The sequence below is a fragment of the Mycolicibacterium litorale genome, from assembly GCF_010731695.1.
Lineage (GTDB): Bacteria > Actinomycetota > Actinomycetes > Mycobacteriales > Mycobacteriaceae > Mycobacterium > Mycobacterium litorale.
Window position 1 is genome coordinate 3,986,626 of sequence record NZ_AP022586.1, and the last position, 56,323, is coordinate 4,042,948.

A 56,323-nucleotide genomic window follows, 5' to 3' on the forward strand; every position below is an offset into this window, starting at 1 on the left:
TATCGCACCGCGGCATGCTCGTGATGGTGCACGAACTGGCCGAAGAGGCCCGCTTCCAGTTGACGGTGCTGAACTTCGCCAACGAGGAGGTCGCCGGCACCGTGCGCTCCGAGACCCTGCCGCCCGGCGCATCGGTGTCGGACATGTTCACCGGCAACGTCTTCGCCACGGTCGACGATCTGCACAGCTTCACCGTCGAGATGCCCCCGCACCACGGGATGGCCCTGCTGGTCGAGGTCACCCCGGACGAGGACGCCCAATAGCCGCCGCTTTTAAGCGGTGAGTGTAAACGGCCCGAATCTCCGGCCGCGCTGACAGACTGACGGCGGATTGCCCTGCGGCACAGACGGAGATGACACATGCCCGAACACGAAAAGCGTGAATACGACTTCGAGAAGATGAAGAAGGACGCCGAACCCTTCATCAAGTTCGAGAAGGACGTCAAGAACCGGATCGCCTACATCACCTTCGACCGGCCGGACGCGCAGAACTCCACGACGATGGGCATGCGTCAGAACTACGCCGACCTGATCCACAAGTGCAACGTCGACGACGACGTCAAGGTCGTGGTCATCCGGGGTGAGGGCGAGGACTTCGGCAGCGGCGGCGACCTCCCCGAACAGCGCGACATGCTGGAGAACCCCGGCATGCCGCTGCTGCACGAACTGGCCATCAACGACGAGAACGTCACGTATCCCCCCGGCGACTCCTACCGCTACCTGTCCACGGTGACCGACTTCTACGCGAAGGCCCGGGCCGGTAACCGCCCGCTGCAGGAGCTGCGCAAGGTCAGCATCATCGAGGCCAAGGGGTACTGCTACGGGTGGCACTTCTACCAGGCCGGCGACGCCGACCTGGTGGTGTCGTCCGAGGACGCCCTGTTCGGGCATCCCGCCTTCCGCTACGTCGGCTGGGGGCCGCGGCTGTGGTGGTGGGCCGAGACGATGGGCCTGCGCAAATTCTCCGAGATGTTGTTCACGGGAAGGCCGTTCACCGCCAAGGAGATGTACGAGTGCGGCTTCCTCAACAGCGTCGTCCCCCGCGAGAAGCTCGAAGAGGAGACGCTCAAGTACGCGATGGCGTGCTCGCGGTCGCGTCCCACCGACACCGTCGCCGTCCAGAAGACGTTCCTCGAGCTGTACAAGCAGCACAAGGGTGAGTACTTCGGCAGCCTGCTGACCGGCATGGTGGAGGGCATGCTCCCGCTGATCGCCAACGATCGGGACAACGATGTCGACCTCACCGAAGGCACGTTCGAGAAGGGGCTCAACAACGTCGTCAAGGACAACGACATGAACTTCCCGCCCGAGTGGCGGCTCAGTCGTTCGGGACGGAACAAGCCCTGACGTGACGACCGACACGCAGACATGGTGACGGGTGACTGGGTCGTCGGCGACCACCTCGGCCTGCCCGTACCCGCCACCGCCGCCGCCCTGCGTGACGGCGGAGAAGCGTTTCTCACCAAGGCGTTCCGCGCATTCGGCGCCCTGGGCGAGGACAACGAGGTGGCACGGGTCGGCCGGTGCGAGGAGCTCACCGGCGGCAGCACCGGACGCAAGCTGCTGCTCGACGTCGAGTACGCCCACCCGCAGCCCGGTCTGCGGACGGATCTGTTCGTCAAATTCTCCCGCGACTTCGACGACCCGGTCCGTGACCGCGGCCGGACCCAGATGGCTTCGGAGGTGGTGTTCGCCGTGCTGGCGCGCACGCCCGGCTTCCCGATCGCGGTGCCGCACCCGCGGTTCGCCGACTATCACGCCGGCACCGGGACGGGAATCCTGATCACCGACCGGATCACATTCGGACACAACGGTATCGAGCGCCAGTACCACAAATGCCTGGACACGGAGATGCCGCGTCCCGAGGAGCACTACCGTGCGCTGGTGACGGCGGTGGCCAGGCTGGCGGGCACCCACCGGTCGGGGCGGCTGCCCGACGACCTTTCCTCAGCCTTTCCGGTCGACCTGCGCGCCTCCACGGTCGGCGAGTCGGTGCCACTGTCGCCGGAAAAGCTGCACCACAGGCTGTCACGACTCAGTGAGTTCGGTGCGGCGCATCCGGGACTGCTGCCGCCCAATGTGCGGTCGCCGGAGTTCCTGGCGCGCCTGCGGGACGAGGCGGCCGAGGTGCTGTGCCGCGAGGAGGCGATCTGGCGCTCGCTGCGCGAGGCCGAGGACCACATCGCGCTGTGCCACTGGAACGCCAACGTCGACAACGCGTGGTTCTGGCGGGACGGCGACGACGTCCTGCAGTGCGGCCTGATGGACTGGGGCTGCGTCAGCCAGATGAACGTGGCGATGGCGCTCTGGGGTGCCTTGTGCGGCGCCGAAACCGTTCTGTGGGACAACCACTTCGACGATCTGATCGCGCTGTTCTGCAGCGAGGTGACCGCAGCGGGCGGCCCGCGCCCCGACGGGGATGTGCTGGTTCGGCACGTCCTGCTCTACATGGCGCTGATGGGCATCACCTGGTTGCTCGACGTCCCGGCACGGATTCACCGCCGCCTGTCGGACGCCGATGCGCACGCCACGCGATCGGACCCCCGCATCCGCGACGACGAAGGGCTGCGCGCCCCGCTGCAGATGCTGACCAACGTGCTGAATCTCTGGCAGACGCGGGGTTTGCGCGAGCCTCTCGCGGCGCTGGGTTAACCGCCGTTGGCGGGTTCGACGACGTCGATGCGCATCACGTGCCGCAGCGTGCCCACGAACACCGGCGGGTACGCGCCGACGCCGGCCTCGGTGAGCCACTTCGCCGCCGTCTCCGGCCGTTCCAGCCAGCGCCGGGCGCTGTCGGCGTCGTCGACGTCCTGCAGGAACATCACCTCGTTGGGGTCGTCCAACGCGCGAAAGATCCACACGTTCTGAATCCCGTTGCGGCGGAACAGTTCATGTGTGCGATGCACTTGATCGAGCAGCACCCCGATGTCCTGCACAACGGTGACCCCGGCGATCACCACCGCGGGCGCCTTGGCCGTCCAGCGGTCGAAGTGACAGCGCTCGACGAGCTCGCCGGCGAAGATCGCGGGCAGATCCTCCACACCCACCGCGTCGAACCACTCGAAGAAGACCTGTGAGCGCAACAGTTCTGCGACCGGTTCGGCCGTGTGCAGTGCCATCGTGACCAGTACCCGGTCAGGTTCGCTGACCGAGGTGTGCACGAAGACGTGATGGGCACCGAGTGCGGCGAGTTCGTCGCGGCGCCGTTCGAGCAGCGGCCACACCCGCGCCGGGTCGGCGACCCGGTAGTCCGAGGTCAGGATCAGTGAGCCGGCCACATCGGCGGTCGCCGCGGATTCGCCCGACGCGGTCATCAGCCCGTCGCGTTCGGCTTCATCGGCGGGCAGACCCCTGCCGCGTCGGCGGTCAGCTCGTAATGCCACAGCTCGTTGGCGTACACCTGACACAGCCCGAACCGCGGACCGTTGCGCGACATCCAGGCGGCGGCATCAGGTCCGCCCACGTCGACCGCGCGGCCGACCACGTGCATCGAGGTCTGCGGGGACGCGACGAACTGGCGGGCGACCTCCACGCTGCCGTACGTGCGGACCCCGTCCTCGAACAGCCGCTGCTGGAAGCCGACGGAGCGCCATCCGGAGTTGATCTCGACCGTGACGCCGTCGGCCGCCGCGCTGCGGGTGGCCTCCTGGACGGCGGCGAGCAGCGCCGGATCCAGCCGGCCGACCGTCGGGTTCTCGACGTCGAACGCCGTCAGCTCGGCCCCTTCGGGCAGATACCCGCCGAACGTGTCGGTGGCGGTCGCGCCGACGCCGAACGGTTCCGCCGACGGCTCCGTCGCGGTGGCGGACGGTCCGACGAGGGAGTCATCCGTGCCCGGGTCCGCCTGCGACGGTGCGGCGCCGACCAGGAGCGCGACGGCACCGCCGGCCACCACCGCGGTCAGCCGGCACACCGTCGTTCGCACGCTCACCCTGCCACCATGCCAGCCCGTCGCCGCGGTCGCACTACGATCTCCTGCATGCCGCCGGGACCACAGCCGTACGGTGCCGTGCGCTCGCGAGCCACCGCGCTTGCCGTCGTCGCCCTCCTGATCGCCACCGCAGCGCTGATCCTGTCGGGGTGGACGTGGTGGCAGGCCCGCTCCGAGCCCACCTACGACGCCGCGACGCAGGCGGCCGCGAAGGACTCCGCCTGCCAGGCCTACGACCAGGTGCGCACGGGCGTCGCCACCAACACCCACCTGGCGTCGCCCGGCGGGGACGACGACGTGACGGGGGTGCTGGCGGTGGCCGCCAACGCGCGGGTGTCACTGATGGGCGGTGGCCAGTACCTGCTCGCCAGCGTGCAACCGGCGACACCGGCCGACATCGCCGAGGCGGTGCGCCAGTTCGGGATGAAGCTGATGCAGTTCGGCGCCGCGGCGACCGCGGGCGCACCGGACGACGATCCCGGTCAGCAGGCGCTCAAGCGCGATCTGGACGCCCTGAACTCCACCCTCGACGGGCTGTGCTGAGCCGATCAGCGGTGGGTGGTGCGGAAGCGCTGCCGGTAGGTACCCGGTGTGATGCCGAGTTCGCGGTGAAACAACCGCCGCAGTGAGGTGCTCGACCCCACCCCTGTGTGTTCGGCGATGTGGTCGAGTGAGTGCGGCCCGCTGGTCAACAGGTTGCAGGCGGCCTCGAGACGGACGCGGTCGACGAAACGCTGTGGTGTGTAACCGGTCTCGTCGCGGAAGAGCCTGCTGAGGTGGCGTGCGCTCACTCCGGCGGCCGCGGCGAGCTTGTCGAGTGAGTGGTCGGCGCCGGGGTCGGCGGTGACGGTGTTCATCGCGGTGCGGACGACGGTGTTGGTGGTCGGGATGGCCTCGGTTCGCACACTGAATTGGGACTGATCCCCCGGCCGCGCCATGAACACCACGAGTTCGCGCGCGACTTCCCTGGCCAGGGCCGGGCCGTGGTCGCGTTCGATGAGCGACAGGGTGAGGTCGATGCCCGCGGTGACGCCGGCCGTGGTGGTGTACGGACCGTCGGTGACGAAGATGGCCGCCGGGTCGACCGTGACGTCGGGGAAGCGGGCCGCGAGGTGCCTGGCGAGCCGCCAGTGGGTGGCGGCTCTGCGTCCGTCGAGCAGTCCGGTCGCCGCGAGCGGGAAGGCGCCGGCACAGATGGCCACCGTCCTGGTGCTGCGTTCGGCCAGCGCGCGCACCGTCTCGACGAGGACACGGTCGGAGATGCCGGCCTGCCATTCGGGAGTTCCGGGGACGAGCAGCGTGTCGATCGGTGCGCTCACGTCGTCGGCGGCGGCCTCGACGCCGAGGCGGGCGCCTGAACTCGCGGTGACGTCCCGGCCGCTGATCGACGCGTGCGTGATTCGGTAGTGGGCACCGGCGGTGTTGGCCGCGGCGAACGCGTCGACGGGGCCCGTGGCGTCGAGCATCTGGATGCCGTCGTAGAGAAGGACCACCACGTGGTGGGCGGGAGCGGTCACCCTCTCAGTCATAGCGGTCTCCGTGTCCGGATGTGAACGGTTTTGGGCCGGTTGTGTGCGGCGCCGGTGTGGGGGCCGGCCGATAGTCGGAGGTGACGATCGGGGTGGCCATCTCCGATCGAGGACACACGGAAAGGACGAACCGATGGCAGACGAGATCGCCGGCGTGAAGATCCCCGACAGCCGACTGGCCCGGGACGCCACGGAGTTGATTCGCGACACCACCAACGAGTTGATCTTTCACCACTCGCGCCGGGTGTACCTCTTCGGCAGTCTGCAGGCCAGAGCGCTGGATCTGCGTCCCGACGACGAATTGCTCTACGTCGCAGCGCTGTTCCACGACACCGGACTGGTGCCGCCCTACCGGGGCACCAGCCAGCGCTTCGAGATGGACAGCGCCGACGCCGCGCGCGAGTTCCTGGCGTCCCACGACGTCACAGGCGAGCCCGCGGACGTGGTGTGGACGGCGATCGCGCTGCACACCACACCCGAAGTGCCCTATCGACTGAATCCGGTGATCGCGGCGACCACCGCGGGGGTGGAGACCGATGTGCTGGGTCTGCGCCTCGACGTCATCGGCCCCGAAGCGCGGGCGGCCGTCACCGAGGCGCATCCGCGGCCGGACTTCAAGAACCGCATCCTGCAGGCGTTCACCGAGGGCTTCCAGGACCGCCCGGCGACGACGTTCGGCACCGTGAACGCCGACGTGCTCGAACACTTCGTTCCCGGTTTCCGGCGGATCGACTTCGTCGACGTGATCAAGAACTCGGAGTGGCCGGAGTAAGTCGTCGCGCGGACCGGTCAGACGTACCGGTTCCGGCCGGCCAACGCGCCCATGAACATCTGGACGAGATAGACGATCAGCACCATGGTCCACGGCACCGTCCAGCCGTCGGTCAGATCGTGCAGGAGCCCGAACAGGAACGGGCCGAGCCCGGCGAGTAGGTAGCCGAACCCCTGCACCATGCCGGACAGCTGGGCGGTGTCCTCGGTGGTGCGGGCCCGCAGTGCGATCACGGTGAGCGCCAGCGAGAACACGCTGAGGCCCAGCCCCACGAGCACGGTCCACAGCAGCGGGGCGGCGCCGGGGTCGACGAGCAGGCCGATCACACCGGCGACACCGATGACCCCCAGACCGACGATCCAGCCGCTCTGGCTGGACGAGCGGGCCGCCAGCGGTGAGACGAAGATGCTGATCGGCACCGCGATCAGCGACATCAGCCCGACGAGCAGGCCTGCCGTCGACTTGCTGACGCCGCTGTCGATGAACACTTCGGGCAGCCAGCCCATCATCACGTAGGCCAGCAGCGACTGACAGCCGAAGAACAGCGTGACCGTCCACGCCAGCCGGTTGCGCAGCAGCGACCGCCCCTTGACGCGGGTGGTCGACGGTTTCGATCCCGGGATCCCGCGGGAGGCGATCAGCCAGACGGCCAGCGCGACCGCGGCAACGGCCGCCCACGACGCCAGCGCGCTGCGCCAACCGTCGAAAGCGCCTTCCAGACCGGGGGTCACGGCCGAACCCAGTGCGCCGCCGCCCTGCAGCGCAGCGGTGTAGACGCCGGTCATCAAGCCGACGCGGGCCGGAAACGACCCCTTGATCACGACGGGGATCAGCACGTTGGTCAGGGCGATACCGGCCGTGGCGATCAGCGTTCCGCCGAGCACCACGTACGGCCCGTCGAGGACACGGACGAGCAGTCCGGCGATCAGGATGGTCAGCGCCACGCTGATGGCCCGGCTCAGGCCGATTCGCCGCGACAGCCACGGCGCCGCCAATCCGGCTGCGGCGAAACACAATCCGGGCAGCGTGGTCAGCACACCGGCCCACGTCGCGGTCGCGCCCATGGAATCGCGCATCTCGCCCAGCAGCGGTCCGACGCTGGTGATCGCGGGACGCAGGTTCAGGGCGGTCAGGATGACGGCGATCGTCAGCAACACGCCGCCGGCGGCCCGCACGCCGAGAGCGTGCTCGTCGACGATGCCCACCTCACCCGATGTGGTGTTGACGCGCGTGTTGCCGTTCACCGAGGTATCGTCCCATACATCCCATGATTGGACGAATGGAGTTTCTGTGCCGCTCGCCACGACACGTCGCGCCGGCCTGGTCGACCAGGTGATCGCTCAACTGCGCGAGTCCGTGTCCTCTGGCGAATGGCCGGTGGGCACGCGGATACCGACGGAGCCCGCGCTGGTCGCGGCGCTGGGCGTCGGGCGCAACACGGTCCGCGAGGCGGTGCGTGCGCTCGCCCACGGCGGGATCCTCGAGGTCCGTCAGGGCGACGGCACCTACGTCCGCGCCACCAGCGAGGTGTCCGGGGCGTTGCGCAGGCTGTGCGGTTCCGAACTGCGCGAGGTGCTCGAGGTCCGGCGCTGTCTCGAAGTGGAGGGCGCCCGGTTGGCGGCCGCCGCGAGGACCGACGAGGACCTCGCCGAGATGCGTGCGCTGCTCGCCCGTCGCGACGCACTCGACGACCACGACGAGTTCGTGCTGGCGGACGCGGAGTTGCACTTCACCGTGGTGCGGGCGTCGCACAACGCGGTACTGACCGAGTTGTACCGCGGGCTCACCGAGGTGGTCACCGCGAGCGTGGCGACCACCAGCGAGACCCGGATGTCGCCACGGATCCAGCACCGCGGGCTCGTCGACGCGATCGCCGCCGGGGACGTCGAGCGCGCGGCGCGGGAAGCGGGCGGCTTCCTCGACGAGCTGCTCGGGGAGCTGCCGGACCGCGGTTCGAGTGTCACGCCAACGTCTGTGGCGCCGTAGCGGACAGGCGCTGCGCGGCGAACGTCGCCGCCTGCGACGTCATGCCGGACTGCACATACAGGCTGTGGGCGGCGCGGTCGTCACCGACGGAGCAGATCGGATCGCCGACAGTGCAGAGGTCGATGGTCTTGGCGCCGTAGAGCGGACTGACGGCCGTCAGCGGCAGCCCGATCCGGTCGGAGGGATTGCCGAACACCGCTACGGCGGCGACATGGTCGGCGATCTGGGGCGGCATCACATTGGTGAACCCGAGTGCGGGACCCGGGGCCGCCGTGATGGCGTCGATCACCGCGGCGCCCTGCGAGTAGCCGCCGAGCACGATCGCGGTGCCCGGGCATGCGGCGACCGTGCCCTGCACGTGCGCGCTGGCGTCGTTCGCACCATCCGCTGCCGCCAGGAAGTCGTAGGACGCCGGATAGTTCACGGCGTACGTGCTCACCGACTTGCCACCCATGTCGTTCTCCAACTTGTCGACGAAACTCTCACCGACGACGCCGATTCCGGCGGGCTCACCGGTGCCGCGGGCGAACACCACCTCGACGTCGGGACAGGGCGCCGCCGCGGCAGTCGGTGCCGCGACCAACCCGGCCACCGCCAGTGCCGCACCAGCGATCGATGCGCAACGGCCACGTCGTCCGTGGGGATGTGGAACGGGCATGGGCGCGTCTCCTGTCGGCTCGGGTTGCTGTGAACCGATTCCACCCGATAGGACGGCCGCGGCCAATGGGGGCCAGCAGCAAAGTCGCACCTCACGCCAGCCGGTATCGCCACCGACGCGGCGGTCTGCAGATCGGCGACCACCACCCTCAGGCGATCGACCGCTGCACTGAACTCCCCAGCCATGATTCGAACACTAGTTCGAAGGTCCGACAAGTAGCACCCTGCGATGACTTTCGGCGCGACACTTGGTCAGTACCAGAGAACGAGTCGCACGACCGACGGGGAGACCGCGATGACCACTGGAACGCCCGACCGCCCGCTGCACGATGCCGCCCCGGCGCTACCGCCCGAAGTCGACGAACAGACCTGGCGCGCAGCGCTCGAGGATCTGCGCCGCCGCGAGAAGGCGGCGACCCGTGAACTCGACGCGATCGCTGCACAGCGCCGGCGCCTGCCCATGGTGCGGATGCCGGACTACACCCTCATCGGGGCGCAGGGACCGGTCCGGTTGGCGGACGTGTTCGAGGGCCGCAGGCAGCTCATCGTCTACAACCACATGTGGACCGATGGCCAGGAATGGCAGTGCGGCGGATGCACCGGCTTCACGTCGCAGTTCACCCGGCTCGAATTCCTCGACAACTACGACGCCCGGTTCGTCATCGTGACGAACGGTCCCATCGAGGAAGCGCTGGCGTACCGCGAGAAGGTCGGCAACAAGATGGACTGGTACTCGTCGTCAGAGAGTTCATTCGGCGCCGACGTCGACGCCCCGCCCGGCGGCGGCTTCGGCGTCAACGTCTTCATGCGCGACGGTGACACCGTGTTCCGCACGTGGCACACCAACGGCCGCGGTACCGAACAACTCAGCCACAGCTTCGCGCTGATCGACCTCCTGCCGTGGGGCCGCCAGGAGGAATGGCAGGACTCCCCGGACGGGTGGCCGAAGCGGCCCACCTATTCGGGCTGGCTGGATTCACCGGACATCGCGCGCATGTACGGGGAGCGCTGAGCGCTTGGCCTCGTAACCCGCGGTCAGCCAGTAGACCGTGCGGTCCAGGGTCGGGAGGATCTCGGTGATAACGATCTCGCCGGTGGAGAACCGGCCGAGCAGCCCGTAGACGACGCTGGCGACGACGGCGTTGAGGTCGGCGATGAAGTCGTCGTCGACGCCTGCGAGCAGCTCCAGACCGGCGGGAACCACGACGTCGAGGCCCCGCTGCAGCAGTTTCTGCCCGCTCGCCGGCGATGACCGGGCGCGGAAGTACGCCGTCAACATGCCCGGATGCTGTTCCCACGGTTCGAAGATCGTGCGGAACAGGTCCATCAGTGCTTCGTAGAGCGACGTGCCCGCATCCCGGGCGTGTGGGGTGACCCCGGAGTAGCGGTGGTCCTCCATCCACGCCTCCAGCGCGGCGAGGATCAGCTCGTCGCGAGTGGCATAGCGCTTGTAGATCGTGCTCAGCGAGACACGGGCGCGCCGCGCGACCTCCCGCAATTGAACCGCGTCGTAGCCGTCGGCGCCGAGGATCTCCACCACGACATCGAGCAACCGATCTTCACTTCGGTTCCCGGTTCCGTCCATCCGCTCAACTCCCTTGCCACGCGTGAGTAACTAGGTTACCGTGCGGAACCAGTAACGCAGTTACTAACTCTCCCACCGCAACGAAGCGAGGATCGATGGGCACTCTGGACGGCAAGGTCGCGTTCATCACGGGCGTCGCCCGCGGGCAGGGCCGCAGCCACGCGATCCGCCTGGCGGCCGACGGCGCAGACATCATCGGCGTCGACATCTGCACGGACATCGCGTCCAACGGGTATCCGATGGCCCGCCGCGACGAGCTCGACGAGACCGTCGCTCTGGTCGAGGCTCAGGGCGGAAAAATGCTCGGTTCGATCGCCGACGTCCGGGACTTCCACGCGCTGAAGGCAGCGCTGGACGCAGGGGTCGAACACTTCGGCCGTCTCGACATCGTCTGCGCCAACGCCGGTATCGCGCCGATGGCCTTTCGCGAATTGACCATCGAGGAAGACCTCGAGATGTGGACCGATGTGGTCGACGTCAACCTGGTCGGCTCGTTCCACACCGCCAAGGCGGCCATCCCCCATCTGATCGCCGGTCAGCGGGGAGGGGCGATCGTCTTCACCAGCTCGACCGCCGGCTTACGCGGTTTCGGCGGTCTGCAGGGTGGCGGCCTCGGATATTCGGCCTCCAAACACGGCATCGTGGGACTGATGCGCACCCTGGCGAACGCGCTTGCACCACAGAGCATCCGGGTGAACACCGTGCACCCGACGGCCGTCAACACGATGATGGCGGTCAACCCCGCGATGACCGCCTTCCTCGAGAACTATCCCGACGGCGGACCGCACCTGCAGAATCCGATGCCGGTGCAGCTGCTGGAGCCGGAGGAGATCAGTAGCGCGATCGCCTACCTGGTCTCCGACGCGGCCCGATTCGTCACCGGGGTGACCTTCCCCGTCGACGCCGGCTTCTGCAACAAGCTGTGAGCGACCGCAGCGGACGCGCCGCGGGTAAACGCGTACTGATCACGGGAGCCGCCCGCGGAATGGGTCGCAGCCATGCGGTGCGGTTGGCCGAAGAAGGCGCCGACCTCATCGTCATCGACATCTGCCGGTCGATCCCGGAACTCGAATACCCCCTTGCCACAACGGCAGAACTCGACGAGACCGTACGGCTGGCCGAAGAGCAGGGCGCCCGGGTGGTCAGCCACGTCGTCGACGTCCGCGATGCGGCGGCGTTGTCGGCGGCGGTCGACGACGGAGTGGCACAGCTGGGCGGGCTGGACGCCTCGGTCGCCAACGCCGGGGTACTCACCGTCGGGACGTGGGACACCACCACGTCCGAGCAGTGGCGCGCCGTCGTCGACGTCAATCTGATCGGCACATGGAACACGTGCGCAGCCGCGCTGCCCCACCTGATGAAGCGGGGCGGCAGCCTGATCAACATCAGCTCGGCGGCCGGTGTGAAGGGCACCCCGCTGCACACCCCGTACACGGCGTCCAAGCACGGGGTCGTGGGGTTGAGCCGCGCTCTGGCCAATGAACTTGCCGCAGCCGACATCCGGGTCAACACCGTGCACCCCACTGGCGTGGAGACCGGGATGCGCCCGGAGTCGCTGCACGCGCTGCTCGGCGAGGCCCGGCCCGACCTGGTGCCGATCTTCCTCAACGCGATGCCCATCGTGATGGCCGAAGCGATCGACATCAGCAATGCGGTGCTGTTCCTGGTCTCCGACGAATCCCGGTACGTCACGGGTCTCGAGTTCAAGGTGGATGCCGGTGTCTCGCTGCGGTGAACCGGACGTCGACTCCTACGAGCGGGTTCGACGTGCGTATGCGGAGGTGATGACCACGCCCGCTCCGGAGCCGCATTCGCCCGCCATGGCGCGGCTCGCCGACTTCGTCTTCGCCGAGGTGTGGCAGCGTCCCGGGCTGAGCCGCAGAGAACGGCGCTTCGTCACACTGGCCTGCGTCGCGGCCGCCGATGCGGAGGCACCGCTGCGCGACCACGTCTATGCCGCGCTCAACAGCGGGGACGTGACGATCACCGAGATGCGCGAGGCGGTATTGCATTTCGCCGTATACGCCGGGTGGCCGAAGGCCGCGCGGTTCAACATGATCGTCGACGAGCTGTGGGACCGCATCCACCGTGACCGTGGCCAGCAGGTCCCGCCGCCGGAACGGATGCCATCCCTCGACACTCCCGTCGACCCGGAGGAACGGCTGACCGTCGGCGAACAGGCCTTCAAGGACATCAACTGCCTGCCGTTCGCACCGACCCGCGACAACCCGTACTCGGGTGCGGGCATCCTGAACTTCGTCTTCGGAGAGATGTGGCTACGGCCCGGCCTCGGCAGGAAGGAACGCAGGCTGATCACCGTCACCTGCGTGGCGTTCCAGGACGCTCCCTATCCGATCCTGAGCCACGTGTATGCCGCGCTCAAGAGCCGTGACCTGTCGTTTGACGAGATGGACGAACTGGCACTGCATTTCGCGGCGCACTACGGCTGGCCCAAGGCCGCCCACCTTGATCAGATGATCAGCGAGCAGAAGCAGCGGGTCACCGAGGAGTGGGCCGCCGAAGACCGCTGAGCGCTCGTCGTCACGAGGCTGTGAACTCGATGTGCAGCTTCGTCAGCCCGCGGAGCAGGAAGGTGGGCTCGTAGCTGTAGGTCCGGCGCTCCCTCGGACCGTGCACCGTCTCGTCGATCGTGATGTCGCGCAGACGATTCAGCAGACGGTGCACGGTGACCTTGCCTTCGACCCTCGCGAGCGGTGCGCCCGCGCAGGTGTGGATCCCGCGCCCGAAGGCCAGGTGCTCGCGCACGTTCTTGCGGTCCGGCCGGAACTCGTGGGGATCGTCGAACTTGCGGGGATCGCGGTTGGCGGCCCCCAGGCACAGCATCACGACGGTGCCGGCCGGCAGCGGCACATCCCCCAGCGTCGTGGTCTTGCGGACCAACCGGAAGTCGACCTTCGTCGGCGCGTGCATGCGTAGCGATTCCTCGATGAACGCCGGGATCCGGCCGGGGTCCTCGCGGAGGATGTCCTGGTACTCCGGTCGGTCCCCGAGGGTCTGGACGGCTGCGCTGAGCAGTTTGGTCACCGTCTCCTGCCCCGCGGCGAACAGGAACGTCGCGGGTTTGACGACCTCCATCAGGTCCGGGATAGAGCCGTCGGGATAGGTCGCGGTCGCCATTCCGGAGAGCACGTCCTCACGGGGTTGGCGGCGTCGCTCGGCCAGGTATCCGGCGAACTTGTCGTCCAGATACTGCAGCGGGTCGAGGCCCACCGGTTCGCCGTCGAGCGCCCCGACGCGGCTGCCGTCCGAGCGCTCTGCCCCGAGCGCGGCGAGGAACTCGGGGCGGTCGCGTTCGGGGACCCCGAGCAGATCGATGATGGCCGACGTCGCAAAAGGTTTCGCGTACTCCGACAGGAACTCACACCTGCCGTTGCCGATGAACTGGTCGATCTGGCGGTCGACCAGCTGCCACATGAAGTCCTCGTTCTCCTTGAGGCGACGCGGCGTGAGGAGTCTGCTGAGCAGCGACCGGGCCCGCTCGTGGGCGGGCGGGTCCATGACGACCATGTGTTCGTGGATCGGGAACAGGTGGCGGTGCGCCTCGATCTGTGCGGTGATGTCGTCACCGCGGGGCTCGAACGGAAGCGGCGGGAACGGCCCTCCGATCGCGTTGACCGCGGAGAAGTGGTCGTGATCCCGGAAGGCCGCCATGACCTCCTGGTAACCCGTCACCGCCACCACACCGTGGTGTGGCTCCCTGGTGACGGGGCCCTGCTCGCGCAGCCGGTCCCAGTACTCGTACGGGTTCTGGCTGACGTCGGGGTCGGAGAAGTAGTCGACTGAGGCGAGATCGGTCACGACGATCAGTTCCTTTGACACGGCCGTATCCTGATCGATCGATCAGGTTGATAGAATGCGCCATGCCTATCACGGTGCCCGACGGGCGGTCAAGGATTCTCCGAGCGACGGTTCGCTGAATGACAGCGCCCCGGAAAGCCCGGATGGACACCGGAGCCCGACATCGCCTCATCGAGGCGACCGCCAAGATCATGCGCGACGAGGGCTACGCCGCGGCGACGTCGCGCCGCGTGGCGGCCGAGGCAGGCGTCAAACAGGCACTCGTCTACTACTACTTCCCCACCATGGACGACCTGTTCGTCGAGGTGCTGCGGGCGGGTGCGGAGGTCTCGCTGGAACGCATGCGCGAAGCCCTTACCGACGAGGACCCGCTACAGACGCTGTGGCGGATGAACAGCGATCAACGACTCACCGGCCTGAACGCCGAGTTCATGGCACTCGCCAACCACCGCAAGGCCATCCGCACCGAACTCAAGTCCTACGCCGAACGGGTCCGCGACATCGAGACCGCGGCGGTCACGGTGGCCCTGCGCGCCCGGGGCGTCGACCTGGAGAAGTACCCGCCCACCGCGGTGTCGATGCTCATCGCGCAGACCGCCCGCAGCCTGTGCAACGAGAGCGCGGTCGGCGTCACGCTCGGACACGACGAGCTCCGCCGGTTCATGGAACACCAGCTGAGCCTGCTCGACTCCGCACCCCAGGAGGGTTGACAACCCACGGCTGCGATGCCACGCTCCTGATCGACCGATCAGTTTTGATCGGAAGGCGAAATCAGAGAGGTGGCGACATGGGTGGTCGGGTCGACGGCAAGGTCGCGTTCATCACGGGTGCCGCGCGCGGACAGGGCCGCAGTCACGCCGTGCGGCTGGCTGAGGAGGGCGCCGACATCATCGCCGTCGACGTGTGCGGGCCGATCAGCAGCAACACCGACATCCCGCCGGCCACGCCCGACGACCTCGCTCAGACAGCCGATCTGGTCAAGGGGCTCAACCGCCGCATCGTGACCGCGGAAGTCGACGTGCGGGACTTCGACGCGCTCGACGCCGTGGTCCGCAGCGGGGTCGAGCAGCTGGGCCGACTCGACATCGTCGTCGCGAACGCCGGCATCGGCAACGGCGGTCAGACGCTCGACAAGACCAGCGAGGACGACTGGACCGACATGATCGACGTCAACCTGTCCGGGGTCTGGAAAACGGTCAAAGCCGCTGTCCCGCACCTGCTCTCGGGCGGTCACGGCGGGTCGATCATCCTCACCAGCTCGGTGGGCGGGCTCAAACCGTACCCGCACACCGGTCACTACATCGCCGCCAAACACGGAGTCATCGGGCTGATGCGGACTTTCGCGGTGGAGCTCGGGCAGCACTCCATCAGGGTCAACGCGGTGTGCCCCACCAACGTCAACACGCCGCTGTTCATGAACGAGGGCACGAAGAAGCTCTTCCGGCCGGATCTGGAGAACCCCGGCGTCGACGACCTCGCGGTGGCGGCGAAGTTCATGCACGTGCTCCCCGTCGGCTGGGTCGAACCGATCGACATCAGCAACGCCGTCCTGTTCCTGGCCTCCGACGAGTCCCGCTACATCACGGGACTTCCCGTTACGGTGGACGCGGGCAGCATGCTCAAGTAGCGCAGGGAGGCTCTGGGTGAAACTCGTCTTCAACCTGCCGCACATGCTGCGGCTCAAGGCGATGATGCAACCCTGGGAGGAGTCGGTCACCGGCGCCGACCAGACCCGGATGGCCAAGTGCGCCGACGCGTGGGGCTACGACATGATCGCGGTCCCCGAGCATTTCGTGATCCCCAGTGAGCACGTCGAACTGTCCGGGCCGCACTACCTGCAGTCCACCGTCGCCCAGGCCTACCTCGCCGGTGCGACCGAACGCATTCGCCTGAACTCCTGCATCACCGTGCTACCGCTCCAGCATCCCATCGTGCTTGCGAAGGCACTCGCGACCGCGGACTGGATGAGCAGCGGAAGGATGATGGTGACGTTCGGGGTCGGTTGGCTCGAAAGGGAATTCGAGCTGCTCGGCGTCCCGTTCCACAAGCGTGGCCGCATCGCCGATGAGTACCTCGCGGCGATCGTCGAACTGTGGACCAGCGACTCCCCCAGCTTCGAGGGTGAGTTCGTGTCGTTCCACGACGTCGCGTTCGAGCCGAAACCGGTGCAGAAACCGCACCTGCCGATCTGGATCGGCGGCGACGCAGATGCCGCGCTGCGGCGGGCGGCGAAGTACGCGTCCGGTTGGTGGTCGTTCCTCACCCCGCCCGACAGGATCGCCGAACGGGTCGCGTTCATCACATCCCAGCCCGGCTACGACGGCAGGCCGTTCGACGTCGTCCACGGCCTGGGGACCGCCCGGGTCGGTGAGGGCCATGTCGCACGCGACGACCCGAACGGCCGACCGGGTATGGCTGCGGCGGAAATCGTCGACCGGCTGTGCTGGCTCAGTGAGCAGGGCGTCACGGTCAGTGCCGTGCCGCTGCCGCCGGTCAGCGGTGTGGACGAGTACCTCGACTACGCCCAGTGGGTAGTGGAGGAGATCAGACCGCAGGTGCCGTGATCAGTCGGCCTGCGCTCGGGTGACCATCACCGGGATCGGGCTGTGGTGCAGCAGGTTCATGCTCGTCGACCCGAGCACCAGACCGGCCAGCGCATTTCGGCCTCGGCTGCCGACCACCACGAGTTGCGCGTCGGCGGCGTGGCTCAACAGCGCCCGGCCCGGTGACATCGTCTCCACCGCGCATTCCACCTTCACCTCGGGGTAGCGCTGACGCCATTCGTCCACGAGTCCGGTCAACGCGGACCACTCGGCCGTCTCCAGTGCGTCCCAGTCGATCAGGAAGGGGATGGTGACGTCACCCGCCGGTGCCCGGGTGGTCCAGGACCGCACGGCGACGAGTCCGACGTTCAGCGCTTTCGCGAAGTCGAACGCCGTGGCCAGGACGCCGGCGCCGGCGCCGGTGCCGTCGACGCCCACGACGATCGGCTTGTCCGACACCGCGACCTTGTCACCGCGAAACGCCACGACGGGGCACACCGCGTGGGTGGCCACCCGCAGCGTCGTCGAGCCGAGCAGGACCGCGGCCGCGCCGGTGACGTCCTTACCGCCGAGCACGATCAGCCGGGCCGCACCGCTGGCATCGATCAGGGCCTCGTCGACGGGTGTCTCGCTGGCCTCTGTGGTCACGGCGAGCTCGGGCCGGTCCTTTCGGACGGCGTCACTCGCGGCCCTCAGGAAAATCAGCGCGGAGTCGCGCTGGTAGGTCATGATCGCCGCCTGGATGGCTGCGGCGGTCTCGGTGAGGTTGCGCCCGATGCTCGGCATCGCGTGCACGATGTGGAGCGACGAACCGCAGGCGGCGGCCACCGCGCCCGCCCAGCGGGCGGCCTGCAGCGCACTGTCGCTGCCGTCGATGCCGACGACCACGGTGTTCTCCGGCATGTCTGGTCCTCTCGTCGTCCCGATCCTACGGTCCGCCGGGCATCGGGACGTCGGCCTGCCATCGCGCCCGGCGCTGCGCGTCGGTCTGGTCCCACCACGGCGGCGTGCCGCGTTCACCCAGCGCCACCTTCGCCGCGTGGACGCCCGCCCGCGCCGCCGGTTCATTTTCGGTGCCCATCGCGCGCCGCACCTCCCTGCGCCACGCCATGAGGATTCGGGTCAGCTCCGCCCGGCGTTCTGCGGGTATCGACGGGTCGGTGGCGCGCCATTTCCGTCCGTTGATCACGACGTGGTGGCCGTCATCGGTGATCGGCGGTTCCGCCATCTCGCGAGTGTAGGTCTGACGGTGGCGCCCCGCGGTGATGTCGGCCGGGCCGGTGTGCCAAAGTCGGTGCCACAACACATCACATGGGGAGGGCTCGGGCATGGGCACCTATGCGGTAACGGGTTCGGCATCGGGAATGGGACGCGAAACGGTCGACCGGTTGCGGGCGGACGGTCACCGGGTCATCGGCGTCGATCTGAAAGAGGCCGACGTGGTCGCCGACCTGTCGACCCACGACGGACGCGCACGGGCGGTCGCGCAGGTGATCAGTGCAGCGGACGGTCACCTCGACGGCGCCGTGCTCGCCGCGGGTATCGGGCCCGGCAACGGCGCGGGACGGGCGCGGCTGATCGCCGAGGTGAACTATCGTGGCGTCGTCGAACTGCTCGAGGGTTGGCGACCCGCGCTGGCGGCTGCCGGCAATGCGAAAGTCGTTGTCATCTCCAGTAATTCCACCACCACGACGCCGATGGTGCCCGAGCGCGCGGTGAAGGCGCTGCTCGCCGGCGACGTCGACAAGGCGGTTCGCGCGGTGCGGCTGTTCGGACCGGTGGCGCCGGCGCTCATCTACGCGGCGTCGAAGATCGCCGTCAGCCGCTGGGTACGGCGCCATGCGGTCCGGCCGGAGTGGGCGCGCGCCGGTATCCGGTTGAACGCGTTGGCACCCGGGGCCATCATGACGCCGCTGCTCGAGGAGCAGTTGGCGTCGCCGCGGCAGGCCAAGGCGGTCCAGCGGTTCCCCGTCCCGGTGGGCGGTTTCGGGGACGCCGGTCAACTCGCCGACTGGATCCGGTTCATGCTGTCCGACGCGGCCGACTTCCTCTGCGGCAGTATCGTCTTCGTGGATGGAGGCACCGACGCCCACTTCCGTCCGGACGACTGGCCCGAGCCGGTTCCCGCCCGCCGGCTCGTGGGGTACCTCAGGCGGTTCCGCAACTAGGCGCACGCGTCTGCTCGGGCGTCGCGCAGATCGAGGACACGGATCCGCAGCAAGCAACCCCCACAACATCAGCATCGCCACGACGAACAGCAGGTCGCTCATCGGTCCGCCGGTCCGGTGTGTCTGACGTCCGCCTCACCGGCGGCCATGTCGTTGTACACATGCCACCACGACGCCTCGAAGGCCACGGGCGTGAGTCCCCCTCCCTGCGCGCGATGTCGGCGGCTGCGACCCGGTGAGCGAGCTCCTGCAGCCGACGTGCTTCCCGATACGTCACGGAATTCGGTGGCGCGGCAGCCGCGCCCGAATCGATTCCCGTAAACAAACGCCTCGGGGGCGTCAACAAACCGTCAAGAACCGGTTTCCGCCCGCAAACCGGGTCTAGCTTCGGCTCTCGTCCGATATCGAGTGGAACGGGAGTCATGGTGTCCGTAGTGGTCTACCTGGTGCTGACGGTCGCGATCTTCGCGCTGTTCGGCCTGGTGCAGAAGTTGGTGGAGCGGCTGTGAGCGCCGCCAACGGCATCGGATTGGGGCTGGCGATCCTGATCGCGCTCTTCATGGCCGCGGCGCTGCTGTTCCCGGAGAGGTTCTAGTGACATCGACCGTCGCGGGGATCGTCTTCCTCGCCTCACTGATCGTCGTGATCGCCGGCCTGCACGTGCCGCTCGGCGACTACATGTACCGGGTCTACAGCTCCGACAAGCACTTGCGGGCCGAACGGGTGGTCTACCGCCTGATCGGCGCGAACCCCGGAGCCGAGCAGACGTGGGGTGGCTACGCCCGCGCCGTGCTGGCGTTCTCCGCGGTCAGCGTGACGTTCCTGTTCGTGTTCCAGCTCGTGCAGGGCAAGCTGCCGCTGCACCTTGACGAGCCGGGCACCGAGATGACACCGGCGCTGGCGTGGAACACCGCGGTCAGCTTCGTGACCAACACCAACTGGCAGGCCTACTCGGGTGAGTCCACCCAGGGGCACCTGGTGCAGATGGCCGGCTTGGCCGTGCAGAACTTCGTCTCCGCCGCGGTCGGGATGGCCGTCGCCATGGCGTTCGTGCGTGGCCTGGCTCGGCGCAGCACGGGCGAACTCGGCAACTTCTGGGTGGACCTGGTGCGCGGCACTCTTCGTGTGCTGCTGCCGATTTCGGTCATCGGCGCGATCGTGCTGGTCGCCGCGGGGGTGATCCAGAACTTCGGCCCGCACGACGAGGTGGTCAACACCCTCGCCGGGGCGCAGCAGACCGTGCCCGGCGGCCCGGTGGCCAGCCAGGAGGTCATCAAGGAACTCGGCACGAACGGGGGCGGGTTCTTCAACGTCAACTCGGCGCATCCGTTCGAGAACCCCAACACTTTCACCAACTGGTTCGAGATCTTCCTGATCCTGCTCATTCCGTTCGCGCTGCCGCGCACGTTCGGCCGGATGGTCGGCAGCCGCAAGCAGGGGCTGGCGATCACCGCGGTGATGGCCGTGATCGCCGTCGCCAGCGTCAGCCTGACGATGCTGTTCCAGCTGCAGGCGCACGGCACCGTCCCGACCGCGGTCGGTGGGGCGATGGAGGGTGTCGAACAGCGGTTCGGCGTGGCGAACTCCGCGGTCTTCGCGGCCGCCACCACCCTGACGTCCACCGGTGCGGTCGATTCGTTCCACGACTCCTACACCAGCCTCGGCGGCATGATGACGATGTTCAACATGCAGCTCGGCGAGGTCGCGCCCGGCGGAGTCGGATCGGGCCTCTACGGGATGCTGGTCCTGGCGATCATCACCGTGTTCGTCGCGGGCCTGATGGTAGGACGCACCCCGGAATACCTCGGCAAGAAGATCACCCCGCGTGAGATCAAGCTCGCCGCAACGTATTTCCTGATTACACCGCTGATCGTGCTGACCGGCACCGCGGTCACCATGGCGATGCCGGGTCAGCGTGCCGGCATGCTGAACACAGGCCCGCACGGCCTGTCGGAGGTGCTCTACGCGTTCACCTCCGCCGCCAACAACAACGGTTCGGCGTTCGCCGGCATCACGGTCAACACCGAGTGGTACAACACCGCACTGGGACTGGCGATGCTCTTCGGCCGCTTCCTACCGGTCATCCTCGTGCTGGCCTTGGCGGGATCCCTGGCCAGGCAGGCCAAGACACCGGAGTCGGTGGGCACCCTCCCGACGCATCGGCCGCAGTTCGTCGGCATGGTCTCCGGCGTCACCCTCATCCTGGTCGCACTCACCTTCCTGCCCATGCTGGCACTGGGCCCGCTTGCCGAAGGAATCCACTGATGTCTGTTCCCACCATCGAATCCGTGTCGTCGCCGGCACCAGAGCACTCGGGACAACCCAAGCGCGTCCAGGGCGGATTGCTCGACCCGACGGTGCTGTTGCACTCGCTGCCGGACGCGCTGCGCAAACTCGACCCCCGCACGCTGTGGCACAACCCCGTCATGCTGATCGTCGAGATCGGCGCGGTATGGGCGACACTGTGCACCGTCGCGAATCCCAGCTGGTTCGGCTGGCTGATCGTGGCCTGGTTGTGGCTGACGGTGGTCTTCGCCAACCTCGCCGAAGCAGTCGCCGAAGGCCGGGGCAAGGCGCAGGCCGAAACCCTGCGCAGGACGAAGGCATCGACCACCGCGCGCCGTCTCACCGGCTGGTCGCCGACCTCACCCGGGCGTGAAGAAGAGGTCGCCGCACCCCTGCTCCGCCAGGGCGACATCGTCGTGGTGGAGGCCGGCCAGGTCATCCCCGGCGACGGCGACGTCGTGGAAGGCATTGCCTCCGTGGACGAATCCGCCATCACCGGTGAATCCGCACCGGTGATCCGCGAGTCGGGTGGGGACCGGTCCGCCGTCACCGGCGGCACCACGGTGCTGTCGGACCGCATCGTCGTGCGGATCACCCAGAAGCCGGGTGACAGCTTCATCGACCGGATGATCTCCCTGGTCGAGGGCGCCAACCGGCAGAAGACCCCGAACGAGATCGCGCTGAACATCCTGCTGTCGGCGCTGACGATCATCTTCGTGTTCGCGGTCGCGACGCTGCAGCCGTTGGCGATCTTCTCCAAGGCCAACAATCCGGGCGTGCCGGACACACTGGCGCTCGACGGCAACGGCGTCACCGGCATCGTCATGGTGGCCTTGTTGGTCTGCCTGATCCCGACCACCATCGGCGCGCTGCTGTCGGCGATCGGCATCGCCGGTATGGATCGCCTGGTGCAGCGCAACGTGCTCGCCATGTCCGGCCGCGCGGTGGAGGCCGCCGGCGACGTCAACACGCTGCTCCTCGACAAGACCGGCACCATCACCCTCGGCAACCGGCAGGCCGCAGCGTTCCTTCCGCTTCGCAACGTGACGGACGGACAGCTCGCCGACGCGGCGCAGCTGTCGAGCCTGGCCGACGAGACGCCCGAGGGCCGCTCGATCGTGGTGTTCGCCAAACAGCAGTACGGGCTGCGGGCCCGCACCCCGGGTGAACTCACCCACGCCAACTGGATCGAATTCAGCGCCACCACAAGGATGTCCGGTGTCGACCTGGACGGGCTGCAGCTGCGTAAGGGTGCCGCCGCATCGGTGGCCGAGTGGATCCGCGCGGCGGGCGGCACCGCTCCCGCCCAGCTCGGCGAGCTCGTCGACAGCGTGTCCGCAGCAGGCGGCACCCCGCTGGTGGTCGGTCAGATCCGGGACGGGAAGGCGGCGGTGCTCGGCGTCATCCACCTCAAGGACGTCGTCAAACAGGGTATGCGCGAACGCTTCGACGAGATGCGCCGGATGGGGATCCGCACGGTGATGATCACCGGTGACAACCCGTTGACCGCCAGAGCCATCGCCGACGAGGCCGGCGTCGACGACTTCCTCGCCGAGGCCACGCCCGAAGACAAGATGGCGCTGATCAAGAAGGAGCAGGCCGGCGGAAAGCTCGTCGCCATGACCGGTGACGGCACCAACGACGCACCCGCGCTGGCCCAGGCCGACGTCGGCGTCGCGATGAACAGCGGTACCTCGGCGGCCAAAGAGGCAGGCAACATGGTGGACCTCGACTCCGACCCGACCAAGCTCATCGAGATCGTCGAGATCGGCAAGCAGCTGCTCATCACCCGAGGGGCGTTGACGACGTTCTCGATCGCCAACGACATCGCCAAGTACTTCGCCATCATCCCGGCGTTGTTCGTCGGCCTGTTCCCCGGACTGGATCTGCTCAACATCATGCGGTTGCACAGCCCGCAGTCCGCGATCCTGGCCGCCGTCATCTTCAACGCGGTCGTCATCGTGGCGCTGATCCCGCTGGCATTACGCGGTGTTCGGTACACGCCGAGCAGCGCGTCAAAGCTGTTGACCCGCAACCTGTCCGTCTACGGCCTCGGCGGAATCATCGCACCGTTCATCGGGATCAAGCTCATCGATCTCGTCGTCCAACTCTTCCCAGGAATGTGACCATGTCGTTCTCCACGATCGTCCGTCAACACACCGCGGCGCTGCGGGCGCTGCTCGTGCTCACCGTGCTGCTGGGCCTGGCCTACCCCGCGCTCATCTGGCTGGTCGCTCAACTGCCGGGCCTGCGTGACAACGCCAACGGCTCGATCATCGAAGTCGACGGAAAAGCCGTGGGGAGCAGCCTGATCGGCCAGCTCTACACCGACGCCGACGGAAATCCGCTGCCACAGTACTTCCAGGGCCGGCCGTCGGCCGCAGGCGACGGCTACGATCCGATGGCCACCAGCGCCGGCAATCTCGGGCCCGAGGACATCATCGACACCCCCGACCGGACGAGTCTGCTCACCCAGGTGTGTGAACGCAGCAAGGCCATCGGCGAGCTCGACGGCGTCGATGGCGCGCGCCCGTTCTGCACCGGCGGCGGGGTCGGGGCCGTGCTGTCGGTCATCGGACCGCGTGGCGCTGACGGCAACGTCACCAACCCGACCACGGTCGTCAGCGTCAACGAGCCGTGTGAGATCACGGACCGCCCGTTCCTCGACGACTACGAGGGCGTGCGTGTCCAATGCGCTGCCGCGGGAGAGGATTACCGCCTCGGGCAGATCGTGCCGATCCGCGGCAGCGCCTCCGCCCGCCCGGAGGTGCCCGCCGACGCGGTCACCGCGAGCGGTAGCGGTCTGGACCCGCACATCTCGCCGGCCTACGCCGACCTGCAGGTCGACCGGGTCGCGGCGGCACGGGGCATCAGCCCTGAGCAGGTCCGGACCCTCGTTGCCGCCCACACCCAGGGACGCACACTCGGCTTCCTCGGCGAACCGCGGGTCAACGTCCTCGAACTGAACGTGGCGCTCGACGGCCTCGAGTGACTGGGCCAACTGCGTCGCAAGCTCGAGGACGACCCCGCCCACCCCGTCCATCTGTTGACCGAGGCGGTGATGGGCTACCGATTCCGTCCGTGAACAGACCCGCGGGGTGGCACGCCGCCCTCGGTGAGGTCGGTGCCGCGCGTCTCGCTGACCCGCCAGATCGCCACAAGGCTCACCACACCGCAGCCCGCGGCCAGCGCCACCAACGGTGTCCGCGAGATCCCGTCCGCCATCAGGCTGCTGGCGATCAGCGGGGTGAAGCCGGCGCCGAGCAGGGCGGCGAACTGGTAGCCCATCGAGGCGCCGGTGTAGCGCACCCGCGTGCCGAACATCTCCGAGAACAGCGCGCCCAGCGGGGCGTACATCAGCGACTGCAGCACCTGCGCGATCACCATCGCCGCGGTGAGCAGCGGTACCGAGCCGACATCGATCAGCGCGTAGAACGGCCATGCGTAGCAGACGATGCCGATCGCGCCTGCGACGATCACCGCCCGTCGCCCGACCCGGTCCGACAGCGCTGAGAACAGCGGAATGGTGACCAGCGCCGTCGTCGACGTGAAGATCAGCGCGGTCATCACGTCGGTGCGGTGGTATCCGATCCCGGTGGCGTAGCTGATCATGTAGGTGCTGATCAGCGCCGTGAGCGCGAAAGGGCCGATCCCGACCGCGCAGGCGAGGACCAGGTTTCCCGGGCTTCGCAGCACCTCGACGAGCGGAGGGCCTTCCGGGCGGGCGCCGGCCCGTTTCGCCTCTTCGAACACGGGACTCTCCGTGATGGACAGCCGCACATAGATCCCCAGCGCGAGCAGCAGCAGGCTGACCAGGAACGGCACCCGCCAACCCCAGGACATGAATGTTTCGTCCGGCATGAGGGTGATCGCGGTGACGACGGCCACCGACAGCAGTGAGCCGATCGGCGAACCCATCTGCATCACGCCGTTCCACGCGCCGCGGCGGTGCGGTTCGGCATATTCGGTGACCATGAGCGTCGCCCCGCCCCATTCGCCGCCGATCGCCACACCCTGGATCACGCGCAACGACACCAACATGATCGGGGCCGCGACACCTACCGCGGCGAACGTCGGCAGCACCCCGACGAGGAAGCTCGCCACCCCCATCAGGGTCATGGTCAGCACCAGCATCGACTTGCGGCCGATGCGATCACCGAAGTGTCCGAACAGGATTCCGCCGACCGGGCGGGCGACGTACCCCGCGGCGAGCGTGCCGAAGGCCGCGATCGTGGCCACAGCGGGGTCGGAATCGGGGAAGAAGATGGTTCCGAAGACGAGCGCGCTCATCGTTCCGTACACGAGGAAGTCGTAGTACTCGATGGCCGTGCCGAGCAGGCTCGAGATGGCGACCCGGCGCAGCAGCGCCGGATCCGACCTCGACGTGTCGTCCATGCGTTGGCCCTTCGTTTGGTCGCGGGTCACCCCAATCCTGGCGTCCGCCGCTTCACCGACGGGGTGGAATCCCATTCATCGAGAAAGTGCTGTGTGCGGTTGTCGAACGGCTCTAACCTGCAAGCGATGGACAGCGCGGTGGCCAACGTGAGCCGTCGGGAACGGGTCGTCGCGGCTGCCCTGCACCTGGCGGCGGACGGCTACGACGCGGTGCACATCCGGACCGTGGCCGATCTGGCCGGCGTGGCGCCGAGCACCGTGTACCAGTATTTCGCCTCGAAGGACGACCTGCTGGTGGCGTCGCTGCACCGGTGGCTGTCGTTGTGTCAGGCGGACGCTCGGGCGCAGCTGCATCGGATCGGGGCGCCGTATGACCGGCTGGTGCACCTCTCCGATCTCCTGACCCGGCGGTTGTGGGCGCAACCGCTACTCGCGGACGCCGTCACGCGCGCCTACCTGTGCGCGGACAGTGTCGCGGCCACGAACGCGGGTCTGGTGCGCGCCCTGCTGAGTCACATGCTGGCGTCGGCGATGGGGCGCGAACAGCCGACGACTCGGCAGCGGCAGATCGGTGACCTCGTCGCCGACATCTGGGCATCGGCCATGTTGGCGGTGGTCCAAAACCGCGCCACAGCAGACGATTCCCGTATGCGGTTGCAGAAGACCATCGAGGTGATCGCCCGACACGATGCCGAAGCCGGCCTCGCGACAGCCCACAGTGCGGCAGTCTGAGCGCCGCGAAAACCCCCGAAGCGAACTGAGGAGCCCTACATGACCGACAAGATGGAACTGCAGGAACTGCCGACGCCGTCGGGGACGATGCGCTACTACGACACCGGTGAGGGACCGACGGTGCTGTTCCTGCACGGGTCGGGCCCCGGCGTCACCGGATGGCGGAACTTCCGCGGCATCCTTCCCGCGTTCAGTGCTCATTTCCGTTGCCTCGTCCTGGAATTCCCGGGGTTCGGGGTGAGCGACGACGCGGGTGGACATCCGATGATCGACGCGCAGGCCGCGGTGGCGCCGTTCCTCGACGGCCTCGGGGTCGATCGCGTGGACATCGTCGGCAACTCCATGGGTGGTGGTGTCGGCATCAACTTCGCCATCCACCACCCGGGCCGGCTTCGGCGATTGGTGACCATCGGCGGCATCGGTACGAACGTGTTCAGCCCGGGGCCCAGCGAGGGCATCCGGCTGTTGCAGGAGTTCACCGAGGATCCGACGCGGCAGCGGTTGGTCGACTGGCTGCGGTCGATGGTCTACGACCAGGAGTTGGTGACGGAGCAGCTGATCGAGGAGCGCTGGGAACTGGCGACCGATCCGGAAACGCTGGCCGCCGCTCGCCGCATGTACGGCAAGGCGGCGTTCGCTCAGATGATGGCGTTCATGCGCTCGTCGGACGCCCCGCTGCCGTGGGCGCAGATGCACAAGGTCGCCGCCCCGACGTTGCTCACCTGGGGGCGCGACGACCGGGTCAGCCCGTTGGACATGGCATTGATCCCGATGCGCACGATCCCCAACGCGGAACTGCACGTGTTCCCGAACTGCGGGCACTGGGCCATGATCGAGGCCAAGGCGGCATTCGAGGCCGCGGTGCTGTCGTTCCTGTTGCGAGAGTGAGTGTTACCGCGCGGTGTCACGGAGCCTTGAGGAGCGCGAAGCCCTTGTAGCCGGCCTCGGCGACTTCGGCGCAGATGTCGAGGTAGACCCCGAAGCCGCCGATGAAGAGCATGAACACGCGCGGCTTACCGGGCACGTTGGCGCCCATGTACCAAGAGTTCGCCTGTGTGAACAACGTCGCCTCGGCCCGTCGCGAGAGTTCGGCACCCCAGTCGTCCACCGCCTGCGGGGTGGCTTCGATAGCCGCGTAGTCGTGGCTGTCCAGATAGTCGATGCAGTCCGATATCCAGTTCACGTGGGCCTCTGCGTGCAGCACCATGTTGGCCAGCACCGCCGGTGCGCCGGGTCCGGAGACGATGAACATGTTGGGGAAGCCGTCCACGCCCAGCCCCAGGTAGGTCCTCGGTCCGTCCCGCCAGTCGTCGGCCAGTTTCTCACCGTTACGTCCGGTGATGTCCATCTTGGCCAGTGCCCCGGTCATCGCATCGAAACCCGTTGCCAGCACGATGACGTCGACGTCGTAATGCGCAGCGGAAGTGTTGATCCCGGCCGAGTCGACGGATTCGATGGGGGTCTTGCGGACGCTGACCAACTCGACGTTGGGCCGGTTGAAGGTCTGGAAGTAGTTGGTGTCGGTGCAGATTCGCTTGGTGCCGATCGGGTGGTCGTTCGGGATGAGCAGATCGGCCACCTCGGGGTCGTCGATGACGGCGCGGATCTTCTCCTCGTAGAACTTGCGGGCCTCTTCGTTGGCCTGCGGGTCGATCATCTGGTCACGGAAGGTCTTCGAGAACAGCACACCACCGAGCTCCCAGCGCCTCTCGAAGGCCGCCTTGCGCTCCTCGGGGGAGACCTCCATTGTCAGCTTCGGGTGCGCGATGTGCGGTGAACCACCGCCGCTGCGCCACGACAGTCGCCGCCGCTCGTCGTAGTTGGCCTTGACCGTGGCGACATCCTCTGCGGTGAGGGGCCGGTTGCCCGCCGGCACACTATAATTCGGCGTCCGCTGGAACACGTAGAGCCGCGCGGCCTGTTCGGCGATGATCGGGATCGACTGGATGCTAGACGACCCGGTGCCAATGACGGCGACCCGCTTGCCGGTGAAGTCGACGTCCTCGTGCGGCCAGTCCGCGGTGTGGTAGACGTCGCCCGCAAACGTGTCGAGCCCGGGAAACTGCGGGGTGAGCGCCGCCGAGAGCGGCCCGGCCGCCATGATGCAGAACCGGGCGGACAGCACCGTGCCGGTATCGGTGGTCACCGTCCAACGCAGCGCGTCCTCGTCGAGAACCGCAGAGGTGACGTTGGTGTTGAACGTGATACCGGACCTCAGGTCGAGCTTGTCGGCCACCCAATTGATGTAACGAAGGATCTCCGCCTGCGTGGCGTACTTCTCGCTCCAGGTCCACTCCTGCTGCAGCTCATCGGAAAACGAGTAGCAGTAGTCGACGCTCTCGACGTCACAGCGGGCGCCCGGGTAGCGGTTGTAATACCACGTGCCGCCGACGTCGGGAGCAGACTCGAACACCCGGACGGTCAGCCCCTGCGAGCGCAGCTTGTGCAGTGCGTAGAGCCCCGCGAAGCCGGCGCCGACGACCACCGCGTCGACCTGGTTGGGCAACTGATCAGCCGAGGTGTCCACGACGATCAAAGCTAGGCCCGGCCTGCCGGTGCGCGGAGGGGTCCGTCCCGGTCAACGGACGTCGCATTCCGGATGCGCACGGTGGGCCCCCATGATCGCCGACGTGGATTCCGTGCGACTCACCGTGACCGACGTCATCGAGGAGAGCCACGACGCGCGCTCACTGGTGTTCGCGGTGGCCGACGGCGCCGGTTTCGACTACCGGCCCGGTCAATTCCTGACGTTGCGGGTGCCCGGCGGGCAGGGCGGCGCGGTGGCCCGCTGCTATTCCCTGGCCAGCTCCCCGCACACCGACGAAGCGCCCAAGGTGACGATCAAACGGGTCGACGGTGGGTACGGGTCGAATTGGTTGTGCGACAACGTGACTGTCGGTCAGATGATCGAATCGCTGCCGCCGTCGGGGATGTTCACCCCCGAGAACCTCGACCGCGACCTCGTGTTGTGGGCCGGGGGAAGCGGCATCACCCCGGTGATGTCCATCCTGAAGTCGGCGCTGGCGGTCGGCCACGGACAGATCACGCTCGTCTACGCCAACCGCGACGAGCGGTCGGTGATCTTCGCCGCCGAACTGCGCGATCTGGCCGCCAAGCACCCGGGCCGGCTGACGGTGGTGCACTGGCTCGAATCGGTCCAGGGACTACCCCGCCAGGACCACCTCGCGGCGCTGGCCCGGCGGTTCGCAGGCGGGGAGGCCTACCTCTGCGGCCCGGCGCCGTTCATGGCGGCCGTTCAGGCGGCGCTGGCCGACGCGGGCGTGCCCCGCGACGCCGTGCACACGGAGGTCTTCCAATCGCTCACCGGTGACCCGTTCGCCGAGGTCGCGCCGGTCGAGACCGGAGCCGACGACGACGCCGAACTGGAAGTGGAGTTGGACGGCAGCCGGCACCACCTCCGGTGGCCCCGCCGCGCCACGCTCGTCGACGTGATGCTCACCGCGGGCCTCGACGTGCCGTACTCGTGCCGCGAGGGGCAGTGCGGATCCTGCGCGGCCACCCTGGTCAGCGGACAGGTCGACATGCCCGACACCGAAATACTCGAGCCCGAGGACATCGAGGCAGGCACGATCCTCGGCTGCCAGGCGCGTCCGGCGTCCGACGAGGTCCGCATCGAATTCTGACCGGCACTTCCATTGAACGGGATTCGACCACGAGCGGCGCACGATACCGGTAGACCATCGATGACAGCCTCACGAGAAAAGGACGCCTCATGACCGAGCGGGTAATCGACCGGGTGATGGAACTGGCCGACCAGTTCCGCGAGCAGGCCGTCGAGGCCGAGAAGATCGGCAAGCTCTCGGACACCACCGTCAAGAGCATGAAGGCGGTCGGCAACATCCGCCTGTTGCAGCCCGCCGAGTACAACGGCTACGAGGTGCATCCGCGGGAGTTCGCCGAGACCGTGATGGCCACCGCGGCGCTGGATCCGGCGGCGGGGTGGGTCAACGGCGTGGTGGGCGTGCACCCGTACCAGCTGGCGTACGCCGATCCGCGGGTGGCCGCGGAGATCTGGGCCGACGACGTCGACACCTGGATCGCGTCGCCGTACGCTCCGCAGGGCGTGGCCAAACCCGTCGACGGCGGCTACCTGTTCAACGGGCGGTGGCAGTTCAGCTCCGGCACCGACGCCTGCGACTGGATCATCCTGGGCGCGATGGTCGGCGACGCCGACGGCAGGCCGGTGATGCCGCCGCAGATCCTGCACATGATCCTGCCCCGCAGCGACTACGAGATCGTCCACGATTCGTGGGACGTCGTCGGATTGCGCGGCACCGGGTCGAAGGACGTCATCGTCCGTGATGCGTTCGTCCCGGCCTACCGCACCATGGACGGCCTGAAGGTGATGGACGGCTCCGCGCAGCTCGAGGCGGGGATGACCAAGACGCTGTACAAGATGCCGTGGTCGACGATGTTCCCGCTCGGGATCAGCTCCGCGACCATCGGGATCTGTGAGGGGGCACTGGCCGCACACCTGGACTATCAACGCGAACGGGTCAACGCCAGTGGCGTCGCCGTCAAGGACGATCCGTACGTGATGTACGCGATCGGTGAGGCCGCCGCCGACATTCAGGCGTCGCGCCAGGCGCTGCTGGCCAACGTCGACCGCGTCTACGACATGGTCGACGCCGGTGTGGAGGTGACCTTCGCCGACCGCGCCGCAGTACGCCGCGACCAGATCAAGGCGGTGTGGCGGGCCGTGGCCGCCGTCGACCAGATCTTCGCCCGGTCAGGTGGCAACGCCCTGCGTATGGACAAACCGCTGCAACGGTATTGGCGTGACGCGCACGCCGGCGTCGCCCATGCGATCCACACACCCGGCACCATCTACCACGCGTCCGCATTGAGCTCGCTGGGGGTCGATCCTCAGGGTGCGCTGCGGGCGATGATCTGAGGGAGAACAGATGACAACGTTGAAGAGCCTGGGCTACGTCACCGTCCAGACCGCCGACATCGACCGGTGGCGCCACTTCGCCTTCAAGGTCCTGGGCTTCGCCGAGGGCAGCGGCCCCGACGACACGTGCCTGTATCTGCGGATGGACGAACGGGCGGCCCGCATCATCGTCAAGCCCGGTGACGCCGATCGGATCGTCACCGTGGGCTGGGAGGTCCGCGACCACGCCGCGCTCGAACAACTCAAGCGTGACCTGGACGCGGCAGGCGTCCCGTTCAAAGAACTGTCGCTGGAGGAGGCCGACGCCCGCCGGGTCGAGGAGGTCATCGCGTTCGAAGATCCCGCGGGCACCGCACTCGAGGTGTTCCACGGTGCGGTGCTCGACCACAGCCCCGTCGTGACGCCGTTCGGGGCCCGCTTCGTCACTGGCGCACAGGGGCTGGGCCATGTGGTGCTGCCAGCACTGGATGTCAACGGGGTGTTCGAGTTCTACACCGAAGTCTTGGGTTTTCGGTCGCGCGGCGCGTTCCGGGTGCCGGTGCCGCCGGAGTTCGGGCCCGTGCGGGTGCGGTTCCTCGGCATCAACGAGCGCCACCACAGCCTGGCGATCTGTCCGGCGCAGACCGTGCGCGACCCAGGCCTGGTGCACATGATGGTCGAGGTGGACAGCCTCGACACAGTGGGGCAGGCGCTGGACCGCATCGCCGCCGACGGCTATCAGTTGTCGTCGACACTGGGCCGGCACACCAACGACAAGATGGTGTCGTTCTACGTCCGGGCGCCCGGCGACTGGGACATCGAGTTCGGCACCGAGGGCATGCGGGTCGACGAAACCTATTACACAGCAGAGGAAATCACCGCCGACAGCTACTGGGGCCACCAGTGGGTGGGCGACCTCCCCGCCGCGATGAGACCATGACGGCCGGCGACGTCCGCCCAGTCCCCGCTTCGTCGATCACCTCCTGGGACCACGAGGCCGACGTGGTGATCGCGGGATACGGCATCGCCGGTGCGGCCGCGGCGGTCGAGGCCGCACATGCCGGCGCCGACGTGCTGGTGCTCGAACGCACCGGATCGTGGGGCGGGGCCGCGAGCATGGCCGGCGGGTTCATCTACCTCGGCGGCGGTACGGCGCTGCAGAAGGCGTGTGGATTCGACGATTCCGTCGACAACATGGCCACATTCCTCAACGTGGCCATGGGCCCCGGCGCCGACACCAACCGCATCGCCGACTATTGCGAGGGCAGCGTCGCTCACTTCGACTGGCTCGTCGAATGCGGCGTGCCGTTCAAGGCCGAATTCTTCGGTGAGCCGGGCTGGGAGCCGATGGGCGACCAGGGGCTGATGTACAGCGGCGGCGAGAATTCGTATCCGTTCAACACGATCGCCACGCCGGCGCCGCGCGGTCACGTGCCGCAGATGTCGGACAAGAAGCAGGGCGAGTCCAGCGCCGGCTACATGCTGATGAAGCCGCTCGTCGAAAGGGCAACGGCCGCCGGGGCGCGGGCGCTCTACGACGTTCGGGTGCAGCGCCTCGTAGTGGAATCCGACGGACGGGTCGTGGGTATCTGCGCGCGGCAGTACGGCGCCGACGTCGCGATCCGCGCGCGCCGCGGAGTGGTACTGGCCACCGGCAGCTTCGCCTACAACGACGCGATGGTGGCGCAGTACGCCCCGCGGATAGCCGGCCGTCCCGCGGCCTCGATCGAACAACACGACGGCCAGGCCATCCGGATGGCCCAGGCACTCGGAGCCGATCTGGCGCACATGGACGCCACCGAGGTCGCGATCTTCATCGATCCGCAGCAGTTGGTGCGCGGTGTCCTGGTCAACGAGCGCGGCCAGCGCTTCGTCGCCGAGGACACCTACCCGGGCCGGGTGGGCCAGCTGACGCTGTATCACCAGAACAACACCGCATACCTGATCATCGACGGCGACGCGCAGGACGAGGCGATGGCCTCACTGTCGCCCCAGCTGATGCTGCGGCCGCCGACGTGGGTGTGCGAGACCGTTGCCGAACTGGAAGCCGAGATCGGATTGGCGCCCGGGTCCCTGCAGGCCACCATCGCCGCCTATAACGAGGGGGCGGCGCGCGGTGAGGATCCGCTGCTGCACAAGAAGCCGCAGTGGTTGCGTCCGGTCGGTTCCCCGGTCGGAGCGATCGATCTGCGGGAGAGCACCGGCGGATTCACGCTCGGCGGTCTGCAGACCTCGCTCGACGGGGCGGTGCTGCACGTCAGCGGAGAGCCGATCCCCGGCCTGTTCGCGGCCGGGCGTTCGACGGCCGGGCTGGCGGCCTGGGGTTACGCCAGCGGCGTCTCCCTCGGCGACGGCAGCTTCTACGGCCGCAGGGCAGGTCGGTCAGCCGCCAAGGCCTGACACGCCTGCGATTTGTGCACGATTTCGCGCGGTGGGCGCGCGTTTTCGTGCACAAATCGCCCGCTTACTCGAAGGTGATCACGACCTTGTCGGCCGCGCCGGGCGTGGCGACGCACTGCAATGCCTCCGCGAGCTCGTCGAAAGCAAACGTGTGACTGATGATCACGTTGTACTTCTCCCAGTTCTCGACGATGTCCTTGGTGACCTCGAAGATCTCGGTCGGATATCCCATCGATCCGACGATCGTCAGTTCATTGCTCATGACGTTCATGAAGTCGATGCTGATGGGCTCCTTGTGGACGGCGACGACGCCGAGCTTGGCGCCGCGTTTGGCAGCGCCGAAGGCCGCGTCGATCACGGCCGGCACCCCGGCCGCATCCAGGAAGATGTCGGTGCCTGCCCTGTCAGGCCACATCGAATCACCGGGCCCGTGGAGTTCGATCAACCGCGCGGTCAGGTCCTCGTCGTGAGAGTTGATGACGGCGTCCGCACCGACCTTCAGCGCCTTGTCCAGCCGCTCCGGCAGGATGTCGGCCACGATCACATGCCGGACGCCAAGGGATTTCAGAGCGATGGTGATGCCGAGGCCGATCGGCCCCGCACCGAAGACCACCACTTGGTCACTCTGCCGGGGCGCCACCTGGTTCACCGCGTGACGTGCGACCGCCATGGGTTCGTTGAGCGCCGCGACCTCGTACGGGATGTGGTCGGGCACGACCTCGAGGCTCACACCGCGCACGGCATCCTTGATGAGCAGGTAGTCGGCCAGCGCGCCGGTGGACCCGCCGTTGCCGATGATGTCGTCGGCCAACGCCATCGGATTGACCACGACCCGGTCACCGACGGCGACACCGCTCACCTCGCCACCGACGTCGACGACCTCACCGGCCGGCTCGTGACCGATCGGCATATGCCCTTGCCGCGGCGGTAGACCGCCGATGGAGATGTACAGGCTGTCGGATCCGCAGATGCCGCAAGCCCGAATACGCACCAGGACGTCTCGAGCCCCGACGGTGGGCGTCGGCACCTCGAGGACCTCGGTCTTCTCGGGAGCGGTGATGATGGCTGCTCTCACTGGGAGTTCCCTTCTCGTCGATGTTGTCGAGCTCAGAACACGCTGTAGCCGCCGTCGACGATCAGCGCAGATCCGGTGCTGTAGGACGCATTGCCGCTGCACATGTACAGGATCGGACTCGCGATCTCGTCCGGTTCGGCGAACCGGCGGAGAAGGATGTGGTCCTCCTGGTCCTTCTTGATATCGGGGACGAGGTCCATCGGTGCGGTCATCCGGGTGGCCACGACTCCGGGGACGACGGCGTTGACCCGGATACCGTCCGCGGCCCATCGCGCCGCGAGGTTCCGAGTCAACGCCAGTACGCCTGCCTTCCCGGACCCGTACCCGGGCACCACCGGTACGGCGCGTATCGCAGCCATCGACCCGAGCATCACGACGCTCGCGCCGCCAATGGCTTTCGACGCCTTGAGCGCACCGTGCAGGCGTTCGGTCAACCGGAAGGGCGCCAGCAGGTTGAGTTCCACCGATGCGGCGAATCCGTCCGCGGTCGCTTCGTCGAGGCCGCCAGGGAAGTTGGCCCCGGCGTTGTTGATGAGGATGTCCAACTCGGTGAACGAATCAGCCAATGTCACAACGCTGCCCGGGTCAGTGAGCGCCAACTGGCGATAGTCCATCCCTGACAAGTCGGCGTCGTAGTCTTCGGGTGCCGCCTTGGTCCCGGTGATCGTGACATGTGCACCGCTGTCGCGCAGCAGCGATGCCGTCGCGTGTCCGATGCCGCTCGTGCCGCCGGTGATCAGTGCGGTCGCGCCGGTGAAGTCGAACAGAACCCGGTTGATCATGACAGTCCCTTGATCTCTTTGCGCAGCCAGGCCGCTTCCCAGAAATTCGTGCTGCCCTGCAGCAGTGCCTCGTGCGCCGCGATCAATACCTGCCGGGCAGCGTTGTCTCCGGGATGGACCCGGTACACGATCTCGGCCAGCCGAATCGCCCGCACGGTGTCGCCGGCTGCCAGCAGGGTCCGAGCCCGTTCGAGAACCGGTGCCACACCGGCCAGTTCGAGTAGGTCGGCATCGGCGCGGTCCGGGCTGTCGGCATAGAGTTCGGTCGTGGAACGATGATGGAACCAGCCCGCGTAGGTCTCCCAGATCGCCCGGATGTTCCACCGCACCATGCCGTAGCCTTCTCCGACTTGGAGTTCGGGCGGCAGCACGACTTCGCGCATCAGGGTGTGAACGTCCTTGCCGGCGTTCATCCCTTCGACGGTTTTGTCGTGGATGTAGGTGACGGCGTCGCGTAGCCGAGTCAGCTCCCATTCGATCCGGTCTTTCCCGACGATCGGGCCGAAATGGCCGGTGAGCAACGTCTCCGCGCCCAGCGCGCGGACCCGGTCGATCGATTCCGCCACCGTCAGCGCGTCCCGGTAGCGGTCACCGCGCATGGTGACCAGATTGGGGATGTGTCCGAAGAGCGCTCCGAACACGTTGCCGCACAGACAGACACCCTCGTCAGGTAGCCACACCACCAGGCTGTCGGTGGTCTCACCGCCCGGTGTCGCGTACAGCTCCAATCGGCGGCCACCCAGTTCGAGGGTGAGCTCTTCTTCGAAAACGATCGTCGGCTCCGGCACGCTCTGGGGCGGCGGGGGACCGAATCGTTGCGCGGTGCGCGTGATCGTGTCCATCACTTTGTCGACCCACGCGAAGGAGGAGTTCTGCGCGCGGAAAGCCGCCAGCACATCGTTGTCCCGCCGCCACGTCTCCCAGTTCGCTTGGGCCACGATGTCGCTGTCGGGATCGGCCACCGAGTCGATGCCGCCGACGTGGTCGACGTGTCCCTGCGTGAGGATGACGTAGCGGATCGGTGCGGTGTCGATGGCGTCGTAGTTCGCCCGATGCACCGGACCCTCGAAGCCCATCCCCGTGTTCAGCACGATCCGGCCCTCGCCGGTGGTCAGCAGGTACGAGTTGGACAGCCCTGGGGAGAGCCAAATTCCAGGGCTGACCTCCTCGGCCGGCGCGCCCGCGCCGAGGATGTCGTCGCCGCCAGGACGGCTCAGATAGACGGGTTCGTAGTCGGTCATGCTTCCTCGCGAATGTCGAAGCGGTCGAAGTAGAAGCCGAAGCGCGAACGAATCTCGTCCGGAGACCGTCCGAAGTGGCCTTTCAGCTCGTACTGCAGCCGGCCGTGCTTACCCCGTGGGTTGTCATCGAGGTAAGCGCGGAACGCCGTCTGCGCCTCCGCGGAGAACTCCGTCCCGTTGGCGGCGTACAGCCTCTCCAGGATCGACAGTTCGTTCCCGTTGAGTTGGTGGAAGGAGATGTCCAGGCTGCGCTCGGCCGCGACCAACTCCCGGTCGCGCACACACGCCTGCAGCAGCCGTTCGATCCGGTCCACCCAATAGTCCACCAGGCCGTATGGGTCGATTTCAGTGCGACGGATGCGATCCCCGTACGCCAGCATGGTGACGGCAGATTGGATGACGGCGACCGGATCGCGGTGGGTGAACGCCACGGTCGCGTCGGGGAAGGTGCGAATCAGTGGCCCCAGTTGTTCACAGTGTTGGGGCGATTTGAGCACCCACTGCCGCGGTCCGCGCAGGAAGGTCAGCGCCTTGAGGATCGTGCGCAGGTATCCGTAGTGCTCGTCCTGGTTCAACCCGAGATAGAAGTCCCGCCACTGCGGAACCCGGCCGTGCCATTCCAGCACGTAGCTCGCGAAGTCGAGATCGAGGAGCTCGACCTCCTCCTCGATGGCCTGGGGGAATCTGTCGTGCATCGCCTGCACCAGCGGGGTCATCATCATCGCCGACTGGTGTTCCGCGACGCTTCGGGTGAACCTGGGGTCGACGCCGTTGACGTCGGCTCCCTCGCCGCGCAGCGGGAAAGGCTCCTGGCTCTCCCAGTACGGCAGGGCGCGCCGGCGTGCATCCGAGGCGATGAGATTCACGAGATGGGTGGTCCCCGAGCGCGGAAGGCCGACGACGATGATGGGCCGTTCGATCTCGATGTCGTGGATCTCGGGATAACGGCGCAGCAGATCGGTCAACAGCAGCCGTTGCGACAGCAGCCGGACGATCCGATTCTGCAGGATGAGTCGGTTGAGGTTCGTGTTGCCGCTGTCGGCATCGGCGGCTCGTGCGTAGGCGTCGAGCCGTGGCCTGAAGTCAGCCGCCCCGAAATCGTCCAGCCCTGTGTACTCGATCGCCCTGCCGATGAGTACCTCCGGAGTCAGGTCCACAGCCAGAGACTCCGTGTGCTCCAGGATCTCTCGCTGCGTCGCAGTGAGAACCGGGCACGTCAGATCCTCGATGACCAGGGCACTGTCGGGCATTCGGGCTCCTCCCGCTCACCGTGAGGCGGTGACGAATATTCGTTGTAGTGTCTGATATGTGAACGCTTCCAAGCTAGGACCGCCTCGCGAAACCGGTCAAGACCCGTCGCCTCCAACTCGCCGCGTCGTCGCCGTCGTCGAACTGCTCGCACAGGCGTCCACGTCACCGCTGACGCTCGCCGAAATATGCCGTGAGCTGCGGATCAGTCGATCCACCGGATACGCCATCCTGAGCACGCTGTGTTCGGCCGACTGGGCTGTCCGCGACCCGCTCAGTGGGAGGTACACCCTGGGCGCCGGCCTGCCGAGCACGCCGGTCAACACGCCGGTGTCGCGAGTACTGCGTGAACCCCTGCGTCGACTCTGTTCAGCGGTCGGGATGGCCGCCTGTGTCTCCGAGGTCCAGGGCGGCTTCATCGCCGTCATCGAATCGGCGGCGCCCAACTCCGGGCGAGCCCAAGTGCAGGCCGGGCAACGGCTGCCCTTCATCGCACCGTTCGGACGTGAGTTCGTCGCGTGGGCGCCGACCGCAACGCGCCGGGAGTGGCTGGACGCGGCAGGTCCGGTCAACGACGCCTATCGCGCACGTATGCCCGAGGTACTCAAGGAGATACAGCGACGCGGATATGGCATCGAGCGGCTCAGCGGGCCCCTCGTCAAGGTGTACACCGCGCTGCTGGCGCTGGAAGACGGCAACGAGCCGGACCCGGTGGCAGCACGACTGGCCGGCGCCGTTGCCGATCTGACGATCGTCGATGTGCTGCCCGACGAGATGGCGCAGATCGAGCAGTGTCGGATCGCGACCATCTCCGCGCCGATCTTCGACGGTCAGGGCAACGTGGTGATGTCGGTGTCTGCGCAGCCCTACCGGCAGCTCACACAGCAACACGTTCGCCGTATCGGCGATCAGGTGATCGAGTTCGGCGAGCATGTCAAATCGCTGATTGCACAACAGCTTCTGCCTGCCGACGCCAACCCTGTCACCCCGGCGTCCCGATGAGCGGACATCTTCGGCTACCCCGATGGTCGGCGACCCTACTGTCCGGTGCGTAGCCCACCGGCGCCACCCATCGACTCGTGTGGGCACCAACGGAGGTCCCACGCATGTCTGAGACACGACTTCTCTACAACCCGTTCACGCCGGAGTTCCAGAACGAACTGTGGGATGTCTACCGCACCATGCGCGACGACCACCCTGTATACCAGGACCCGAACGGCGAGTTCTACGCGCTGACCCGGTTCGCCGATGTCTGGGCCGCCGCGGCCGATCACGAGACGTTCTCCAGCCGTGTGGCGGAGGCGAACGATCTACTGCCCCAGCTCATTTTCATCGATCCGCCGCGGCACGGCGCGCTGCGCAAGCTGGTATCCCGGGCCTTCACCGCGCGCCGGGTGACCGCCATGGAGGACACGATCAGGAAGTGCGTCGAAGCGCTACTCGACGACATCGCGACCAAGGGTGTCTGCGAATTCCAGCACGACTATGCGGCGGTCATTCCCAGCGTCGCGGTGGGCGGGATGATCGGCCTCGACGAGCAGTACCTCGCCCCCATGCGCACCTGGACCGAGGCGTTCATCGGCCTGAACACCGACAGGGCCCTCGAAGCCGCCATGAACATCTATGCGATGTTCGCGGAATTGCTCGCGGAACGCCGTCGCAGCCCGCGAGACGATCTGATGACCGCACTACTCAACGCCGAGATCGACGGTGAACGGCTCCGCGACGAAGAACTGCTCGGCTTCTGCCTGCTGCTGGTGTTGGGCGGCAACGACACGACAGCCAGCTTGATCGGCTCCGGCCTCGTCCTCCTCCTGCGCCACCCTGAGCAGCTCGACCTGGTGCGCCGCGACCCGTCACTGTGGCCATCGGCGATCGAGGAGACGAACCGGATGGATGCGCCCACCCAGGCGCTGCCTCGGACCGCCACCCGCGACGTCGAGCTCCACGGCGTCACGATCCCGGCCGGCTCTCGGGTGATGCTGGTGTGGGGCGCGGCCAACCACGACGAACGCGAGTTCCCTGATCCGGAGCGATTCGATGTCAGGCGAGGCGCGAAGCGTCACGCCTCGTTCGGCCACGGCGCACACTTCTGCATGGGCTCCGGGTTGGCGCGACTGGAGGCCCGCCTCGCCTTCGCGGAGTGGTTCACACGATTTCCCGAATGCGCGCTGGCAGACGAGCCCACACGCGTCACGTCCAGCTGGGCCCGCGTCTTCGAGTCCATTCCGCTGCGGCTGGGATGACGCCGTCGCCGAGCGCGTGCTCGGAATCTCCTCCGGCCAACTGTGTGACAGCGCGCACATCTATGTGATACAAACAGGCATATTCCTAATAGGAATACTTCTGTTTCTGCCGCAAGGAGGCGTCATGACCACAGCCCCGGTCAGCCCGGAATCCACCACCCCCAGCGCGGTCATCGACCGGGTGTCGCTGGTCCTCGACGCATTCGACGGGCCGGGCAGGCTGACGCTCGCCCAGATCGTCCGGCGCACCGGGCTGCCCCGGTCGTCGGCGCACCGCATGCTCGAGCGTCTGGTTCAACTGCGCTGGCTGCGCCGCAACGGCCGCGACTACGAGCTCGGCATGCGGCTGGTGGAACTCGGGTCTCTGGCCGTGCACCAGGATCGGCTGCACCGCGCGGCGACACCGCTGCTGCACGATCTGCACCGCGCCACGGGGTTGGTGGTGCACCTCGCCGTCCTCGATGGCGCCGACGTGGTGTACCTCGAGAAGATCGGCGACCGGATGGTGGCCGCAATGCCGAGCCGGGTCGGCGGCCGCCAGCCCGCGCACTGCACCGCGATCGGCAAGGCGCTGCTCGCCTACAACTCCGATGCGTGCGATGACGTCGATCTGACCAACCGCCGCACCAAGTACTCCATCGGCAGCGCTGCACAACTGGCCACCGAACTGGCCAAGACGCGCGCCCACGGTGTCGCGTTCGACCGCGAGGAAGCGCTGCCCGGCTTCGGCTGTGTCGCCGCGCCGATCGGCGCGCCCGGTGAGGCCGTCGCCGCGCTGTCGGTGTGCGGTCCGCTGAGCCGCGTGGCGTTCGACCAGCGCCTCGCCGCCCCGGTCCGGATGACCGCAATGGGTGTGTGGCGCAACGTCGAAGGCGGACCGCAGCGGGTGGCGCCGACCCTGCAGCAGGTGCGTCCGCTGCGCGGCGGCCCTACCCCGCGCCCGGCCCACGAGTCGGCTGCCCTGCAGCTCGCATGAGCGGGGAGCTCGATCCGCAGATCGCCCAGATGATCGAGGCGCTCGACAGCGGCTTCCCTCCGGTACACACCATGACCGGCGCGCAGGCGCGGGCCACGATCCGCTCGCGGTTCGTGGCGCCCGCCGCACCGGAGGAGGTCGCCGGAGTCGAGGACCGGTTGGTCGGTGGACCCGACGGCGCCATCCCGGTCCGGATCTACCATCCGGTCGGCGCCGCCGCGGGCTCCCTGCCCGTGCTCGTCTACGCCCATGGTGGCGGGTTCGTGTTCTGCGATCTGGACAGCCATGACGGGCTGTGCCGGAACATCGCCAATCGCACCGCAGCCGTTGTTGTTTCGGTCGACTACCGACTGGCTCCCGAGTATCCGTGGCCGGCCGCGGCCGAGGATGTCTACGCGGTCACGCGGTGGGTGTCCGACAACTGCGCCGCTATCGGCGCCGACGCCGGCCGCATCGCAGTGGGCGGCGACAGTGCGGGGGGCAACCTCGCGGCGGTGACCGCGCTGATGGCCCGTGACCGCGGTGGACCTGCGCTGGTCGCCCAGCTGCTCGTGTACCCGATGATCACCCCAGACTTCACCACCGAGTCGTACCGGCTCTACGGCGCGGGGTACTACAACCCGGCCGAAGCCCTACGGTGGTACTGGGATCAGTACGCGCCCAAGGACTCCGACCGCACCGATCCCTACGTATCGCCGCTGCACGCCGATCTGCACGGCCTACCACCGGCCGTCGTGGTGATCGCCGGTCATGATCCGCTTCGCGACGAAGGTCTGCGATTCGGTGAGGCGCTGGTCGAGGCGGGCGTGCCGACAGTGGTGCGCCGGTTCGACGGGGGCATCCACGGGTTCATGACGATGCCGAGTCTGCAGATCGCTCAGGCGGCTCGTGCCCAGCTGTGTCGTGACGCTTCGGCTCTCCTGACGGGGGTGCCGGCCGGTGGCTGAGGTCTTCGTGATCGACGAGGTGGTGACGCGCCCCGGACGCACGCGCGAGTTCGTCGACGCCTACCTGACCGGATACGCACCAGGCGCCCGTGAGCGCGGAATGACGCTGCAGCAGGTGCTGGTGAGTCCACCGATCTGGTTCGAGGATCAACCCAACACCGTCACAGTGACGTGGTCGCTGCCCAGCGCCAGGGCGTGGTGGGAGATGACGTGGCAGGGACGGCCGGACCCCTCGGTCGGTGAATGGTGGGCCGGGATCGACGAACTCGTCACCGAACGCAGCCGGAGCGTTGCCGCCGAGGCCGACGATGTGGACGGGCTCTGCGATGTATAGCGTCATCCGCTTGGTCGACGTGGTCGACGAAGACCGGGACGCGTTGGCCGCCGAGTTACGCCGCGGTGCGAAACCTTTCGACGCCGACCACGTGATCGTCGAACCGACATTGCCGGGGGTGCGCAACGGCGGCGACATCCTGGTGCATCTGCGGTTCGACGACCTGACGGCCCGATCCGATGCCGTCGCGAAGCTCGACGAGCTGTTGCGGCGGCCGGCGGTCCGCCATTACAACGGCGCGACCTACAGTGGCGAACCGACTCCAGGCGCGGACGGGACCGGCACGGTCTATCGCGCGCTGCTGCTGCGGGTGCGTCCGGGAACCACTGAGGAGACCGTCCGCAGCTTCGAGGACGATCTACGGCTCCTCCCCCGCTACGTGCGAAGCATCCACTCCTGGCAGCTGAGCCGGGTGGAGGACGCCGTCGGCACATCTCCGTGGACGCACGTGTTCGAGCAGGAGTTCACCGACGTCGACGGGTTGATGGGCCCGTACCTCATGCATCCGATCCACTGGGCGTACGTCGACCGATGGTTCGACCCGGAGTGCCCCGACATGATCGTGCAGGATCGGGTGTGCCACAGCTTCTGCCGAAACGCCTGAAGATTGCGCTCAGGGCTGTCGTTTCGGCCGAGACAGCAGCCATGAGCGCAACCTCTCTACCCGACGGCTACAGTCCCGCCGGCAGGATATTCGGATTTGCGGTCGCCGGCGGCTCCAATGGAGGCAGTAGCTCGCCACCGTCGAGACTGTGCACCGGCAGCCCCTGCGACCACGGGTAGTGCAGGCTGAACGCCACGAGCCCGGTACGTTCGGCCGCGGGCAGATGGCACATCGCCAGCACGGTCTCCGCGAGATACTCGACGGGTTCGGTCGGGAACGTGTCCGGAATCAACTGCGAAGCACCGGGAGTGCGCACGGCCGTCGACGGGCCCACGCAGTTCACCGCGATGTTGTCGTCGAGCACCTCGGCCGCCAAACCCTGGGTGAACCGGTGCAGCGCCGCCTTCACCGATGCGTAGATCACGTCGCCTGAGGACTTGTTGTATTCGCGAAACGGCCGCACCGGCGCCAGCCCCGTCACCGATCCGATGTTGACGATCCACCCCGCACCCTGCGTCCGCATGTGCGGGATCGCGCACTGCGACAGCACGAACGGTGTCCGCAGATAGTGTTCGACCGTGCGGTCGAAGGTGTCCATGCCCATGTGCTCGATCACCGAGTAGTCGGCGTACCCGGCGTTGTTGACCAGGATGTCGAGGCGGCCCGTGCGCTCGAGCACCTCGTCGACGAGGCGCAGCCGCTGTTGCTGATCCTCGAGATCGGCGGCCACGCCGTAGGCGGTTCCGCCTGCCGCCTCGATCATCTCGACGGTCTCGCCGATGGTGCCCGGCAGCGCCGCCGCCGCACCGGCGCGGACCGATGGCGAAGGCGTGTACGAGCGCGCGGTCACCACCACCGAAGCCCCCTCCGCGGCCAGACGCTGGGCGATCGCCCGGCCGATCCCGCGGCTGCTTCCGGTGACCAGCGCCGTCTTACCGCGAAGCAGCATCGGATCCGGCCTTGCCGAGTAGGAAGTGCTCCTCGATGGGCGCCCGGTGCTGCTGCCACACGTCGACCAGGCGATACGGGGTGGCGACCACCACCCGCCCCGACCCGGAGCGGTAGTACGTATGGGCGTTGGGGGTGTGACACCACACGGTCCGCGACATCGCCTCATCGATGTCGGCGACGTAGTCGTCGTAGGCCTCCTGCGTCACCTCGATGGTCGTCGCGCCTCGTAACGCCATGAGCTGCAGGCATTCCACGATGTAGTGCGCCAGCACCTCCATCGAGAAGTTCGCGCCCGCGCCGTGGCCGGGACTGTAGTTGGGCGCCGAGGTGATGAACAGGTTCGGGAATCCCGGCACCGTGCCGCCGCGGTAAGCGCGGGGGCTGTCGCCCCACTCCTCGCGCAGCGTCCGGCCGCCGCGGCCCCGAATGTCCATGGTGGACAGGAAATCGAGGTGGTAGCCGGTGGCGTAGACGATGACGTCGAGGTCGATCTGTCTGCCGTCCTGGGTGACGATGCCCATGGCGTTGACCTCGGCGGGTTCACTGGCCTCGACGTCGACGTGATCGCGGGTCAGCGCGGCGTAGTAGCCGCCCGGGTCACGGATGATCCGCTTGCCGTACGGCGCGAAGTCCGGCGTGACCTTCTTCGCCAACTCCGTTCCCTCACCGAACATCTGGTTGATGTACTCGGTGCACATCTGCAGCAGGACGTCGTTGGCCGGCGAGATCGACAAGTGCGTCTCGGACCACTCCGGATCACGCAGGATCACGGGATAGTTGTTGTCGGCCGTGGCCCAGTAGGACTTCACCCGGTGCCAGTTCGCGTAGTACGGCAGGCGGCGACCGAGGTAGCGACGGTACTCGGGCACGTCGTCGGAGAGCCGTTTGCGCGGCGCCACCCAGTGGGGCTGGCGCTGGAAGACGGTCAGATGCGCGACCTGGTCGACACAGGCGTCGACGATCTGCACCGCGGTGCAGCCGGCGCCGATGATCGCCACCCGCTTGCCGGTCAGGTCCAGCGACGGGTCCCACTGCGCCGAATGCACGCTGACGCCCGCGAACGTCTCGCGGCCGGGGACCTCCGGCCACCGCGGGCGGTTGAGGTATCCGGCGGCGGTGATCACCACGCGCGAGCGGCTGACGCTGCGGTTGCCGTCGTGGTCCACGGCGTGGATCTGCCACTCCTGGCGGTCCTCGTCCCACCACAGCGCCTCGACCTCGGTGTTGAACCGGGTGTGCTCCCGCAGCCGGTACTTGTCGGCCAGCGACACCAGGTATGCCTGGTACTCCGCGCCCTGCGGATAGTAGTTCGTCCAGTCGGGATTCACCTCGCGCGACAGCGAGTAGTACGCCGACGGGGTGTCCACGCCGATGCCGGGGTACTTGGTGGTCAGCCAGGTGCCGCCGACCTCGTCGTTGCGGTCGAAGATCTCGAACGACACACCCGCGTCGGTGGCGGCAAGCGCGGCGACGATACCCGCGATACCCGCTCCGATGATCGCCACGGTGGTCTCCGCCGGTATCGGCACGTCACGCGGCAGAGTCGGTTGCGAGAGCTGAAAACCGCCCTGTTCCAGCAGCAGTGGGACGAACTCGTCGTCGACGTCCGACCCCAGCGCCGCCGGCAGCAGCCGAGCGAACAATTCGGAGTCGTCGGCGGCAAGTCCGCCCGACCGTGGCGTGTCGAGGGCCTCGACGATACGGCTCACCAGGGTCGCCATGGTGTTCGGATCGGTGACCCCGGCCCGTTCCGGAGGGTCGGGCACATGCGAGATCGCCGGGGCGAACTCGTCGACCACCGAGGCGTCGCCGGTCAGCTGGGCCAGCACCGCCACCAGCACGCCCGGGTCCGCCTGCACCAGGTGGTTCCTCAGCTCCGCATCATCCGTCACGCCCCGAGTATCTGGTCGTCGCCGCAGACCGGGCACCGTCCTGCCTACTGAGCGGGACAGCGATCCGTGCCGGGCTACCGGCCGTGTTTACGTTGCTTCATGGATGCTGCCACGGACCTGCTCATCGCGCAGGCACGCAGTCACACGCTCGGTGACATCCCCCGCCGGTCGGCGCGTCGACAACCCGACAAGACAGCGATCGTCGACGGTGACGTGGTCCTGACATTCGCCGAATTCGAGCACCTGGTCGACCGAGCTGCGGCAGCGCTGCGAGACAACGGTTTCGGACCGGGCGACCGCGTCGCTCTGCTGTCCCACAACTGCTGGCAGTACGCCGTCCTCGCCTTCGCGACCGCGCGCGCCGCGGTGGTGCTGGTGCCGATCAACTTCATGCTCACCGCCGAGGAGATCTCCTTCCTGCTGGCGCACAGCAAGGTTCGTGGGTTCCTCGTCGAGGCGGATCTGACGCCGACGGCGGAAGAAGCGATGCGGCTGGGTGGCGCGGTCGGGACGAAGGTTGCGTTGACGACCGGCGGGCCGCCGCCGACGGGTTGGGACGACTTCGCCCACTGGCTGACCACCGAATCTCCCGCACCCCGACCACAGATCGACGATGACCAGCTGCTGCGGCTGATGTACACCAGCGGCACGGAATCCCGGCCGAAGGCGGTGATGCACACCAGCCGCAGCCTGATGTGGCAGTACGTCAGCACCATCGTGGCCGGCTCGATGTCCGGTGACGACGTCGAGATCCACTCGCTGCCGCTCTACCACTGCGCACAGCTGGACAACTTCCTCGCCACCGACATCTATCTGGGCGCGACCAGCATCATCCTGCCCCGCCCCGACCCCGAGCTGGTCCTGCGCACCATCGAGCGCTACGGCGTCACGAATTACTTTGCCCCGCCCACGGTCTGGATCAGCCTGTTGCGCTGTCCGATCTTCGATCAGGTCGATCTGTCCAGCCTGCGCAAGGGGTACTACGGCGCGTCGGCGATGCCGAATGAGATCCTCGGCGAGATCCGCGAACGCCTGCCCAACCTGCGGTTGTGGAACTTCTACGGCCAGACCGAGATGGCCCCTCTGGCGTCGGCGCTGGGACCCGACGAGCAGGACGCCCACGCGGGGTCCGCCGGACGCCCGGTGGTCAACGTGGAGACCACCATCCTCGACGAGGATGATCAACCCGTCGCTGCGGGCGTTGTGGGTGAGATCGCCCACCGCAGCCCGCACCTCATGCTCGGCTACCTCGACGACGCGGCCAAGACCGCGGAGGCATTCCGCGGCGGGTGGTTCCACTCCGGTGACCTCGGCTTCTACGACGAGCACGGACTGCTGCACGTCGTGGACCGCAAGAAGGACATGATCAAGACCGGTGGGGAGAACGTCGCGAGCCGGGAGGTCGAGGAGACGCTGTACCGGCACGGCGGTGTACAGGAGGCTGCCGTCTTCGGGCTGGCCGACCCGGTGTGGGTGGAGACGGTGGTGGCCGCGGTGGTGTTGCGCGACGGCGCCAGCGTCACCGAAGACGACATCATCGCGCACTGCCGGCGGCACCTCGCCGGCTACAAGACGCCCAAACAGGTCTTCTTCGTCGACTCCCTGCCGAAGAATCCCAGCGGCAAGCTACTCAAACGCGATCTGCGTCAACGATTCAGCGCCGCACACAGCCACTGAGAGGACACCTTCCGTGTTCGAAGGACGGATCGCGCGGTTCGACGCGCCCGGACAACCATTCGTGATCGACACCGTCGGCCTGGCCGACGTGGGCCCCGGAGAAATCCTCGTCAAGGTGACCAGGACCAACATCTGCGGATCCGATCTGCACGCCTGGCACGGCACCTTCGCCACCCGCGGGCTCGGCGGGCAGTTGCCCACGGTCTTGGGCCACGAAATGGTCGGCGCCGTCGCCGCACTCGGTGACGGCGTCACCGCTGACTCCAACGGCGCACCGCTGACCGAGGGGACCCGCGTGGTGTTCCCCTACTTCTACTCGTGCCACCGTTGCCGCAACTGTCTGTTGGGCCGGCGAGGCGCCTGCCTGAACCTGAAGATGGCCATGCTCGGGCGGGCCGACGAACCGCCGTACTTCGTCGGCGGGTACGGCGACTACTACCTGTTGCCGGCAGGCGCGGTGCTGTACACGGTGCCCGACGCGGTCTCCGACGAGATCGCGTCCGGCGCCAACTGCGCACTGTCGCAGGTGATGTACGGGCTCGAGCGGGTGGATCAGCAACTCGGTGAGGTCGTCGTGGTTCAGGGCGCCGGCGCGCTCGGCCTGTACGCGGTCGCCGTGGCGAAGGCGCGCGGCGCCGCCAAGGTCATCGCGATCGACGGGGTGCCCGAACGTCTGGAGTTGGCGACGGCGTTCGGCGCCGACGCGGTCGTCGACATCACCGAGGCCGCGACGGTCAAGGACCGCGCGAAAATCGTGCGCGCGTTGACCGACGGCCACGGCGCCGACGTCGTCGTCGAGGTGGTCGGTCACCCGTCGGCCATCGACGAGGGCCTCAAACTGCTCGGTCAGTTCGGCCGCTACGTGGAGATCGGCAACATCAACCTCGGCAAGACCTTCGAATTCGACCCGTCCCGCTTCGTCTTCGGCAACAAGACGATGGTCGGCGTCTCGCTCTACGACCCGGCCGTGCTGTCACGCGCGCTGACCTTCCTCGAGCAGCACCAGGACCACCTGCCGCTGGACCGGCTCGCCGCAGCGCACTACCCGCTCGACCACATCAACGAGGCGTTCGCCGCCGCCGACGGCAAGCGCGATGTCCGCGCCAGCATCATCCCCTGAGCGCGCCGCTCACCGAAGAAGGAACCCATGCACGAGTACACCCGCAAGACCCTGTTCATCGACGGCACGTGGGTGACCCCTGCCGGTAGCGGGGCGATCGAGGTGATCGATCCGGCAACCGAACAGGTGATCGGATCCGTCCCCAACGGCACGGCGGCGGACGTCGACGCGGCGGTCGCCGCGGCACGCCGCGCATTCGACCCGCTGATCACCGTCGCCGAACGGCGCGACCGCCTGGACCGGGTGATCGCCGCGATGGAGAAGCGCCTGCCGGACATCGCGGAGACCATCAGCTGCGAGATGGGCGCTCCGGTGCGCATCGCGCAGGGCGTGCAGACCAAGGTCCCACTGGCGGTGGCCCGGGGCATCGCCGATGTGCTCGCCACCTTCGAATTCGAAGAACGCGTGGGTAATTCGCTGGTCGTCCGCGAACCCTACGGGGTCGTCGGGGCGATCACCCCGTGGAATTACCCGCTGTACCAAGTGGTCGCCAAGGTGATACCCGCGATCGCGGCGGGCTGCACGGTCGTGCTGAAGCCGAGCAACGAGGCGCCGCTGTCGGTGTTCGAATTCATCGAGGCCCTCGATGAGGCCGGCCTGCCGCCCGGGGTGGTCAACCTGGTCTCAGGAAGCGGTCGGGTGGTGGGCGAGCGGATCGCCGAGCACCCCGATGTCGATGTCGTCTCGTTCACCGGGTCCACCGCCGTCGGACAGCGGGTCGCCGAACTCGCCGCGAAGTCGGTGAAGAAGGTGGCCCTCGAGCTGGGCGGCAAGTCCGCCAACGTCATCCTCGACGGCGCTGACCTGGCGACCGCGGTGAAGGTCGGCGTCGGCAACGCATTCCTCAACGGCGGCCAGACCTGCATGGCGTGGACACGGATGCTGGTGCCACAGAGCCGCTACGCCGAGGCACTCGAGTTGGTCGAGACGGCTGCCGCGAAGTACACCGTGGGTGACCCGCAAGACCCGGCCACCCGGATCGGACCGTCGGCGTCCGCGTCGCAGTTCGCCACCGTGCGCGGATTCATCGAGCGAGCCCAACGTGACGGGGCACGGCTGATCACCGGTGGCGCGAAGAAGATCCGCGACGTCGGCTACTACCTCGCGCCGACCGTCTTCGCCGATGTCGACCCCGTTTCCGAGCTCGGCCAGGAGGAGGTGTTCGGTCCTGTGCTCGCGGTGATTCCGTTCCGTGATGAAGAGGACGCCCTGCGGATCGCGAACGGCACTCCGTACGGCCTGGCGGGGGCGGTATGGGCGGAGAACCTCGACCACGCGATCGCCTTCGCGCGCCGGGTCCAGACCGGGCAGCTCGACCTCAACGGCGGACCGTACAACCCGGTCGCACCGTTCGGCGGTTACAAGAAATCCGGTGTGGGACGCGAACTCGGCCGCGCCGGCTTCGAGGAGTTCCTGCAGACCAAATCCCTGCAGCTGCCGGCATGACGTGTTCCGCTGACCGGACGCCACCGGTGTCTTACCGCTCACGCACCAGTTGACTGATCGGTATGAGCAACGAGATCGCGCTGTCTGAACTGCAGGATTTCATCGGCAGCTTCTGGTACCACTACGACGAGGCCCACTACGACGATATGGCTGCGGCCTACTCCGATGAGATCCGCTACGTCAGCCGCAGCGACAACGGTGCGAGCCCGTTCGAAGAACTGATGTCACCCGAACTGGTGGGGCGCGACAACGTCATGGAGTGGTTGTCCGACCACCGCAAGGAGAGCCCGTACCCGTTGCGCCACCACGCCACCAACGTGCACCGCACCGGAACCGACGGCGAGGTGACACGGGCGCGCTTCTACATCTTCGTGAACCAGATCGCGAACTACGTGCCGTTCGCGGTGTCGAGCGGGGTGGCCAATGTGGCCGTGCGGCGCGGCGCGAACGGGCTGGAGTTCACCGAGATGGAGGTCATCCTCGACACCACCAATTCGGTTCTGCTGTCCGAGTACTCGGCCGATACCGCTGCCTCAGGCGCCTGAGGTCGTGGACGCCAGGGAGACGTTCTCCGGCGGTGTCGCGGTCATCACGGGGGCCGGCGCCGGTATCGGCGCCGGCCTCGCCCGCCAGGCGGCACGGCTGGGGATGACGGTGGTGCTCGCCGACATCGACGCCGGTGCCGTCGCCACCCTGCGTGACGAACTGGTCAGTCAGGGGGCCAACGCGGTCGATATGGTGTGCGACGTCCGCGATTTCGCCGCCGTTGAGGAGGCGGCGCAGCGCACGTACCGTGAGGTCGGGCCGGTACGCCTGCTCGTCAACAACGCCGGGGTCGAACAGTTCGGCTACCTGTGGGACACCCCGGTCGAGAATTGGCAGCGGGTCGTCGACATCAACGTCAGCGGTGTCTTCCATGGTGTCCGGGCGTTCATGCCGAGCATGATCGAGGCGCGAACCCCGGCCTGGGTGTGGAATCTGAGCTCGATCGGCGGCGTCGCGGTCGTCCCACTGCAGGCGCCGTACATCATGAGCAAGCATGCGGTGCTCGCCCTGACCGAATGTCTGGCCCTGGAAGTGCAGCTGGCCGGCCACGATCACATCCATGTGCAGGCGGTGCTGCCCGGTGCGGTCACCTCGAACATCTTCGAGTCGGCCGGCGGCGTCACCGAGGGGGACGTCGACGCGGCGGAGGATCAACGCCTCGCGATGCTCGACATCAAGGCCGCCGCGATGGATCCCTTGGCCGCCGCAGAGGTGGTCTTCGATCAGGCTGCCGATGGCCGGTTCTATCTGCTGACCCAGCCGGAGTACGTCGGCAACGCGATGGCCGAACGCGCTGATGTGCTCAGCACACAGCGAGCACCGTTGCTGCGCACCAAGCCCCGCTTCGACCCGGCGCGGCACTGATCGTCGATGGCCGTCCCCCGGTTGGACCCGGACGCCGCCGCGCGCGTCGCCTCGTTCGGCGCGATCCCTCCGATGCGTGAGCGCGGCCTCGCGGCAGTGCGGCGCGCCGTCGAAGCGACGCCACACCCCGACGACATGCCGGTGATGGCCGGCATCGAGGATCGCGACATTCCCGGACCCGCACAACCGATTCCGGTGCGGATCTATCGCCCGAGCAGTGACGATCGAGCCCCGGCGCTGGTCTACTTCCACGGCGGCGGCATGGTCATGGGGTCCAACCACGCCTTCGAACCGCTCGCCAGGGCGCTGGCGGCTCTCAGCGGTGCGACGGTGGTGTCAGTCGAGTACCGACTCGCCCCCGAGGCGCCGGCCCCCGCACAGTTCGACGACGCCTACGCCGCGACCGCCTGGGTGGCGGACAACGCCCAGTCGCTGGGAGTCGACGCGTCCCGGCTCGCGGTCGTCGGTGACAGTGCGGGCGGCTCACTGGCCGCGGCCGTCGCACTCGCGGCGCGCGACCGTGGTGGACCGCCGATCATCTGTCAGGTGCTGCTGTACCCGGGACTGGACCGCGATATGGCGTGCGAGTCGATCCAGCGGCTGGCCGATGCGCCGATGCTGACCCGCGCCGACATCGACTACATGCACGAGCTGGCCGACCAAGGCGTCACCATCCCGCCGGATCAGTATCGATTCCCCGCCCTGGCAACAGATCTGGCTCGTCTCCCGCCGGCGATCGTCGTGACGGCCGAATGCGATCCGATCCGCGACTGGGGTGAGCGTTACGCCGCACGGCTGCGCGATGCCGGCGTGCAGACCACCCAGACCCGTTACCCTGGTGCCTATCACGGATTCCTGATGCGGTCCGACGCGACGGCCCGCGGCCGGCTGGCCGTCGCAGAGGTCGGCGCCTTGTTGCGAGCGAAATTCGCTCATCCGCTCGAGTCTTGAGAACCGCGGTCATTCCCTCCCGATCACCGGACAGATGCGGTCGACGAAACCGCTGACGGCCGCAGAATTTCAGGCAAGCCGGGCGCTCTACGCGCCGATGATTGAAGGAGATTCTCGATGCTTACTGATGAGCGGCGGTTGGAACTGTCCGATGTTCTCCGCCCGGCCTCACCGCCGCAGGAGATCGACAACATCTACACCGACGACCAGCGAGAGCGGCTGTTCGACGTCGTTCGGACACAGGGTCCGTGGAAACTGATCATCGCTCAGCACTTCGCATCGGCAGACGAATTGATGGCCACCATGAGTGGCGCCTTCCCCGAGGGATTCGAGCCGTCGCTCGACCTGTTCCTGACCCCGACCTTCCGCGGATACCTCGCGAACTACGGCGCGGTGCTCTACCCCGAACTGCATGACTGCTTCTACAACGAGAAGTTCCTGAACTACGCCAAGGGCTACTGGAACGCCCAGTACGCGAAGCCGGAGATGATGTTGTTCAACATCAACGGGCCGTGCGCCAACCGCGACCCGGGTCACCTCGACTCGCCCAGCTTCCGCGGCGTGCGTCACGAGAACGCCCCGACCTGGCTGTCCAGCGTGATGGGCAAATCCGGCCTGTTCCAGGACTATCTGATCAAGATGGCGCAGGTCATCACCTGGTTCTCACTCGACGAGGGCAGCGGCTTCACCTACTGGCCGGACGGTCCGCTCAAGGCCCCGAAGCGCGTGCTGCCCCCGGTGTACAACCGCGGCGTGGTGGTACAGAACGAGATGCTGGTGCACCGCGGTGAGGCGAACGGTCCTCTGGATCAGCAGGTCCCGGCCGGCCTGGCGTTCGACACCGTGTTCAGCGGCGACCAGACGGATCGCGACTACTGGGTGCTCAAGAACGGCGACGACGTCATCGCCCGCCACCACACGAACGAGCTGCGGTTCCTGGTGCACTGGTCGGCCGAGGTGTTCGCCGATTACGACGAGCTCAAGAAGAACATGGATCACTCCGATGATCTGACCATCGAGCAGGCCATCGACACACTCGTCAAGGACGTCAACGCGCAGGGCATCAAACTCACAATGCCCGACAACCCGTTGCACGACCCTGAGTTCATCCGCACCCTGAACGCGGCGTACGACCTCGGTGGTCCGGCGGAATACCCGGCGGAAGCACCGCTGTCGGCGTTCCAGATGGCCTGAGCCGACCGTGCGTATTGCCGGCAAGGTCTTCGTCGTGACCGGTGGAGGCAACGGGATGGGCCGGCAGGTCGTGCTCGGCCTGGCCCGCCGCGGGGCGCGGGTGGCCGCCGTCGACCTCGACGAACAGGGGCTCGCCGACACCCAGCGCCTCGCCGATGGCCCCGGGGGGACCCTGTCGACGCACACGGTGAACGTCACCGACCGCACCGCCGTTGCGGTCCTCCATGATCAGGTCATCAGCGTTCACGGTCAGGTCGACGGCGTCGTGAACATCGCAGGCATCATCCACCGGTTCGCCCCCTTCACCGATCTGGCGGGCGATGAGCTCGACCGCATCATCGACGTCAACTTCTGGGGGACGGTCAACATGTGCCGGGCCTTCCTGCCCAGCCTACTGCAGCGGCCGGAGGCCAACCTGACCAACATGTCGAGCCTGTCGGCGTTGATTCCGTTCGCCGGTCAGACCTTCTACGGAGCCAGCAAAGGCGCGGTGAAGCAGTTCAGTGAGGGACTCTATGCCGAACTGTGCGACACCAACGTCCGGGTCGTGACGGTGTTCCCGGGCAACATCAGCACGAACCTGACCGGGAACTCCGGCGTCGAGATGCTCGACGCCGGCGGGCGCAAGGTCCGCTCCACGACCCCGGAAGTGGCCGGGGAGAAGATCGTCAACGGCATCGCGCGCGACAGCTTCCGCGTGGTGGTGGGCACCGACGCGCGCCTTCTCGACACACTGACCCGCTTCTCGGCGAAACGCACCACGAGATTGGTTGCCAAACAGATGAAGTCAGTCCTGTGACGCGCACAGAGTACGACGTCATCGTGGTCGGCTTCGGCGCCGCGGGGGCGGCCGCCGCGATCGAGGCGGCAGATCGGGGCGCGCGGGTGCTGGTGCTCGACCGCGGTTACGGCGGCGGCGCCACCGCGCTGTCCGGTGGCATCATCTACGCTGGCGGCGGCACCCAGGAGCAGCTCGACGGCGGATACACCGATACGCTCGACAGCCTCCGCGCCTACCTCAAGCAAGAAGTCGGGGACGCCGTCACCGACGAGACGCTCGACCGGTTCTGCGCGCAGAGCCCGGAACTCATCACCTGGCTCAAGGAGCAAGGCGTCGAGTTCCGGGGTGGGCCGGTGTCGTCGTACAAGACGTCCTATCCGACCGACGAGCACTACCTCTACTACTCGGGCAACGAGAAGGCCCACCCATACAAGCTCGCCGCGCAGCCCGCACCGCGCGGCCACCGAGTCCTCGCACCCGGGATGAGTTCGGGGAAGGTTCTTTTCGAGCGGATGAGTGCGTCGGCCCGGGCCAAGGGCGTGGAGGTCGTACCCCTTGCGCGCGTGCACGGTCTCCTCACCCACGACGGCCGGGTCACCGGCGTGCGGTATCGCGCGATGGCGCTGGACCATCCGAACGCCCGACGGCATGCGCTGCTGACGAAGGCCACCGCGAAGCTGGGTACGTGGATGCCTGCGCTCGTCGAGGGGCCGGTCGCCAAGGCCGAGCGGCTCTGGGCCGACGCGGCAAAAGAGGGTGAGGCGCATGCGCCGGCGGTCATCCTGGCCGCGGGCGGGTTCATCCACAACCGGGAATGGGTGCAGGTCCACGCGCCGAAGTTCACGAAGATCTCACCGCTCGGCACCGCAGGCGACGACGGCACCGGCATCGCGCTGGGCCTCGACGCGGGTGGGATGACCGACAAAATGGGCAATGTGACGGCGTGGCGGTTCCTGGCGCCCCCCAGCGCATTGCTCGAAGGCCTCACCGTCGGCGCCGACGGACGCCGCATCGCGAACGAGGATCTCTATGGTGCGACGCACGGCAACGTGATGATGCGCGAGTTCGGTGGCGCGGGCTGGGCGATCTACGACGCGCAAACCTGGCGGAAGGTCAAGAAGCAGATCCGCACACAGACCCAGGTCTTCCAGCGGCTGCAGTTGATCTACCTGTTCACCGTGGGGCACAGGAAGAGCCGCTCGATCGACGGCCTGGCGCGTAAGAACGGAATCGACCCGGCCGGCCTGCGGCATACCGTCGATGCATACCGGCAGGGCCTCGCCGACGGTACCGGCGACCCCGCCTGCAAGGATCCAGACCTCTGCGCCCCGATGGCGACGGGACCGTTCTACTCGATCAACATCTCAGCCGCGTCGTCGATGTTCTATCCGATTCCCGGTTTGACGCTCGGCGGCCTGGTCGTCGACGATCGCACCGGGGAGGTCGTGCACCGCGACGGCGGGACCGTGCCCGGCCTGTATGCAGCGGGCCGCAACGCGGTGGGGATCTGCTCGAACAGCTACGTCAGCGGGCTCTCGCTGTCCGACTGCATTTTCAGCGGACGTCGCGCCGGGGCCGATGCGGCGACTAAGGTGTGCCGGAGCTAGGCGGCGTGGCCCATGGCGGCCAGTGCGATGCCGATCCTCACCTCGAGGTCGCTGAGGTTGACGACAGTCATACCTGGCAGCGGTGGTGCGGTAGAGCGGTATTGCGCGCCGGTAGGTGTGGTGAACGTCGCGCGGTGAGAACCGT

General features: G+C 67.5%; 56 protein-coding genes and 2 pseudogenes (2 of these 58 running past the window's edge). 40 read left to right on the plus strand and 18 right to left on the minus strand.

Annotated elements, in window-relative coordinates:
* The 3 genes from treS to G6N30_RS18960 form a co-directional block, all read left to right on the plus strand.
* Positions 1-263, plus strand: the 3' end of a protein-coding gene (gene treS, locus G6N30_RS18950) for a maltose alpha-D-glucosyltransferase (RefSeq protein ID WP_134058000.1). Its footprint begins 2,032 nt before the window's first position; 263 of the gene's 2,295 nt are visible here — the last part of the coding sequence; the start codon falls outside the window, past its left edge; it ends in the stop codon at positions 261-263.
* Positions 264-359: 96 nt separating this feature from the next.
* On the plus strand, positions 360-1,346 hold the full coding sequence (locus tag G6N30_RS18955) for an enoyl-CoA hydratase/isomerase family protein (RefSeq protein ID WP_134058002.1): 987 nt from the start codon (positions 360-362) through the stop codon (positions 1,344-1,346).
* Positions 1,347-1,367: 21 nt separating this feature from the next.
* Complete coding sequence (locus G6N30_RS18960) at positions 1,368-2,651, plus strand: hypothetical protein (protein ID WP_179965496.1); 1,284 nt, start codon at positions 1,368-1,370, stop codon at positions 2,649-2,651.
* Here G6N30_RS18960 and G6N30_RS18965 read toward each other — a convergent pair.
* Both G6N30_RS18965 and G6N30_RS18970 read right to left on the minus strand, forming a co-directional pair.
* A complete protein-coding gene (locus G6N30_RS18965; RefSeq protein ID WP_134059213.1) occupies positions 2,648-3,313 on the minus strand; it encodes a fatty-acid--CoA ligase in 666 nt (221 codons plus the stop codon). The two genes, G6N30_RS18960 and G6N30_RS18965, sit on opposite strands and share 4 nt — an antisense overlap.
* A complete protein-coding gene (locus G6N30_RS18970) occupies positions 3,313-3,930 on the minus strand; it encodes a M15 family metallopeptidase (protein ID WP_134058006.1) in 618 nt (205 codons plus the stop codon). The genes G6N30_RS18965 and G6N30_RS18970 overlap by 1 nt, the downstream gene beginning before the upstream one ends.
* 48 nt (positions 3,931-3,978) lie before the next feature.
* Between G6N30_RS18970 and G6N30_RS18975 the strand changes: the two genes are divergently transcribed.
* Entirely contained in the window at positions 3,979-4,473 is a 495-nt protein-coding gene (locus G6N30_RS18975; RefSeq protein WP_179965497.1) for a hypothetical protein, read from the plus strand.
* Between the two features lie 5 nt (positions 4,474-4,478).
* Here the strand turns inward: G6N30_RS18975 and G6N30_RS18980 are convergent, their stop codons facing one another.
* Entirely contained in the window at positions 4,479-5,459 is a 981-nt protein-coding gene (locus tag G6N30_RS18980; protein WP_134058008.1) for a GlxA family transcriptional regulator, read from the minus strand.
* A gap of 133 nt (positions 5,460-5,592) precedes the next feature.
* Between G6N30_RS18980 and G6N30_RS18985 the strand changes: the two genes are divergently transcribed.
* Complete coding sequence (locus tag G6N30_RS18985; RefSeq protein WP_134058009.1) at positions 5,593-6,231, plus strand: HD domain-containing protein; 639 nt, start codon at positions 5,593-5,595, stop codon at positions 6,229-6,231.
* A 17-nt stretch (positions 6,232-6,248) separates the two neighbouring features.
* Here the strand turns inward: G6N30_RS18985 and G6N30_RS18990 are convergent, their stop codons facing one another.
* Positions 6,249-7,475, minus strand: coding sequence for a CynX/NimT family MFS transporter (locus G6N30_RS18990; RefSeq protein ID WP_407664663.1), 1,227 nt, complete (start codon positions 7,473-7,475; stop codon positions 6,249-6,251).
* A gap of 46 nt (positions 7,476-7,521) precedes the next feature.
* On the opposite strand from G6N30_RS18990, the gene G6N30_RS18995 reads away from it, so the two are divergent.
* On the plus strand, positions 7,522-8,217 hold the full coding sequence (locus G6N30_RS18995) for a FadR/GntR family transcriptional regulator (RefSeq protein ID WP_134058011.1): 696 nt from the start codon (positions 7,522-7,524) through the stop codon (positions 8,215-8,217).
* Here the strand turns inward: G6N30_RS18995 and G6N30_RS19000 are convergent.
* Positions 8,192-8,875: a cutinase family protein gene (locus G6N30_RS19000; protein WP_134058013.1), complete on the minus strand. Its 684-nt coding sequence runs from the start codon at positions 8,873-8,875 to the stop codon at positions 8,192-8,194. The genes G6N30_RS18995 and G6N30_RS19000 overlap by 26 nt on opposite strands.
* Before the next feature lie 294 nt (positions 8,876-9,169).
* On the opposite strand from G6N30_RS19000, the gene G6N30_RS19005 reads away from it, so the two are divergent.
* Complete coding sequence (locus tag G6N30_RS19005; RefSeq protein WP_134058015.1) at positions 9,170-9,886, plus strand: DUF899 domain-containing protein; 717 nt, start codon at positions 9,170-9,172, stop codon at positions 9,884-9,886.
* On the opposite strand, the gene G6N30_RS19010 is transcribed toward G6N30_RS19005, so the two are convergent.
* On the minus strand, positions 9,851-10,459 hold the full coding sequence (locus G6N30_RS19010; RefSeq protein ID WP_134058017.1) for a TetR/AcrR family transcriptional regulator: 609 nt from the start codon (positions 10,457-10,459) through the stop codon (positions 9,851-9,853). The two genes, G6N30_RS19005 and G6N30_RS19010, sit on opposite strands and share 36 nt — an antisense overlap.
* A gap of 95 nt (positions 10,460-10,554) precedes the next feature.
* Between G6N30_RS19010 and G6N30_RS19015 the strand changes: the two genes are divergently transcribed.
* From G6N30_RS19015 to G6N30_RS19025, 3 genes are read left to right on the plus strand one after another with little or no spacing between them, the layout of a single operon-like run.
* On the plus strand, positions 10,555-11,385 hold the full coding sequence (locus tag G6N30_RS19015; RefSeq protein WP_134058019.1) for a mycofactocin-coupled SDR family oxidoreductase: 831 nt from the start codon (positions 10,555-10,557) through the stop codon (positions 11,383-11,385).
* Between the two features lie 59 nt (positions 11,386-11,444).
* Positions 11,445-12,194, plus strand: a complete 750-nt coding sequence (locus tag G6N30_RS19020) for a mycofactocin-coupled SDR family oxidoreductase (RefSeq protein WP_407664756.1) — start codon at positions 11,445-11,447, stop codon at positions 12,192-12,194.
* Between the two features lie 49 nt (positions 12,195-12,243).
* Positions 12,244-12,990: a carboxymuconolactone decarboxylase family protein gene (locus G6N30_RS19025; RefSeq protein WP_407664664.1), complete on the plus strand. Its 747-nt coding sequence runs from the start codon at positions 12,244-12,246 to the stop codon at positions 12,988-12,990.
* Positions 12,991-13,000: 10 nt separating this feature from the next.
* On the opposite strand, the gene G6N30_RS19030 is transcribed toward G6N30_RS19025, so the two are convergent.
* On the minus strand, positions 13,001-14,278 hold the full coding sequence (locus tag G6N30_RS19030; RefSeq protein ID WP_134059222.1) for a cytochrome P450: 1,278 nt from the start codon (positions 14,276-14,278) through the stop codon (positions 13,001-13,003).
* A 119-nt stretch (positions 14,279-14,397) separates the two neighbouring features.
* Here G6N30_RS19030 and G6N30_RS19035 point away from each other — a divergent pair, with 119 nt between their 5' ends.
* The 3 genes from G6N30_RS19035 to G6N30_RS19045 all read left to right on the plus strand — a co-directional run bounded on the left by G6N30_RS19035 (position 14,398) and on the right by G6N30_RS19045 (position 16,842).
* Positions 14,398-14,988 (plus strand): TetR/AcrR family transcriptional regulator, encoded by a 591-nt coding sequence (locus G6N30_RS19035; RefSeq protein ID WP_134058025.1) that lies wholly within the window; start codon positions 14,398-14,400, stop codon positions 14,986-14,988.
* 77 nt (positions 14,989-15,065) lie between these two features.
* Positions 15,066-15,905 (plus strand): mycofactocin-coupled SDR family oxidoreductase, encoded by an 840-nt coding sequence (locus G6N30_RS19040; protein ID WP_134058027.1) that lies wholly within the window; start codon positions 15,066-15,068, stop codon positions 15,903-15,905.
* A gap of 16 nt (positions 15,906-15,921) precedes the next feature.
* Complete coding sequence (locus G6N30_RS19045) at positions 15,922-16,842, plus strand: TIGR03619 family F420-dependent LLM class oxidoreductase (protein WP_163687673.1); 921 nt, start codon at positions 15,922-15,924, stop codon at positions 16,840-16,842.
* Here the strand turns inward: G6N30_RS19045 and G6N30_RS19050 are convergent, their stop codons facing one another.
* Both G6N30_RS19050 and G6N30_RS19055 read right to left on the minus strand, forming a co-directional pair.
* Entirely contained in the window at positions 16,843-17,724 is an 882-nt protein-coding gene (locus tag G6N30_RS19050; protein WP_134058029.1) for a universal stress protein, read from the minus strand.
* Positions 17,725-17,749: 25 nt separating this feature from the next.
* On the minus strand, positions 17,750-18,049 hold the full coding sequence (locus tag G6N30_RS19055) for a hypothetical protein (RefSeq protein WP_134058031.1): 300 nt from the start codon (positions 18,047-18,049) through the stop codon (positions 17,750-17,752).
* A gap of 100 nt (positions 18,050-18,149) precedes the next feature.
* On the opposite strand from G6N30_RS19055, the gene G6N30_RS19060 reads away from it, so the two are divergent.
* From G6N30_RS19060 to G6N30_RS19090, 6 genes and pseudogenes are all read left to right on the plus strand, one after another.
* The gene (locus G6N30_RS19060; RefSeq protein WP_134058033.1) at positions 18,150-18,989 is read left to right on the plus strand and encodes an SDR family oxidoreductase; all 840 of its coding nucleotides are present in this window, start codon (positions 18,150-18,152) and stop codon (positions 18,987-18,989) included.
* 505 nt (positions 18,990-19,494) lie between these two features.
* Complete coding sequence (locus G6N30_RS27305; RefSeq protein WP_134058035.1) at positions 19,495-19,584, plus strand: potassium-transporting ATPase subunit F; 90 nt, start codon at positions 19,495-19,497, stop codon at positions 19,582-19,584.
* Positions 19,584-21,254 (plus strand): potassium-transporting ATPase subunit KdpA, encoded by a 1,671-nt coding sequence (gene kdpA / locus G6N30_RS19075; RefSeq protein ID WP_134058037.1) that lies wholly within the window; start codon positions 19,584-19,586, stop codon positions 21,252-21,254. Before G6N30_RS27305 ends, kdpA begins: the two co-directional genes overlap by 1 nt.
* Complete coding sequence (kdpB, locus tag G6N30_RS19080; RefSeq protein WP_134058039.1) at positions 21,254-23,401, plus strand: potassium-transporting ATPase subunit KdpB; 2,148 nt, start codon at positions 21,254-21,256, stop codon at positions 23,399-23,401. The genes kdpA and kdpB overlap by 1 nt, the downstream gene beginning before the upstream one ends.
* Positions 23,402-23,403: 2 nt before the next feature.
* The gene (locus G6N30_RS19085) at positions 23,404-24,267 is read left to right on the plus strand and encodes a potassium-transporting ATPase subunit C (protein WP_134058041.1); all 864 of its coding nucleotides are present in this window, start codon (positions 23,404-23,406) and stop codon (positions 24,265-24,267) included.
* Positions 24,268-24,360, plus strand: a pseudogene (locus G6N30_RS19090) (DNA-binding response regulator); the annotation flags it as partial.
* On the opposite strand, the gene G6N30_RS19095 reads toward G6N30_RS19090, so the two are convergent.
* Positions 24,342-25,745: an MFS transporter gene (locus G6N30_RS19095; RefSeq protein ID WP_134058043.1), complete on the minus strand. Its 1,404-nt coding sequence runs from the start codon at positions 25,743-25,745 to the stop codon at positions 24,342-24,344. The pseudogene G6N30_RS19090 and the gene G6N30_RS19095 sit on opposite strands and share 19 nt — an antisense overlap.
* A 51-nt stretch (positions 25,746-25,796) precedes the next feature.
* Here G6N30_RS19095 and G6N30_RS19100 point away from each other — a divergent pair, with 51 nt between their 5' ends.
* Both G6N30_RS19100 and G6N30_RS19105 read left to right on the plus strand, forming a co-directional pair.
* The gene (locus tag G6N30_RS19100; protein ID WP_134058045.1) at positions 25,797-26,402 is read left to right on the plus strand and encodes a TetR/AcrR family transcriptional regulator; all 606 of its coding nucleotides are present in this window, start codon (positions 25,797-25,799) and stop codon (positions 26,400-26,402) included.
* A gap of 39 nt (positions 26,403-26,441) precedes the next feature.
* Positions 26,442-27,290, plus strand: a complete 849-nt coding sequence (locus G6N30_RS19105; protein WP_134058047.1) for an alpha/beta fold hydrolase — start codon at positions 26,442-26,444, stop codon at positions 27,288-27,290.
* Between the two features lie 16 nt (positions 27,291-27,306).
* On the opposite strand, the gene G6N30_RS19110 is transcribed toward G6N30_RS19105, so the two are convergent.
* Positions 27,307-28,929 (minus strand): flavin-containing monooxygenase, encoded by a 1,623-nt coding sequence (locus G6N30_RS19110; RefSeq protein ID WP_407664665.1) that lies wholly within the window; start codon positions 28,927-28,929, stop codon positions 27,307-27,309.
* A gap of 91 nt (positions 28,930-29,020) precedes the next feature.
* Here G6N30_RS19110 and G6N30_RS19115 point away from each other — a divergent pair, with 91 nt between their 5' ends.
* From G6N30_RS19115 to G6N30_RS19130, 4 genes are all read left to right on the plus strand, one after another.
* Positions 29,021-30,046 (plus strand): ferredoxin--NADP reductase, encoded by a 1,026-nt coding sequence (locus tag G6N30_RS19115; RefSeq protein ID WP_134058051.1) that lies wholly within the window; start codon positions 29,021-29,023, stop codon positions 30,044-30,046.
* Positions 30,047-30,135: 89 nt separating this feature from the next.
* Positions 30,136-31,317 carry an acyl-CoA dehydrogenase family protein gene (locus tag G6N30_RS19120; protein WP_134058053.1) on the plus strand — a complete coding sequence of 394 codons (1,182 nt, stop codon included), beginning with the start codon at positions 30,136-30,138 and terminating at the stop codon, positions 31,315-31,317.
* 10 nt (positions 31,318-31,327) lie between these two features.
* Positions 31,328-32,236 carry a biphenyl-2,3-diol 1,2-dioxygenase gene (gene bphC, locus G6N30_RS19125; RefSeq protein ID WP_134058055.1) on the plus strand — a complete coding sequence of 303 codons (909 nt, stop codon included), beginning with the start codon at positions 31,328-31,330 and terminating at the stop codon, positions 32,234-32,236.
* Complete coding sequence (locus G6N30_RS19130; RefSeq protein ID WP_134058057.1) at positions 32,233-33,696, plus strand: FAD-dependent oxidoreductase; 1,464 nt, start codon at positions 32,233-32,235, stop codon at positions 33,694-33,696. Before bphC ends, G6N30_RS19130 begins: the two co-directional genes overlap by 4 nt.
* 64 nt (positions 33,697-33,760) lie before the next feature.
* Here G6N30_RS19130 and G6N30_RS19135 read toward each other — a convergent pair whose 3' ends face one another.
* From G6N30_RS19135 to G6N30_RS19150, 4 genes are read right to left on the minus strand one after another with little or no spacing between them, the layout of a single operon-like run.
* Complete coding sequence (locus G6N30_RS19135; RefSeq protein WP_134058059.1) at positions 33,761-34,771, minus strand: zinc-dependent alcohol dehydrogenase; 1,011 nt, start codon at positions 34,769-34,771, stop codon at positions 33,761-33,763.
* Between the two features lie 32 nt (positions 34,772-34,803).
* Positions 34,804-35,553, minus strand: a complete 750-nt coding sequence (locus tag G6N30_RS19140; protein ID WP_134058061.1) for an SDR family NAD(P)-dependent oxidoreductase — start codon at positions 35,551-35,553, stop codon at positions 34,804-34,806.
* On the minus strand, positions 35,550-36,794 hold the full coding sequence (locus G6N30_RS19145; RefSeq protein ID WP_134058063.1) for an MBL fold metallo-hydrolase: 1,245 nt from the start codon (positions 36,792-36,794) through the stop codon (positions 35,550-35,552). Before G6N30_RS19145 ends, G6N30_RS19140 begins: the two co-directional genes overlap by 4 nt.
* Positions 36,791-38,044 carry a sulfotransferase family protein gene (locus G6N30_RS19150; RefSeq protein ID WP_134058065.1) on the minus strand — a complete coding sequence of 418 codons (1,254 nt, stop codon included), beginning with the start codon at positions 38,042-38,044 and terminating at the stop codon, positions 36,791-36,793. Before G6N30_RS19150 ends, G6N30_RS19145 begins: the two co-directional genes overlap by 4 nt.
* Positions 38,045-38,102: 58 nt before the next feature.
* On the opposite strand from G6N30_RS19150, the gene G6N30_RS19155 reads away from it, so the two are divergent.
* The 6 genes from G6N30_RS19155 to G6N30_RS19180 all read left to right on the plus strand — a co-directional run bounded on the left by G6N30_RS19155 (position 38,103) and on the right by G6N30_RS19180 (position 43,149).
* A complete protein-coding gene (locus G6N30_RS19155; protein ID WP_134058067.1) occupies positions 38,103-39,044 on the plus strand; it encodes an IclR family transcriptional regulator in 942 nt (313 codons plus the stop codon).
* Between the two features lie 104 nt (positions 39,045-39,148).
* A complete protein-coding gene (locus tag G6N30_RS19160; protein WP_134058069.1) occupies positions 39,149-40,288 on the plus strand; it encodes a cytochrome P450 in 1,140 nt (379 codons plus the stop codon).
* A 124-nt stretch (positions 40,289-40,412) separates the two neighbouring features.
* The gene (locus G6N30_RS19165; protein WP_134058071.1) at positions 40,413-41,264 is read left to right on the plus strand and encodes an IclR family transcriptional regulator; all 852 of its coding nucleotides are present in this window, start codon (positions 40,413-40,415) and stop codon (positions 41,262-41,264) included.
* Entirely contained in the window at positions 41,261-42,211 is a 951-nt protein-coding gene (locus G6N30_RS19170) for a LipP1 family hormone-sensitive lipase (protein WP_134058073.1), read from the plus strand. Before G6N30_RS19165 ends, G6N30_RS19170 begins: the two co-directional genes overlap by 4 nt.
* The gene (locus G6N30_RS19175; protein ID WP_134058074.1) at positions 42,204-42,545 is read left to right on the plus strand and encodes a hypothetical protein; all 342 of its coding nucleotides are present in this window, start codon (positions 42,204-42,206) and stop codon (positions 42,543-42,545) included. The genes G6N30_RS19170 and G6N30_RS19175 overlap by 8 nt, the downstream gene beginning before the upstream one ends.
* The gene (locus tag G6N30_RS19180; protein ID WP_134058076.1) at positions 42,538-43,149 is read left to right on the plus strand and encodes a Dabb family protein; all 612 of its coding nucleotides are present in this window, start codon (positions 42,538-42,540) and stop codon (positions 43,147-43,149) included. Before G6N30_RS19175 ends, G6N30_RS19180 begins: the two co-directional genes overlap by 8 nt.
* A 67-nt stretch (positions 43,150-43,216) precedes the next feature.
* Here the strand turns inward: G6N30_RS19180 and G6N30_RS19185 are convergent, their stop codons facing one another.
* Both G6N30_RS19185 and G6N30_RS19190 read right to left on the minus strand, forming a co-directional pair.
* Positions 43,217-44,098, minus strand: coding sequence for an SDR family NAD(P)-dependent oxidoreductase (locus tag G6N30_RS19185; RefSeq protein ID WP_134058078.1), 882 nt, complete (start codon positions 44,096-44,098; stop codon positions 43,217-43,219).
* The gene (locus tag G6N30_RS19190; protein WP_134058079.1) at positions 44,082-45,992 is read right to left on the minus strand and encodes a flavin-containing monooxygenase; all 1,911 of its coding nucleotides are present in this window, start codon (positions 45,990-45,992) and stop codon (positions 44,082-44,084) included. The genes G6N30_RS19185 and G6N30_RS19190 overlap by 17 nt, the downstream gene beginning before the upstream one ends.
* Before the next feature lie 99 nt (positions 45,993-46,091).
* Here G6N30_RS19190 and G6N30_RS19195 point away from each other — a divergent pair, with 99 nt between their 5' ends.
* The 9 genes from G6N30_RS19195 to G6N30_RS19235 all read left to right on the plus strand — a co-directional run bounded on the left by G6N30_RS19195 (position 46,092) and on the right by G6N30_RS19235 (position 56,178).
* Positions 46,092-47,669 (plus strand): acyl-CoA synthetase, encoded by a 1,578-nt coding sequence (locus G6N30_RS19195; protein ID WP_134058081.1) that lies wholly within the window; start codon positions 46,092-46,094, stop codon positions 47,667-47,669.
* Between the two features lie 13 nt (positions 47,670-47,682).
* Complete coding sequence (locus G6N30_RS19200; RefSeq protein WP_134058083.1) at positions 47,683-48,789, plus strand: zinc-binding dehydrogenase; 1,107 nt, start codon at positions 47,683-47,685, stop codon at positions 48,787-48,789.
* A gap of 27 nt (positions 48,790-48,816) precedes the next feature.
* A complete protein-coding gene (locus tag G6N30_RS19205) occupies positions 48,817-50,235 on the plus strand; it encodes an aldehyde dehydrogenase family protein (protein WP_134058084.1) in 1,419 nt (472 codons plus the stop codon).
* Between the two features lie 62 nt (positions 50,236-50,297).
* Positions 50,298-50,780, plus strand: a complete 483-nt coding sequence (locus G6N30_RS19210; protein ID WP_134058086.1) for a nuclear transport factor 2 family protein — start codon at positions 50,298-50,300, stop codon at positions 50,778-50,780.
* Between the two features lie 4 nt (positions 50,781-50,784).
* On the plus strand, positions 50,785-51,645 hold the full coding sequence (locus G6N30_RS19215) for an SDR family NAD(P)-dependent oxidoreductase (protein WP_134058088.1): 861 nt from the start codon (positions 50,785-50,787) through the stop codon (positions 51,643-51,645).
* A 6-nt stretch (positions 51,646-51,651) separates the two neighbouring features.
* Entirely contained in the window at positions 51,652-52,596 is a 945-nt protein-coding gene (locus G6N30_RS19220) for an alpha/beta hydrolase (protein ID WP_134058090.1), read from the plus strand.
* A 117-nt stretch (positions 52,597-52,713) separates the two neighbouring features.
* Positions 52,714-53,790, plus strand: coding sequence for a hypothetical protein (locus G6N30_RS19225; protein WP_134058092.1), 1,077 nt, complete (start codon positions 52,714-52,716; stop codon positions 53,788-53,790).
* Positions 53,791-53,797: 7 nt separating this feature from the next.
* Positions 53,798-54,589: an SDR family NAD(P)-dependent oxidoreductase gene (locus G6N30_RS19230; RefSeq protein ID WP_134058094.1), complete on the plus strand. Its 792-nt coding sequence runs from the start codon at positions 53,798-53,800 to the stop codon at positions 54,587-54,589.
* Positions 54,586-56,178: an FAD-binding protein gene (locus G6N30_RS19235; RefSeq protein ID WP_134058096.1), complete on the plus strand. Its 1,593-nt coding sequence runs from the start codon at positions 54,586-54,588 to the stop codon at positions 56,176-56,178. The genes G6N30_RS19230 and G6N30_RS19235 overlap by 4 nt, the downstream gene beginning before the upstream one ends.
* On the opposite strand, the pseudogene G6N30_RS19240 reads toward G6N30_RS19235, so the two are convergent.
* A pseudogene (locus G6N30_RS19240) lies at positions 56,175-56,323 on the minus strand (HNH endonuclease) (its annotated part continues 238 nt past the right edge of the window); the annotation flags it as partial. The gene G6N30_RS19235 and the pseudogene G6N30_RS19240 overlap by 4 nt on opposite strands.

Bases quoted from the DNA above. Each gene is read 5' to 3' on its own strand.
- G6N30_RS19000 (WP_134058013.1), bottom strand. From the start codon at position 8,875: ATGCCCGTTCCACATCCCCACGGACGACGTGGCCGTTGCGCATCGATC.
- G6N30_RS18960 (WP_179965496.1), top strand. From the start codon at position 1,368: ATGGTGACGGGTGACTGGGTCGTCGGCGACCACCTCGGCCTGCCCGTA.
- G6N30_RS18975 (WP_179965497.1), top strand. From the start codon at position 3,979: ATGCCGCCGGGACCACAGCCGTACGGTGCCGTGCGCTCGCGAGCCACC.
- G6N30_RS19095 (WP_134058043.1), bottom strand. From the start codon at position 25,745: ATGGGATTCCACCCCGTCGGTGAAGCGGCGGACGCCAGGATTGGGGTG.
- G6N30_RS19085 (WP_134058041.1), top strand. From the start codon at position 23,404: ATGTCGTTCTCCACGATCGTCCGTCAACACACCGCGGCGCTGCGGGCG.
- G6N30_RS19145 (WP_134058063.1), bottom strand. From the start codon at position 36,794: ATGACCGACTACGAACCCGTCTATCTGAGCCGTCCTGGCGGCGACGAC.
- G6N30_RS19015 (WP_134058019.1), top strand. From the start codon at position 10,555: ATGGGCACTCTGGACGGCAAGGTCGCGTTCATCACGGGCGTCGCCCGC.
- G6N30_RS19170 (WP_134058073.1), top strand. From the start codon at position 41,261: ATGAGCGGGGAGCTCGATCCGCAGATCGCCCAGATGATCGAGGCGCTC.
- G6N30_RS19035 (WP_134058025.1), top strand. From the start codon at position 14,398: ATGACAGCGCCCCGGAAAGCCCGGATGGACACCGGAGCCCGACATCGC.
- G6N30_RS19160 (WP_134058069.1), top strand. From the start codon at position 39,149: ATGTCTGAGACACGACTTCTCTACAACCCGTTCACGCCGGAGTTCCAG.
- G6N30_RS19185 (WP_134058078.1), bottom strand. From the start codon at position 44,098: ATGCTGCTTCGCGGTAAGACGGCGCTGGTCACCGGAAGCAGCCGCGGG.
- G6N30_RS19225 (WP_134058092.1), top strand. From the start codon at position 52,714: ATGCTTACTGATGAGCGGCGGTTGGAACTGTCCGATGTTCTCCGCCCG.
- bphC (WP_134058055.1), top strand. From the start codon at position 31,328: ATGACAACGTTGAAGAGCCTGGGCTACGTCACCGTCCAGACCGCCGAC.
- G6N30_RS19165 (WP_134058071.1), top strand. From the start codon at position 40,413: ATGACCACAGCCCCGGTCAGCCCGGAATCCACCACCCCCAGCGCGGTC.
- kdpB (WP_134058039.1), top strand. From the start codon at position 21,254: ATGTCTGTTCCCACCATCGAATCCGTGTCGTCGCCGGCACCAGAGCAC.
- G6N30_RS19140 (WP_134058061.1), bottom strand. From the start codon at position 35,553: ATGATCAACCGGGTTCTGTTCGACTTCACCGGCGCGACCGCACTGATC.
- G6N30_RS19050 (WP_134058029.1), bottom strand. From the start codon at position 17,724: ATGCCGGAGAACACCGTGGTCGTCGGCATCGACGGCAGCGACAGTGCG.
- G6N30_RS19205 (WP_134058084.1), top strand. From the start codon at position 48,817: ATGCACGAGTACACCCGCAAGACCCTGTTCATCGACGGCACGTGGGTG.
- G6N30_RS19100 (WP_134058045.1), top strand. From the start codon at position 25,797: ATGGACAGCGCGGTGGCCAACGTGAGCCGTCGGGAACGGGTCGTCGCG.
- G6N30_RS19180 (WP_134058076.1), top strand. From the start codon at position 42,538: ATGTATAGCGTCATCCGCTTGGTCGACGTGGTCGACGAAGACCGGGAC.
- G6N30_RS19220 (WP_134058090.1), top strand. From the start codon at position 51,652: ATGGCCGTCCCCCGGTTGGACCCGGACGCCGCCGCGCGCGTCGCCTCG.
- G6N30_RS19130 (WP_134058057.1), top strand. From the start codon at position 32,233: ATGACGGCCGGCGACGTCCGCCCAGTCCCCGCTTCGTCGATCACCTCC.
- G6N30_RS19115 (WP_134058051.1), top strand. From the start codon at position 29,021: ATGATCGCCGACGTGGATTCCGTGCGACTCACCGTGACCGACGTCATC.
- G6N30_RS19005 (WP_134058015.1), top strand. From the start codon at position 9,170: ATGACCACTGGAACGCCCGACCGCCCGCTGCACGATGCCGCCCCGGCG.
- G6N30_RS19105 (WP_134058047.1), top strand. From the start codon at position 26,442: ATGACCGACAAGATGGAACTGCAGGAACTGCCGACGCCGTCGGGGACG.
- G6N30_RS19055 (WP_134058031.1), bottom strand. From the start codon at position 18,049: ATGGCGGAACCGCCGATCACCGATGACGGCCACCACGTCGTGATCAAC.
- G6N30_RS18955 (WP_134058002.1), top strand. From the start codon at position 360: ATGCCCGAACACGAAAAGCGTGAATACGACTTCGAGAAGATGAAGAAG.
- G6N30_RS19025 (WP_407664664.1), top strand. From the start codon at position 12,244: ATGACCACGCCCGCTCCGGAGCCGCATTCGCCCGCCATGGCGCGGCTC.
- G6N30_RS19120 (WP_134058053.1), top strand. From the start codon at position 30,136: ATGACCGAGCGGGTAATCGACCGGGTGATGGAACTGGCCGACCAGTTC.
- G6N30_RS19150 (WP_134058065.1), bottom strand. From the start codon at position 38,044: ATGCCCGACAGTGCCCTGGTCATCGAGGATCTGACGTGCCCGGTTCTC.
- G6N30_RS19195 (WP_134058081.1), top strand. From the start codon at position 46,092: ATGGATGCTGCCACGGACCTGCTCATCGCGCAGGCACGCAGTCACACG.
- G6N30_RS18980 (WP_134058008.1), bottom strand. From the start codon at position 5,459: ATGACTGAGAGGGTGACCGCTCCCGCCCACCACGTGGTGGTCCTTCTC.
- G6N30_RS18985 (WP_134058009.1), top strand. From the start codon at position 5,593: ATGGCAGACGAGATCGCCGGCGTGAAGATCCCCGACAGCCGACTGGCC.
- G6N30_RS19010 (WP_134058017.1), bottom strand. From the start codon at position 10,459: ATGGACGGAACCGGGAACCGAAGTGAAGATCGGTTGCTCGATGTCGTG.
- G6N30_RS19020 (WP_407664756.1), top strand. From the start codon at position 11,445: ATGGGTCGCAGCCATGCGGTGCGGTTGGCCGAAGAAGGCGCCGACCTC.
- G6N30_RS18965 (WP_134059213.1), bottom strand. From the start codon at position 3,313: ATGACCGCGTCGGGCGAATCCGCGGCGACCGCCGATGTGGCCGGCTCA.
- G6N30_RS19210 (WP_134058086.1), top strand. From the start codon at position 50,298: ATGAGCAACGAGATCGCGCTGTCTGAACTGCAGGATTTCATCGGCAGC.
- G6N30_RS19060 (WP_134058033.1), top strand. From the start codon at position 18,150: ATGGGCACCTATGCGGTAACGGGTTCGGCATCGGGAATGGGACGCGAA.
- G6N30_RS19040 (WP_134058027.1), top strand. From the start codon at position 15,066: ATGGGTGGTCGGGTCGACGGCAAGGTCGCGTTCATCACGGGTGCCGCG.